A 52,071-nucleotide genomic window follows, 5' to 3' on the forward strand; every position below is an offset into this window, starting at 1 on the left:
AGATGATGGCGAGCGATCTGGCCGAAGCAAAGCGGGACGCTGGCAGTGCCAAACGCACCGTTTGAACTGAAGGGCAGAAGCGTCTACGTCGCCGGCCATCGCGGCATGGTCGGAAGCGCGCTGGTGCGCCGGCTGGCGCGCGAGGAGGTGAATCTCGTGACGGTGGACCGGCGCGAGGTCGACCTCTGCAATCAGGCCGCCGTGTTCGACTGGTTTGCGAGAACGCGGCCGCAAGTCGTATTCCTTGCCGCCGCCAAGGTCGGTGGCATCGTCGCCAATGCCACGCTGCGCGCCCAGTTCATCTACGACAACATCGCGATCGCAGCCAATGTGATCCAGGCGGCGCATCAAAACGGGGCCGAGAAGCTGATGTTTCTGGGCTCGTCCTGCATCTATCCGAAGCTGGCGCCGCAGCCGCTGCGCGAGGACTCGGTGTTGACAGGCCCGCTGGAACCGACCAACGAGCCCTATGCGATCGCCAAGATTGCCGGCATCAAGATGGCGGAGGCCTATCGCAGCCAGTACGGCAGCGACTTCATCAACGTGATGCCGACCAATCTCTACGGTCCCGGCGACAATTATCACCCCGAACTGAGCCATGTCGTCGCGGCGCTGATCCGGCGCTTCCACGAGGCGAAAGTCGCGGGCGCCAAGAGCGTCGTGGTGTGGGGCACCGGAACACCGCGGCGTGAGTTCCTCTATGTCGACGACATGGCGGACGCCTGCGTGCACCTGATGAAGACCTATTCGAGCGCGGAGCTGGTCAACATCGGCACCGGTGAGGACATCACCATCGCCGAATTCGCGCGTGTCGTCGCCGAAATCGTCGGCTACCGCGGCGAAATCAGTTTCGACGCCTCCCGGCCCGACGGCACGCCGCGCAAGCTGCTCGATGTCAGCCGTCTCGCTAAGCTCGGCTGGCGCGCGAGAACATCGCTTGCAGATGGAATGCGGCAGACCTACCAAACCTTCTTGGCGCTATCGGCTACATCGGACAGAAGGAGGTAATCATGCAGCTGCCAGCTTCTGACGGGGCTCATTGTCCGATTGCCAGAAAGTTGCTTTAGGATTCTTCCGGAGACTTCGATAGGGCTCCACGCTTTGCTTGGAGCTCGCGCACCTGCTGGTGACGCGGCCAGATGGAGGGCAGGCACGGCTCGACTGGCCGATACTATAGCGAGCGAATTGGTCAGGCGCGCCTTCCGGCCTGCTCTGTGTTGAACTTGAGGTAAACTGATTAGCATGTGCGGAATTGTCGGCATCTTAGGGCGCGGTCCGGTCGCGGATCGTCTCATCGATTCACTAAAACGACTGGAGTATCGCGGCTACGACTCAGCAGGCATCGGAACGCTCAAAGGAAATCAGATCGAGCTTCGACGCGCCGAAGGGAAGCTGCGGAACCTTGAGACGCGCGTTCGCTGCCATCCGCTCTCAGGCCATGTCGGGATCGGGCACACGCGCTGGGCTACTCACGGTAAGCCGACCGAGCACAATGCTCATCCGCATGCAACGGACAATGTTGCGGTCGTCCATAACGGCATAATCGAGAATTTCCGCGAGCTGCGCGCGGAGCTGAAACAGCATGGCGCTTGTTTCGCCTCTGAGACAGACACCGAGGTGGTGGCGCATCTCATCGACTCTCATCTGAGGAATGGCTGCTCGCCGCAGGAGGCAGTAAAAGCGTCGCTGCCGCGGCTAGTGGGCGCGTTTGCGCTTGCAATCCTGTTCAAGGGTCAACACGACCTCATGATCGGTGCGCGCAAGGGCTCACCACTCGCGATTGGGCATGGCGAAGGCGAAATGTATCTCGGATCGGATGCTATCGCGCTCGCGCCTCTTACCGACGTGATCACCTACCTTGAGGATGGCGATTGGGCTGTGCTCAACCGCAACTTCAGCGTGGTCTACGACGCACAAGGCACAGTCGTCCGCCGGGAGGTGGTGAACTCTGGCGCGTCGTCGGTTCTCGTCGACAAAGCACAATACCGCCACTTCATGGCGAAGGAAATCCACGAACAGCCAGAGGTGATCGGGCGTACGCTTGCGCATTACGTCGATATTGCCACCGAGAGCGTGGTACTGCCGCAGGAGCTTCCGTTCGACTTCAATGAGATCGGACAAATCTCGGTCACGGCTTGCGGTACGGCAGGCTACGCCGGCCACATCGCCAAATACTGGTTCGAGCGGCTGGCTCGCATTCCGGTCGAGCTCGATGTCGCCTCCGAATTTCGCTATCGTGAGGCGCCGATGCGCAAGGGAGATCTTGCTATCTTCATCTCGCAATCCGGCGAGACGGCCGATACGCTGGCCGCACTCCGCTATGCCAAATCGCAAGGTTTGCATACCCTTTCGATCGTGAACGTACTGAGTTCGACCATTGCGCGCGAAAGCGGGACGGTATTGCAGATACACGCGGGGCCCGAAATCGGCGTTGCCTCAACCAAGGCGTTCACATGCCAGCTGGTTGTCCTGGCCGCGCTTGCGCTCGCTGCGGGTGAGGCGCGCCGTGAATTGTCGGAGAGCGACAGCATCGATCTTGTACGCGAGCTGATCGAACTTCCTCGGTTAGTTAGCGCGGCGCTTGCCAGCGAGCCGCAGATCGAGAACCTCGCACGCGACATCACCAAATCGCGAGACGTGCTATATCTTGGTCGCGGCACGTCGTTTCCCCTGGCTCTGGAAGGGGCACTGAAGCTTAAGGAGATTTCCTATATTCACGCCGAGGGCTATGCGGCCGGAGAGCTCAAGCACGGCCCGATCGCCTTGGTCGACGAGAGCGTTCCCGTAATCGTCATCGCTCCTTCCGACCGGGTGTTCGAAAAGACCCTCTCGAACATGCAGGAGGTCGCCGCACGGGGTGGCAAGATCATCTTGATAACGGACGCTAGGGGAGCCGAAGAGGTGTCCATGAATTCACTCGCGACCATTGTGCTGCCGGAGATGGGAGCGACATTTACCTCGATTGTCTATGCGATTCCGGTGCAGCTCCTGGCCTACCACACGGCCATCCTCATGGGCACGGACGTCGACCAACCCCGAAACCTCGCCAAATCGGTAACCGTCGAATAAGGCAAGGTGACGCGACCCGGGGTCGTCGTGGTCAGATTCCGAATGCGCGCAAGCCGCGGTCGGACCGAATCACGATGTGCCGCCCAGCTTCAGGCCCCGATGCCACTGGCGAGGCTTGTGCCTGTTCTTGGCCAGACGGCGTTTGGACCGCATTCGAACCGGAGCGCCCCCTCGAAGTACGAGGTGCGCCTTGCTCGCAGGACAACGTGGCTCTTTCCGAGCATGGCGATCGGCGGTATCGGGCGGGCTTGATCGCCAGCGCGCTCACCAAAGCTTTTCCGTCAAACCTCAGGTTAAGTTGAGCAATATCGAGATCGCTCGACATCGGGTGAGATGCTAGGGCAGCTCGGCCTCAATCGCAGGCTCGCGAGCTGTTCTAGCACGACATCTCACGGAGCTCCTCCCTGCGGCTCGTATGCTACGGATCTCGTCCTTCCCCTTTTACTGCATATCGGTGCGCTCGATGAGAACTTCGGCCACGCCAGAGACAACAACCGTGTCACCGAGAATTGCCCGACGCTTCAGCAGCTTGAGAGTCACCCCTGGTGCACGAGCGGAATAACGAGCGAAAATTGTGAGAATTTGCGGCAGTTGCCGAAAATATGCCGGAAACGTCAGGCGCTTACGGTTTGGTCGATAGGGCCCTGATGGCCGATTCGCGGCCATGAACCTGCACGCGGCTGGCGTGAGATTTTCTCCGCAACCGGCCAGTTCAAAATCGAGAGGATACTCGCCATGTCACCAGCGCCCATTGCGCACGCCTCAAATGCCAAATCGCGCATTGGCGCCATCTTACGTGCCACGAGCGGCAACTTCCTCGAGCAGTTCGACTTCTTCTTGTTCGGGTTCTACGCCAGTGCCATCGGAAACGCGTTCTTTCCATCAGGAAGCGAAACCGCTTCACTGCTTAACACCTTCGGTGTGTTCTGGTTGGGTGCCTTGATGCGACCTGTTGGCGCGATCGTGCTTGGAGCCTATATCGACCAGATTGGCCGTCGGCAAGGCCTGATCATCACGCTTTCGATCATGGCTATTGGCACCATTATCATCGCCTTTTGTCCCGGCTATGGTACGATCGGCATTGCCGCACCCGCGATTGTGCTGTTCGGACGGCTGTTGCAGGGCTTTTCTGCCGGCGTTGAGGTTGGCGGCGTTTCCGTCTACCTCTCTGAGATTGCCACTCCGGGCAACCGCGGCTTTTACACATCGTTCCAGTCCTCGAGCCAGCAGGTTGCGATCTTTGTCGCGGCTCTTATCGGATATTTTTTGAGCGAAGCACTTCCGGCCGAAATGGTTGCCGCCTGGGGCTGGCGGATCCCCTTCTTCCTTGGCTGCTTGATCGTACCGCTTATCTTCTTCCTGCGCCGGACGCTGGAGGAAACTCCGGAGTTTCTGGTCATGAAGAACCACCCAACGGCCCGCGAGGTCTTTGCCTCCACGCTTGCGAACTGGCGCATCGTCATTCTCGGCATGATGATCGCAATGCTGACGACCACGACATTCTATTTCGTGACGGTGTACACGCCTACCTTCGGCAGGCACGTATTGCAGTTGTCCTCGCAGAACACGCTCTTGGTCACGCTTTTGGTCGCGGTGACGAACTTCATCTGGAACCCAATTGGCGGCGCGATTTCAGACAGAATCGGCCGGAAGCCCGTCTTGCTGACCATTGCCGGCCTTGCGTTGGTGACCGTATATCCAGCGTTGTCTTGGCTTGTAACCGATCCAAGCTTTGGCAAGATGCTGATAGTGGAGATGATGTTCTCGTTTTACTTTGGCACCTATAGCGGCGCCATGTTGGGCGCTCTGGTCGAAATCGTGCCGAAGCACGTTCGCACAACCTGCTTTTCTTTGGCCTTCGCACTCGCCGCGGCTCTCTTTGGCACGTTTACGCCGCTTGCATCAACCTGGCTCATCGACCGGACCGATGACAAGGCCTCGCCCGGTTTCTGGTTGATGTTTGCGGCTTTGCTCGGCATTATCGCCGCACTCACGGTTTATCCAGGAAAGACCAAGAGAGTTGCGAAGCCGTTGCGACCCGAGCGGTCGAACCATGCCGTGAGCGCGTAATTTACCACGCATTAGCACGCGCGCCCGCGGGACGTTGACGGCCAAGGCTGAACTGAAATTGGTGCGCGACTATCCCTGCGGTGATTTACACGATGATGCGCGGCCCGTTCTGCCCGACACGGTTCTTCCTATGTGATCTGGGGCAGTATCGGCACGAACTGGCGGTGATGTTGACCGGGGGGCTGAGCTTATCAGCTAACCTCAATTCCGTCCTGTGGTCGGACTGTGCGCTACCCGCACTTTGCAGTCGCGCAAAACACGGCAGATCTCGCGCGCCGACCGAGATTCCTCGCGCGAGCTCCACGCCTGATATTCTGTGCGGCTGCCACAAAAATCGACCGCCCACATCGTCGGACAGCGCGAATTACCGAGTGCACTGATCATCTCGCAGGTAGCGCCAAACGTTAGCGTAGCGAGTCGTCTTCTCCGCTCGATCAGCCGCGACTTCACGCACCGCGAGCTTGCGCGGATGAGGCGAGCTGTGCGAGCTCCGTTTCGAGCATAGGGTTGCGCTTGAGCATAGCGTCGATCAATGCTTGCGCCGGCTGCTCGGCCGCCTCCACCCACGTCGCTTTCTCCGCTCGCGCGGAGGGCGCGAAAACACGTTTGACGACGGTCGGCGATCCCCTCAGACCGCAATTGGCCATGTCGTCCACGCCGGCGCTTTGGGCACTCCATTTTACGATTGGGGTACGGGCGGCACGCAAGGCATCTACCATTGCACCACGGCGAATTTGATTTGTTGCCTCTAACATGCTGATGAGACACGGCAGCTTGGAACGCAACACCTGGACGCCTCCTTCGCAGCGCCGTTCGGCCTCGATGGTACGTTGCTTGAAGTCCAACGCTTTGATTGTGGAAACATAAGTAAGCTGCTGGATCCCGAGCCGCCCTGCAATGCCAGGTCCCACTTGCGCCGTATCGCCGTCGATAGTCTGCTTGCCAGTGAATATGACGTCCGGTGGGCCATATTCCTTCCCGATGTTGCGAATCGCGCACGCCAACGCGTAACTCGTCGCCAGCGTATCGGAGCCCGCGAAGCTACGGTCGGTGAGCAGGACAGCGCGATCGGCACCAAATGTCAGTGCCTTTCGCAGAGATTCTTCGGCCGATGGCGGCCCCATTGTCAGGACGGTTATTTCGCCGCCGAATTTATCTCTTAGCTCGAGCGCAGCTTCCAGTGCAAAGAGGTCATATGGGTTGATGATTGTCGGCACACCCTGGCGCATAATCGTATTCGTAACAGGGTGCACGCGGATTTGCGCAGAGTCGGGGACCTGTTTGATGCAGACGATGCTATGCATGTACTTCTCCTAAGATGCCGAGCCGACTGTCGATGCAGCAAATGTCATACCACCGCCCCCCGGCCACTCCGCCAACAAGAAAGGAACGCGATGAATGACGCCTGACGTCGAGCCGGTTGTCACAACCGCGACAGTTTGCGAGCGGGTCTCGAGCTGATCTGAGTCACGGCCAGCAACCGAGCCGCAGCGATCAGGTTGCCGGTTCGACGCCAAGCCACTTTCAGGGCGAGCACGCTTGCGAACAGAAGATGACAAGGCTGGCCGACGCGAAGACGCCTTACGCGTCGCCAGCGAGCGAATCCCAACCCAAGGCATGAGGCTAGCATTCGCGTCGTGCATCCGAGCTGGCGACCGCCCCTTTCCGTGCCCTCCTATCCCAGTCGGCCGAGCAAGAGAAAGGGAGGGAGCGAGCCCGACGCTTTGTTCAGAAGCGCTTGATCTCGATGCCGTGTGTTCGCAAGGCATAGCCAATCTGGCGCGGGGTCAGTCCTAGCAGGCGCGCCGCCTTCGCCTGTACCCACCCGGATCTTTCCATGGCCGCGATGACGCGCTCGCGATCGGTGACTTTCGCGGCACCCACCACGGGGCGCCCGGGCGGCCCCAGCGGTGTCGGCTCGCTGCTGACCGGCTGAACGGGTGTCACGGCTTGCGTTGCCGGCATGCTCAGCCTCGCGGGCAGCGCGATTGTCGGGCTCGGCTGTCGCGCCATTTCCGCCGGACCACACTTCCATAGCAAGGCCGACAGGCACTGCCCGTAGCAGCACGCAAAATCATCTCTAACGATCGACGATCCTTGCGCTAGCGTCGCGGTCCGCTGCACGCAGTTTTCGAGTTCGCGGACATTACCGGGAAATCCGCAATTCATGAGGACCTCAATCGCACTTGAATCGAATACCAGAGCACGGCCGTTCTCATTGTTGAAGTTTTTCAAAAAACGAGCCGCGAGAAGCGGAATATCGGTGCGTCTTTCCCGCAGCGGCGGCAATAGCAGCGGAACCACGCTGATGCGATAATAGAGATCGGCACGGAACTCGTTCCTTGCCACCGCCTCTTCAAGATTCTTGTTCGTGGCCGCAATCACGCGGACATCGACTTTGATTGTCTGATTGCCGCCCACCCTCTCGAATTCCTGCTCCTGAAGCACGCGCAGGAGCTTAGCCTGGAACGAGCCCGAGATCTCTCCAATCTCATCCAGAAACAAGGTTCCCTTGTCGGCGATCTCGAAGCGCCCCTTGCGCGCGTTGAATGCGCCCGTAAACGCCCCCTTCTCGTGTCCGAACAATTCGGATTCCAGCACGGTCTCCGTGAGGGCTGCGCAATTCAGCTTGATAAAGGGCCGTTTGGCGCGCGCTGAACGCTCGTGAATAGCCTTCGCGACCAGCTCTTTGCCGGTACCCGACTCGCCACGCAACAAAACCGTGCTATTCGATTTTGAGATCACCTCGATCTTGTCAAGTAGCGCGCGCAGCGCCGGGCTGTCACCGATAATTCCCTCGACTTGGACCTTCTTACGGTCCCGCCCATGGGGCTTGAGCTCGGACAGCTGCTTCTGCAGCCGGAACTCCTCGTCCATAAGGCGCCCGCGATCGCGCACAAACAAGCAATGCAACTTCGCCGTCTGGCCCAGCAGCCGGGCGACCATCGTCAGCAGGCGGACGTCGTCCTCGAGCTGCGCACGCGTCCCGTTGTCCGCGATGCGGTCGATGCTCAGCGTACCCACAACTTTGTCGTCGACGTTTATGGGAACGCCGATGAACGCAACGCGCGTATGACCGTCGGGATCTAACATATCGGCCTCCGAAGAACTGAAGGCCGAATGCAGCGCTACGTTCTCGACGATGAGCGGCTGCCCCGACGCCACGATTTGATCGATTGCTCCTTGCGGCAAGCGCAACCCGCAGCGCGCATCGCGGTCTTCGCTCCTGCCGTCGTCTACGATGATCTCCGGCCCGCCGTCATGCTCGAACAGACATACGATGCCGCGCCGCATCTGCACGAGCGATCCCAGACGCTCGATGACGCTCGCCAGCTTAGCCTCGAGCCGACATAGGCCAGTGAGCGTGTGCGCTATTTCAACAATCGTGCTCAGCGATTCCTCTTGCGACCGCACAATACAAGCGGAAGCGTCCGCATCGGAGGTTGAGTTTGGCTTTTCCCGCAGGGAAATGCTGTCTAGCATGACGACTTCTCCGTTCCTTTCTTGATCCTCCTCATCGGACTTGTTGGATTCGTGTTGCATGCCCGATCTGACATCCAGTTCTCAGGGCGGGACGAGAGATTACCCTTCTTCATGGCACGTCGGCAGCACTTAGAGTGGCTAGCTCTGCCGTTTTGTTCTTTCCAACTTGCTGCGCGAATTCACTCCGGCCAACATGACTTCCATCGATGAAGCTCAGAACAGCCGGGGCTCTTTAGGGATTGAATTATAAGTGTTGCCCGCCATTGATCGGCACTTCGCCGCCGGTGACATAACTTGCCGCATCTGAACATAGGAAGAAAATGACCTTGGCGACCTCTTCGGGTGTACCCACTCGGCGGAGTGGGATCTTTGGCACAAGATGCGCTTCCGTGTCAGGCGACAAAATGTCCGTCTTGATTTCGCCGGGCGCGACCGCATTGACGCGAATGCCATGCGCGGCGTAATCGTGCGCCATTTCGCGCGTGAGACAAGCGAGCGCAGCTTTCGAAGTCGCATATGCCGACCCTGCAAATGGATGCACCCGCGAGCCGGCGATCGACGTCACGTTGACGATCGAGCCTGACGCCCTTTTTAGTTCGTTGAACAGGCCTTGAGCGAGTAGGATCGGTGCCACCAGATTGAGATGGAACACGCTCATCCAGGTGTCGACTGAGGTCGCCAGCGATGTCAGCCTGGTACCGTTTGCCGCTTTTGGTGAGTTTCCGGCATTGTTTACCAGTCCGTGCAACGGTGCGCCAGCAAGGCGCTCCTTGATCTCGGCAATCACGCGCGGCAGCATCCGATGATCGCCCAGGTCGACTTCGATATAGCTGTCGCCCTCTGAGTCTGATGGGCGGCGCGCCGCGTCCAATGGTTGGCGCGCGCAAGAAATGATGCGCCAACCGGCTTTCGAAAACAATTTTCCGGTGGCTCGGCCGATACCGCGCGATGCCCCAGTCAATACCAGCGTCTTTCGCTCGCGCAGCGGGCGGCCCGATCGATCGGCGTGAATTGGACCGCCAGGGTCCGTTTCCGACGATTGAGCTACGACCGCTTTGTCATCTGGTAGACCTAGATTCACAGGCGGCTCCCATCCGCTCCCGTCGCCTGTGCACCTGGTGCAGGATCCGGGCCAAGGCGACGCAGGGCACAAGGGGCGCAATTTTGTGACCCAAATGGCAGGTTCTGAACATCTGGCCTGTTTGCTTTTCGACAACAGCAACGCCGCGTCGAGCGCCCGGGCGCGTTGGCCGCGTCGCACTCCAGGGGTGGTCTGTGGCTCATTCGAGTTGGCGGAGATAGATCAGCTGCCTTGTGCGGAGATCAGGACCGATGGCCAGTTCGTCCAATTTGGTCTCGGCGGTTGGAGGCCGGCGCAGATGCGGCTCTGGTTCGACATCGATGGGCTGAGGCTCGTGCCTTCATCAGCTGCGGCCGAACGTATTTCGCAACCAACGGATGAACAAGGCCGCTAGTCCAGAAGACGAGCTGACCGCGAAAGGATTACGCAGAAACGGCGACCCAACTACCGGACGCGCGTCCTTGCTGCTGGGACATTCTGACGTGACCGTCTGCTAGGTCAGATTTCCTCGGCGGCCCGGAACACCATTGCCGTGCTCTTCAGCGCCTGGCCAGCGAACCGTTCGGGCCCAGTGATGACGGGAGATCACCTTTTCCGCGCCAGTCGACTTACAGGTGGCGGCCAGACACATTGCGGGACAAGGCCGCCGACGCTCGCCGGCATTGCCCGACGCTTCGCCAGGCGTTCGCCGTACCAGCCGCAATGCGTTCCGGATAGTGCGCGGGTCAGCCCTCATCTGCGGACGGAACTCGCCATCCACCGTTCCTGGGACACGTTGCGAAACTCGATGCTGTGGAAGCCAGCAGTATCAGGCCGACGATCCAGGCGACGATTGCTCAGGCTCGTTCAGATTCGCGGCTTCATGAAGCAGCGAAATGCTCGTATGGATTATCGACCAGGGTCAAATGCTCCGGATTGCTCAGATCGAATTCAATAATGCGTGGCACGAGCAGACGGGCATAGCGCGTAAAGGCGCTAGTAGGAGGAAAGCGGATCACGGTGGCGCATCGCGCGAGAAGATACATGTCGATGAGAGCGGAAGCTCCACCTTCAATTCCCATTTCCGCGCTATGCAACGGCCCTGCCCGATCGGCCTGGAACCGTTTTGGTACGGCGAAGATATCGGGAAACAGGCCCGATACGTGATCGAGCACCTGTGCGCTATCGGTGCACAGGAAGATCTTTACAGGCTTCGGATATGGCAAAGCCTTGGCTTTTCCGATTGCCATGCGGACCTGACGAAGGGCGAGCTCCGAATCGGCCCAGTACGGAGCGTGCCCCATGATATCTTCGCCATTGCCGTGCCGAACATGAACGCCGATCATGCTATGGCCGCTAAAGTGTTGCTCATACAGGGCGTCGATCCGCGCTTGAATCTCAGACCTGAGCTTGAGGCTCCGAAAGATCAGTCGTTCGGCTTCCTCACCACAGCGCCACATCAGGCAAGCGTCACAGACGATGGTGTTGGCTTCGTTATCGTCTCTTGCCTGGAACAGCTCGGTCAGTTCGTCACGTTCTCGGAAGATCTGCTCGTCGGGACGGTTGATGCAGTCGATCGACGGCCTATTCCACCAGGGCGGGAAGAACGGGCCGGGAAACGATAGCTGGTTGACCCTGTCATCGCAAATCACCGGCACACCAGCGATCTGCTCAACCGGCTCGAAGAACACCGGAAAGGCATTGCTGAACGGTTGGTCGACATAACAGGAACCGCGCCAGTCAATAACGAGCGTTCGCCCGGTCCGCTGCGCGTACGACCAGGCTGAGGCCAACGACCAGAGGCAATCACCAAAGCCGGTGCGCCTCCGAGAAACAACAAAGCGTTCCTTCGTCAAGTTATCAAAGCCTTCTCGTTGCGCGAGCTCAGTTCTGTGTGGCGCACCAACTCATCTGCGATGCCGATCCACGCCGGGCGCTGGTCACTTGGACGCAAGTCACTTAACCCGCAAACTCATCCTGCACGCACCGCGATTGGCAGGTCATGCAAGAGGGTCACATTGCGAACCTTTCACGAGCGCGCAGTCTGTGACGGATGCAGCCGAATACGACGCTGATCCCACAGCCCGCGCAGTTCGTTCACGAGAGCTTCGCGCCTCGTCCTGTCAGAGGTGACCCTGGCGAGAAGATCGGCAAGAACCGCTTCCTCCTCGATTTGCATCAGCATGTCGAACAGGTCGTGCGAGACGCGTACACTGTCATGGCTGGAGTGACCCATGCGGATCTCGCAGACTGTCTCCTGCCGGTCTCGGCCGGTATGAGCGCGAACCCGGTAAAGAGACACATGGGCCGGCAGTGATACAGCGAGCGCAGTCCAGTTTTCGAGCGTTGTTGCCCGCTTTTTGATGAGGAATGACCCGACCACAAGGCCATCCAGCTCGGTCGACAAAAACGCCGTAATCGCATCGGCAACGGAATCTACGATCGGTTCGGCATTGTTGTTGAAAGACGTATTAAGCAGAATCGGGACGCCTGTCCGACCTTTGAACGCATTGATAAGTTCCCAATAGGCGGCATTGCTCGTGCGGGACACCGTTTGCAGCCGAGCCGTACCATCGATATGCGTGATCGCGCCCAGCAACGCACGCATGGATTCGCGCACGCGAACGACGAAGTTCATGAACGGATATTCTGCACGACCATCCGGCAACTCAAAGAACGCACCCGCATCCTCCTCGAGAACCGATGGCGCAAACGGTCGATAACTCTCGCGCTTCTTGACCATCGCATTGATCCGGTCCTTGTTTGCCGCGGGCCTCGGGTCCGCAAGAATACTGCGGTTGCCGAGCGCACGAGGGCCGAACTCGGACCGGCCCTGTACCCACCCGATCACAGCGCCATTAGCGATCCACTCGGCTGCTCTGGCTGCGACGTCAGCTGTCCGTTCAATCTCGAGGTGTCCGGCCCATCCCTTCAGTTCCTGTTCAATGCTGTCGTCGCTGCCGACATCCGGCCCCCAATAAACCGCCTGTAGTCGCTCGCGGGGCGGAGCCTGCCCGGCCTCGTTCGATACCATCAGTGCCGCGCCCAATGCGCATCCGGCATCATGCGAAGCCGGCTGCACGAAAATGTCTTCGAACAGGCCTGAGTACAGCAGTTTTCCGTTTAGCGTGCAGTTGTGGGCCACACCGCCAGCCAGGCACAACCGTTTCATTCCGGTCTGCTCACGATAATGCCGAAGAATGTGAAACACGATCCGCTCCAGCGCCTCCTGCAACGATGCGCTCACATCTCGATGCTGTTGCGTAAACGGCATTCCCCTCCGCCGGACCTCGATATTGCGCAGCAATGCCGGGCCGACACGGTCGAGGTGAACGCGGTAGTTACCGTTTGGGGAGAGCTCATAGAATTGGGAAAAAAGCTCGCGATAGCGTGCGGGATCTCCGTAAGGAGCCAATCCCATAACCTTGTATTCGTCGAACAGGCCGTAGCCGAGGTATCGGATCGTTTCCAGATAGAACAGTCCGAGAGAGTTGGTCTCTGGAAACGTCATGAGCTCGGTCATTTCGGTGCCCGACCCCACCGCCAAGAGACCCGAGAGGAAGTCGCCACAGCCGTCGATCGCGAGAACCAGGCTTTCTTCAAAACCCGACATTGCCAAAGCGCTTACGGCATGGGCCTGATGATGGCCTACGAATGACACCCGCGAAGGGTCAACTTGGGTACCGAACTCTGCCGCGAGAAGGTGCCGCAACAGTAGATTCGCATCTAGCGGAATTGAGATCTCAGGTTGTGAGATGAACAATCGTTCGAGCATCGAATTGCAGTAGGCTTCAGTCGCGTAGAACGCAATACGATCGACGTCGCGAAGCTCCACGCCCGCGGCTGCTAGACAGTATTCGATCGCACTGCTCGGGAGCTTGTTCGAATGTTTGATGCGGTTGAGGCGCTCCTCTTCAACGGCGGCGATCACGCGACCGTCCTTGACGAGCACTGCGGCGCCGTCGTGCAGAAACGTGTTCGGTAGTTGCAGCGGGTTTTCATAGACCTTATCGAGCCCGCCACTCAATCCTAGACACAGCATCTTGTTCTCCGTTCACTCTGAGAGGCCTGTTGGCCTATTTCGTATCGTTTGCTTCGCAAGTAGGCCGCACGTCGGCACGGGCCGATCAGGCATCGCCAACGAAACGAGGCTCACATACGTGTCAGCCGCGAATCGAACGTGAGTTGCGTCCGATGTCTGATCTCGCGGCGCTTTAGGTCTTGTTCCTGTCACCGCATCAGTCGCTGCCGAAGCAGCGCGGCCGAGACGATGAAGGGAATCGCTGCGTAGATGCAAAGTGCGCCCACATGCAAACCGACGCTGTCGACCGGCCGACCGAGCATTGCTGGACGAATGAGATCGACCGAATGTGTCAGGGGCAACAAGGCCGCGATGCGTTGAAATGAACCAGGCAACTGGCCGATTGGGAAGATCGCCCCGCTCAAATACATCATGGGCGTGAGGATAAGTGATTGGTAGAAGATGAAATAGTCATGGCTCGGTGCAAGCGCTGAAACGACCATTGCGAGGCTCGCGAAAGCAACGCCAGTGAGGGCGATGGCTGGTAACGCATAGGGAATGGACGACCACTCTGCATAGCCGAGTGCGACGGCAACGATTGTGATCGCCGTCCCGGCGAGCAAGGCCTTGCTCGCTGCCCATGCCATTTCACCCAGAACAATGTCGCCGAGCGTAAGGGGCGTACAGAGCACTGCCTCCCACGTGCAACCTGTCTGCATGCGAGCGTAAGCCCCATAGATCGTTTCGAAAGTTGAGGAGACCATCGCGCTTGTGGCAACCATGCCAGCCGCCAGAAACGCAATGTATGAAGTCCCCTCAACGCCACCTACGATCATTCCGAGGCCAAAACCAAGACCGAAGAGAGAGCTCATCGGCTCGGCCAGATTTCCAAGAATCGATGCCAGAGCGACTTTCCGCCAGACCAGAAAGTTGCGGCGCCAAACCGCGATCCAATTCCATGGATTAGCAGGGAGCGCGGGCGCAAAACGTTGCCACATCGTTCAGTCCTTCATCTCTCGCCCGGTTAACCGCAAGAAGACATCCTCCAGATTTGGAGGACGCTGCAGAAGGCGGAGATCCGTACGGCAGGCAAGCCGGCGACGCACCTGCTCGGGATCCGTGACATAGCAAAACAGCGTCTCCCCGCTCACCTCAGCGTGCCGCACTTGGGTTCTGACCAGCGGCAGCAACTCATGCGGATTACCACCGTAAATCTCGATCACTTGACACCCGATCTGCTGCTCGATGAGAGCATGAGGCTGCCCTTCCGCGATTTTGCGGCCGTGCTCAAGCACGCACAGGCGGTCGCACAATCGCTCCGCCTCTTCCATGAAATGGGTGGTGAGAAGAATCGTTTTGCCGCGCGCTAATAGCCAGCGCAAGCGTTCCCAGATGAGATGACGGCCGTGCGGATCGAGGCCAGTCGTCGGCTCGTCAAGCACCAAGAGCTGCGGGTCGTTAATGAGGGCACGTGCCAGCGTCAACCGCCGCTTCATGCCGCCGGACAGTTCCGCGACGCGGGCGTCCGCCTTGTTCTCCAGGCGGGCGAATTCGAGCAGCGACGGTGTGACCGCTTTGACCTCGGTCGCGCTCATGGCGAAGTAGCGACCGAAAACGAGCAAGTTTTCGCGCACCGTGAGCTGAAGATCAAGGTTGTCGAACTGGGGGACAACCCCGATGCCCCGGCGCGCCAAGGGCGCACGTGCCGGCACCGGCTCGCCAAGCACGCAGATCTTACCTGCGTCGGGCGACGCAACACCCAGGATCAAACGCGCAAGCGTGCTTTTACCCGCGCCGTTTGGTCCCAGCAGACCGAAGCATTCTCCCGGCGCGACCGTAAACGAAAGAGCGTCCACGACGATCCGGTCCCTGTAGGACTTGCTCACCTCGAAAAGGTCGACTGCCGGGGCTGACATTTGCTTACGCCATCGCGACGGACGTTGTTCGCACCGCGTCCTGGGTCGCGTGCTTCTTTGTCCAAAGAAGGCCGTCACACCATACGTGATCGACGCGTCCCCACTGGCATGCGGCGGCAGCATCCGGGAAAAAGCCGCTTCCATGCAGATTAGCGCTGGTATTGCAAAGCAACGGGATGGCTGTGAGCTTCTCGTACTCGATGAGAAGCTCGACCACTTTATGCTGAGATGATCTGGAAACCGTCTGTAGGCGAGCAGATCCATCGAGATGCACGACGGCGGGAATTTTGTCCCGCCATTCGGGTCGCGTCTGGTGATCGAAGAGCATGTACGGATCCGGTACTCCGGGGCTAAAAATCTCCGCCGCACGATCCTCCAGGCATATCGGCGCTACTGGCCTGAAATGCTCACGAAGCTTGATGTCGTTGAGTTGATCTTTCATTCCCTCCCAGCTTGCAGCCGCGAGAATGCTTCTGCCACCCAAGGCCCGTGGTCCGAGCTCGGCACGCCCGGCAAGGAAGATCACGGGCTTGTCACCCGCGAGGATTGCCGCAAGTTCGCCCATCGTGCAGGGCGCGCCCTCCCATCCGGACGGGACTTCGCTGGGACGAACGGCCGGTCCACTATAGACCGACCATTCCAGAGCTCTAAAGCCTTGCTGTGCCACCAGGCCAGAGCAAGCAGCACCGATGGCTGAGCCGCTGTCGTTCGGAAAGGGCGGCACCCACACGTCATCGAACAGGCCGGTCGCACGAAATGCACTATTCCACTTGATATTCAGGCCGCAGCCGCCGGCTATGCAGAGGTTACGCACCCCCGCAAGGTCCGAATGCCGCTGCACAACATCAGCAATTGTGCGAACCAGCAGCCGCTCTAGAAACACGTGAAATGACGCAAGGATGTCTTCGGCCTGCTTGGCCTTCAATCGCAGCGCGCACGCATCGAAGAAGTCGTGCAGAGCTTCAAGTGGCGATTTTGAGCTGTTGATCTGTGCAACCTTGTGACAAGCGCCATCAGCATCCGTGGCAAAGTGCGTCTGATAAAGCTCCTGAAACGTGTTAATGATCTCCTCGTCGGGAGCTCCCAGAGCGATATAGGCCATCAGCTTGCCGGCGATACCTAGATCCCAGCTGGTCCGGTCTGCCCGCCTGTAAGGTCCAAAGTGATGTCCTGCCGTCGCATAAGCGTGGCCTATCATCGGAAACAGGCACTCGATGAACCGGATGCCGTGCGGCTCGACATAGTAGAGGCGTGGAAACATGCAGCCGTCCCACACCAAGCAGAAAGCAGGCTGTGCGGATTCGGCAAACGAGCTGGTGCAGTATGCGGATGCTACGTGCCCGGTGACATGGGGATAGCTTTGATAGGGATATAGTTTTCCGTCAAGCATAAGGCCCATGCGATCGCGCGACGCGAGGGGGCTATCGCCTTGGCGTTCGACATACGGCGCGCCCTTGAGCTTGACGGTGGTCGTCCCACTAAGGACTTCAAACTGCGATTCGACCTCTCCATCCCAGCCATCAATAACGAACTTATCAACATCGCTCGGATCGAGCCCGTGCTCCGCCAAAGCGCTAACAACGGAATCCAGGTTGCCGATAGTTTGATAACGCGGATTATTGTTCAGCTTCTCCTGCTCGACGCAGAACACCAATCGGCCGTCCTCGATCAGAGCGACTGCCCCGTCATGCGTCAACTTGATACCGCAGATTCGCATAGTGGCTCCTTTCAGGCTCGGCCGTTGGGTCGGATCGAAGATCGCTCCGGATTGCGAAAGCGGACCAACAGGCAGTCTTCGTCAGCCGACTGCCCCTGGCACTGCACGCGTTCGACCTCAATGAGCGCTTCACTCAAAATCGTGATGACCGTCTCGGCACCAGCGACATGCCCCCATCGCTTGCAGGCCGTATCACGTGCAGATCCGAAGACCAGATGCCCACCCGGAGCAAGCATTTTGACCATGTTGTCGATTGCAGTACGCATTTGCGTCATGTCTTCAAGATAATAGAGAACTTCGGCGACGACGATCAGATCGAACAGCTCCGCGGTCGCGAACTGCAGAATGTCGGTCGCCGCCCAGCTGATATGCGACCACCTCTTGGTCCGCTGGACCGCTCGACCGATCGCTCGCGGCATAACATCGATGACCGTGAGCCGTTGGCAGTGAGGAGCAAGCTTCTCTGTAAACGCACCGGCCGCGCACCCTATTTCGAGGCCGTTTGACACGGCGCTGTTCGACAGCGACAGCCGCAGCAATTGGGTGTGACGCTCACGTTCGAACGGATTGTCGTCAAGCCGCCACGGGTCATCATTAGCCAACTCCCGTTCCAACGACTGGTATATATTGTCCATGCTCACCACTGATCCCCTAGAAGCTGCTTAGTCAGTTTCGGCCGCAATGCCGTCCGACGCGATCAGCTGCGAAGGAGCGCGTGAAAGACCTGCCCTGCGAATTGAGCCAGGCGTTTCCGATGCGAGGTTGAGGCTTGGTCCTGTTGTCGCGTCTTCGATCGAGGCAATCGATTCATCACCGTCTGATGATTTCGCTATTGTGCGCGAGAGCCAATCGCTGTTGCTCAAAGTACAGAGCGCATAGACTTTCATCGGGAGCAGGAGAAAAATGTTGATCGGGGTATGCAGCGAGAAGCCGAGAAATCGAAGCTCGCGAGCACGAACCGCCGCTACGCTACAGCGAGTCATGGTCATCGCGACGATAGTCAGACCGGTCCACCACGGCACGCTGTCCGTGAGCGCGAGCTGTGCGAGCGCGGCGATCGATGAGATGGCGAGCAGCAACGGCCCGAGGTTCTGTCCGAGCACATCGAGTGTGAGGTACCGATCGAGGCCGGGCAGCAGGTGCAAACCGAGCAGCGTGTCGCGGTAGGTGCTTCGCGCCCAACGGAGCTGTTGGCGCAGATAGGGCAAGAGCCTATCCGGGACCACCGTTGCGGCGATTGCGTCCGGAACGTACTCGGTTCGAAACCCTGCCTTGAGCATGAGGATCGTCAGATGACGGTCCTCACCGAAGTCGCTCGGCTTTCCTCGGAAGAACTGTGTCTCGTATTGGTCGAGCAGCAACATGAGCGCGGAACGCCGGTACATTGCACATGGCCCGCAGCAGCACATGACGGCGCCAAAGCGCGTCTGCGCCGCGCGCTCCTCGTTGCAAGCCAACCAGTACTCCATGTCGATCAATCGGGTCAGCCAGCTGTCGTTCCGGTTGCTGGCCGTCAATTGGCCCATGGCCGCGCCGACGGCTGGATCCTGCATCTTGCAAACGAGCTTGCTGACCACGTCGGGGGCGATTTCCGTGTCGGAATCGACATTGAGCACGAGATCGCCGAATGAGCGGCGTATCGCGGCGATCTGCGCCTTGCGCTTTCCAACGTTGCTTGGCAGCAGAATGATACTGAACCTCGGGTCATATGCGTAGCTCGCATGGACCGAGGCCACTGTACCGACATTCGCAGAGCCGTCATCGACCACATAGACCTGCAATCGCCCTGGGTAGTCCTGGCTTGCGATCGACTTCAGGCAGGCTGCCAGCGTGCGCGGGTCCTCGTTGAAGCAGGGCACGATGACATCCACGCTGGGCAGAGCACCGGTGTCGACCGGGCCGTACGGCGGCAGTGAGGTGTCGGTTCGCCGCGCATAGAGCGCCTGCGCGCTCTTATGAACGCTGGAGAGTAACGCGTAGGAGGCAACAGCAGCGGTGCTGATGGTGGCAAGAAGGCTCATGGGAATTGATCTATTCAGTGAGGTTGAGGAAGCGACCGGATTGCGAAGCCACGGTCATGCAGTGCTGGAATGAGCTGGGCGAGCGCCGTCACGGTCTGGTCGCGCTGACCAGCATGAGGGCAGCGTCCCAACTCGTCGGGAGGGCAGCCGTCGTGCAGGAGCACGATTGCGCCTGGCCTGACCGAGGCCAACACTGCGGCAACAATCGGCTCGACGCCGGGACGAGCCCAATCTTGCGGATCGACTGACCAGTGCAGAGCTGCCAGTTCGGCCTTCGCCGACGCGGCGAAGACCTCCTTGCTCCAGATCCCGTACGGCGCACGCATATGCCGCACAGAGGCTCCGGGGCAGGCCATTCCGATGACCTTATTCGTCGTGAGGATCTCGTATTCCACCTCATCCGCTGTGCATTTGGCTAAGTCCGGGTGCGTCATTGTGTGGTTTGCGACCTCGTGTCCTTCTGCAATGATGCGCTGGATCAGCTGCGGCTGGCCCGCCGCGTAGGCACCGATCACGCAGAAGGTGGCGGACGTCCGATGCTGCGCCAGCACATCCAGGATAGCCGGCGTGCAAAGCGGGTTGGGACCATCATCAAAGCTCAGATAGACGCAGGGCTCTCCGCCAGCATCGGCGTAGTCGCTCCGCGCTTCAGTCGCGTCGTTTGTGGACCTCATAGTTCTGGCCCGTTCCGTTCGATCGTGTCACCCGCCGGCCATTGGCTCATGGGCCTCGCAATCGGCAGAACGAGGCCGACCACGTCCTCCACGCGCGTCGGAGGCACAGTGAGGTAAATGTCCGGACAAGCGGACCGGACGCGGAGCCCTGGCAGAATGGTCGCCAATCCCTGTCGCCCGAGCAGCCTGGTTATATGTTTCTGCAGGGCAGCGCGGACCGTGCCAAAACCGAACGGCACGCCAAGATCTCGCAATACGGGATACATCACTCGGATGGAGTGGGTGATTCCAAGCCCCTCGAGATCCGGGCGCACCCCGTACAACCCGAGTTCAGCCACGAGCAGATCGCTCTCGCCAACTTTTATGAAGCGGCGTAGTGCCGCGATGTGAATCGCAACGCCACGATCATCGTAGCCGATTGCTCGAATCTCAGGCCTTGCGCCGGCCCAGCTTCGATGACCTTCAAAGGGCTTTGCATTGAATTCCCCGGTCGGACCATAGGTCTTCCGGAAAAACTCGGATAATTCAATATGGTCAGCAAGTTGAAGGTCATTCTCCCAGCACAGCCTCCAACGCACTGGAGGGCGCGCCGAAACAGCTCGTGTGGATTCGGGCGCGATCATGTTCATAGGGCGTCACTCCTGTTCGTTATCTGGCTGCTGACGCAGGCCAGCAGCTCGCTACCTTCGAAAGGCTTGCTCAGGAACTGGAGTCCAGCTTGCAGGCTTGGCCCCACATCGTCTTCGGAGTGATCTGCGAGCAGAACGGTGGGAATCGCGCCTCCGGATGCAACCAGATGATCGAAAAGATCAAGGCCACTCATCGCGCTCGACTTCATATCCGCGATCAAGCACGACGTGATCGAACGGCGGCCTGATTTCAAGAACCCCTCTGCGCTCTCGAATGGTTCGGGCACGTAACCGGCGCAAAACACCACATCTGTGAGAGCTTCGCGCACCGATTCATCTGCGCTCACGATGCAGATGACGTCGAGCGTGTGCGCAACTCGCATCAGATTCGCCAAGGACGCCTTCGCTTGCATGTTCCGCACGATTTCACCGTAGTAAGGACGCAATCCAATCGGATGCGGCAAAAACACATTTGACACCCGCAACTCGAGGGCTGCGACCGGACGGAAATCTACGGCCAGGTTGAGCGTTCCTCAATTCTACGGCGGTACACGGCAGATATAGAATGGGTTGGCGAAGCCATACGATCGTTTGCTCGTCGTATACGCCCCAACTTTGCGGTCTCCGATCGTGCTGGCTCATCGTAATATGGCTTGCGCAACACGCGCAAAACTGCGACCGCACAGTCGAGACGTCTTGATCGATCCCTAGTGCCGGGCTGAGACGCGCAACGATTTGTAACCATTCTGATGGATCTGAGATCTCGCTAAACTATCGTTTGCTATCCTCATTCGGTACAAATGGTAAAATCCATTGTATCGATAGAACACATTCACAGCGTGGATCGCTCGGAATTATGCGTTTCAAGGGCCTCGATCTAAATCTTCTCGTCGCGTTCGACGCCCTTGTAACGCAAGGCAATCTCACTTCGGCGGCAAGAAGCATCAATCTCAGTCAACCTGCCATGAGTGCCGCCGTCGCGCGGCTTCGCACTTACTTTCGCGATGAGCTATTCACCATGAAGGGGCGGAAGCTTGTCCCAACCCCGCGGGCTGAAGCGCTCGCCGCCCCGGTTCGCGAGGCTCTCGCTCACATTCAGCTCTCCATTATTTCTTCTGACGGCTTCGACCCGTCGCAATCGAATCGACGATTCAGGATCATACTGTCCGACTTCATGACCGTCGTGTTTCTTCGAGGGGTCGTGGACCGCGTCGCGCGGGAAGCTCCAACGATCAGTTTCGAGTTGCTGCCGCCCGCAGAAGAACCCGATGAGCTCCTCCGGCGCGGTGAAGTCGATTTTCTCATGTATCCGCAGATGTTTATGTCGAGCGCGCATCCGAAGGCGGCTCTGTTCGAAGACACTTTCGTTTGCGTGGGCTGCCCCATGAACAAGCAGCTCGCATCGCGACTCACGTTCGAGAAATACATGTCGATCGGGCACGTGGAAGCCCAGTTCGGCCGCTCGCTGAGGCCCTCCTTCCACGAATGGCTCTTGCTCGAGCATGGTTTCAAAATCCGCACCGAGGTCGCGGTGCAGGGTTTTGGTATGATTCCGCCCATGTTATTGGGCACCAACCGTATAGCGAGCATGCCCTCAAGATTGGTCAGCCATTTCGCACAGACGATGCCGCTGCGGGTTGTCGAACCTCCGCTGCGACTTCTCACATTCACCGAGGCCGTCCAATGGCCGGCCATTCATAATACTGATCCCGCAAGCATTTGGATGCGCAACATATTCTTCCAGCAGGCATCCACGATGTTCTCTCGGTCCGAAACCAGTCAATGTCACGGCCCGTCCTAGGATTGTTCGGGCCGGTTGCGACCTGCCCTCGGTTAACCGGACCCACGCCAGGCTCGAAGCCCCGGTCTTCTTTTGACCTTGGGCCATAGTGGGAATTAGCGCGCTTAAGCGCAGTTTGGTCGGGCCGCAGGCGCTGTTGATCTCGCGCCGCCGGGACGATCCTGCGCATCGTGCAGCTCGCTTGCCGGCTGAGGACTTCTCGCTGATTCGGAGGGGACTGCATCAGAGAGTGCATGCGCCAGCTTCAGAGCACGTAAAATGATGCGGCTCACCGGTGAACAATATTCGCCTCAGCACCACACTCCCTTGAATCGAACGCTGCGTCAGGTTCAAGGCCAACAAGCGAGAGCGAAGTTGCGGATTGGCATCGCCGTTCGCCGAACTGGTACATCGCATTGTCGTCAACGGCCATTGACTTAGTCCCGAAGCGCGCCAGTCGCCAGGAGCCTACATGGCTGGTGACCGGCAGGGACGGTTTCCCGCTCGTTCGTGCCGAATCAACAAATTAAGCCGAACGCAACCGCCCCCCCACTATCACGCCGGCAACCGCCAGCTCGCGTAAACCCGAGAGGGCGAAAAAACTGCGCGTGTTTGCGCAAGGTCGCCAAAGCTGGAAGAACTTAATCTCGACGGCGCTTACCTTACTCTTCTTGTGCGCGAAGCCGCTGATTGAGCGCAGCTGCAAGCTTGCACGCAGCAGGATGGCCGAGATCAGCTCGCGGCATTTTCCGGCTGCGCGCGTGTTCCGGTGAGGAGTGGTCATGTTGAGAGGACGCCACCGGTGCCAACGTGGGACCGCGTAAGCGATCGCCGCTCCCATTGGCAAGCCTGCTTGCTCCTTCAGCTTTCGATCGTTTCGGCCGACATGTTGACCCCAGCCTCATTGGGTTATGGGTGCACGGCTCTTCCTTCGCATGTCGCGACAATCGTGTTTTTCGAAAGCTCGCGGCATGACTCGCGCGACGTCAACCCCGTGCACTCAAGCTGCTGCCTCGCACGGCTGACCCCGAAGCGCTGCTTTAGTGCGGTAAGACCATTTGCCTAGGTCTCCCGAAGCATCTATGTCCAGCTTGCACGCCAAAAGCGATACTGTTTGAGGATGGAATTGAGCGAGTCAGCGGTCACACGAGCAAGCCAATACCGCGACGGATCGCCGTTGAGCCTTATGTTCGATGGGATACTTGCGGCGACTCCGCCAGACAGTGTCCCCAGATTTGGGAGTAGATTTGAATTGAGCATTATCTTAAGACGTGCATCAAACTCCTCGACCACACTATAGCATCAACGCTGTCTTGCCATTGCGGCCCCGTATAGGGAGGCGGCCAAGGGCTCGCCAAGTGATTGTGAAGGCAAAGCCGCTACGGCATCTGCCCAGGATGTAGTGCGCTCCGCCACACTGGTCCGGCGCACGCCTAAAAATGCAAGTTATTGCGGTGCCTCCTTCTCCCGGCGTTTGCGGCGATCGACCTGCGCCGTGGAAGAGCAGCCATCATCTTCCGGCACGCAAAACCTGGGCAGCGTCGCACCGTGCCAACACAACAGGACTAGCCGAGGGTCGAAAAAGCTGTTAGGCGCCGAGCCCGCCCCCGCGCCACCACGCGGTGGTGGGGCTGATCTGCGATACTCAACAGGAGACATTGCACCTTTTGGGTAGCGCACTATTGGGCAACGGAAAGCAGACGCCGTGTTGCACAATGGCACCACGTGGACGCGCCTGTCACGTTCTTTCGCGCGCGTCGCCGCTCCGTCTCCTTTTTGCCCCACCACAGCCAAACGGCTTCGTCACGTGCGGCGCGAGTGCAATCATCAAAGGAGGTTTCTGTTGGATAAGCCGAGCGGAGTCTATGATCCGGAGGATCTCGCGAGCTTGGGAAGGCTTTTCGATCAAACAATGGCGTCTTTACCGGCATGCATGCGAACCAGCGAGAATCGCGTGGCGATCGCCAGACTTGTAATGCAGCGTGCAGCGAGGGACGAATTGGCGTCGCTCGCGCACTTGATGCTTGCACTTGTCTCAGCCACTTGAGCCACGGCATGCGCTCGGTCCTTCTGTGCCCCGCAGAAGAGACGCATCATCTAGATCATTGAAATAACTTGATTCTCACGTGACGTCAGGTTGTAGGCTTGCAAATTGAGGATCATGACAAACGCCACACCACGACGGCGCCGATGGCGCATTGGAGAACTTGCAGAGGCGACCGGTGTAACGGTACGCACTCTTCATCATTACGAACATACCGGGTTGTTGACGGTCTCGGAACGTACCGATGGCGGTCACCGCATGTACGATCGTGAAAGCCTACAACGCGTCTCCCAGATTCGTGCGCTACGTGAGCTCGGCTTCTCGCTTCCTGAGATCCGCAAGGCCATCGAGGGGCGGACATCTCTCACGGACCTATTGCGCAACCATCTGGAGCGGATTGAACTTCAAGTCGCGCGGGCGACATTGTTACGGGATCGATTGCGTACTATGACGACGCAAGGTGAGACAGAAGTCAGTGTCGACGAGCTGCCGGCCACGTTAGATGCAATGTCGCGGATTGAGGAGCGCGCCCCCTCTGCGATCTGCACGTGCGCCTCTAACGCTAGCCGCGAAGATCGGTGGCGGAAGATTCGGGACGAGCTACGAAGCTGCATGGATCAGGATGAGCCTCCGTGCTGTGAGCGGGCAAATGCAGTCGCACGTCAGGCCCGTTCGCTGCTGACTGAGATTGCAGGAGTTGATTCGACTGTCTCGATGATACTTAAGGTGCTGACGCGGTTGACCGAACCACACAATCTCGCCGGCTGGGATGCGAGCCTCATGCGATACCTCGATCTCGCCCTCGCCGCGCTGGAGGACCAGCTAGGAAAGAGTTGAGCGCACCCGTTGCCGCGCCCTGCTACTGGAATGTCTCTAAACCGAATGAGGTGTTGTTGATCCTGTCTGACCGAGGATGGTCGGTCCGTAGCAGTCGCCTCGGACGCTGCGTTGTCAGTACTTCTTTGGGTCTTTCGACTCTGTGGATATTGGCAATCAACCTCAACGAACTCGCTTCGAAGCACTTGATTCGTACGTAGCGTCAAATTGTACCTTCTAAAAGCATCGACGCAGCGGCGGAGCGACAGACAGAGCGCCGGTTAAACCGAGGGAGACTCCAATGATCGGCATCAGTTTCGGAAGTTCTCGGTGAGAGTTCTCCGCGAGAACACGTCGGTGGGTGATCGTCCGCCCTGTCCAAGCACCTCGTCGGCACACGTCTGTCGAGCACGGGAGATTGGCGAGTGTACCAGGCACCGGCAAATTGTTCGATATTGGTGGTGTCAGGCCTTAGACGACGGATTCTCCTGACCAGTCCGGCAGCGTCCATTCTCCATGCTCGCCCGAAAATGCTGGCTGAACCTGCCACAACCTGAGCCTATTCGTATCCGGCCTGAGTTCGATTCAAACATCACCGCACCGGACTGTTGGTCGCCGCGTCATTCCAGGATGGCGAACCAGACCAAGTCATAGCGCGAGACAACTGGAGTCCTACATGTCGATCTTTCGCGTTCACAGGCTTGCAGCTGCTGCGCTCCTTTCCCTCGCCCTGAGCTCGAGCGCCAGGGCACGAGATGTTTACATTGCCATAGCGGGTCCAATGACGGGAAGCACTGCGGCACTCGGCGCGCAGATACGCGATGGAGCGGCCGCAGCTGTAGATTTGATAAATGCATCGGGTCTGCTGCCTGACACAAGGCTCATATTGAGGATCGCCGACGACGCATGCGATCCCAAGCAGGCCGTCGCTGTTGCCAATCGCCTGACAAGTGACGGGATCAAGCTCGTCGTTGGTCACTTCTGTTCATCTTCGTCGATTCCGGCTTCAGACATATACGCCGAAGCGGGGGTTGTTCAGATTTCACCTGGCTCGACCAATCCCCGTCTGACAGAGCGTGGTCTAACCACCGTGTTTCGGATTTGCGGCCGCGATGACCAGCAAGGCAGGGTTGCCGCCGAATATATCGTGCGGCATCACCGAGGCGCAAAGCTCGCAGTCCTCGACGACAAGAGTACAGCAGGCAAAGGTATCGCAGATATCGTTGAATCCCGCCTTCGTGCAGCCGGCGAGCACACTTTTCGACAAAGCTATGTTGCCGGCGAGAAAGACTACACCGCTCTGGTTTCAAGACTGAAGAGAGAGGGCATCCAGCTCGTCTTTATCGGCGGCTATTACAACGAGATCGGGCTGATCGTGCGTCAAGCAGCGGAAGCGGGCGCGCGCCTGACGGTGATGGCCAACGATCCGCTGATGACAAACGACTTTTTGGCCATTGCCGGCGAGGCCGCAAACGGCACGCTCTTCACCTTTATGCCGGACCCGACGAAGAAGGCTGCAGGAGCAGCCGCTGTCGCCAGGCTCAAGGGTTCGAGCCTGGCTGCCGCCGGTTACACGCTCTACGCTTATGCCGCGGTTCAAGCATGGGCAGACTCGGTCAAACGGGCCGGCAGCTTCGATGCCACGCGGGTCGCTGCGGCCCTACGCTCGGACTCGATCGAAACGGCCATTGGCACGGTTCGATTCGACTCCAAAGGAGACAACGCGGCTCCTGGCTTCATCGTTTACCGCTGGCGCGACAATACCGTGGAAGCGGTCGAGCAGAACTGACCGCCCGCCCCAACACCCCACGGAGCGTTCGAATGATGAACCACCCCCGACATGCCGAATACGCGATGCTCATGTGCCTCGCAATAGCCGCAGTCGCAGCATTTCTCGTCCTCGCAGCAGCGCTATCACAGCTATCGTGCGCGCCCGAGGGGCCGCCTCAAGAGTACGTTCCCATTCGCCTGGTGCCACTGCAGTGAGCATCAATTCCACATTCGTAAGGCCAACGAATATCGGTGCCTTCCTCCAGCTGCCGAAATTGATGCGTGCCTCGCTCTCGGGAGCGAGCTGTCACGGCCCCTTTAGAAGGAACGTGCCTCGTGGAAAGATGTCAGTCACGCGTCGTCTGCCTGAGGATTGCGCGAGTGCAAAACGATTGTTAGCTGCGCTGTTCGGCCGAGTGGACGTGGCGTTCCATTCCCTCCTGGAAGCAGGTATTCGCTCGGAAAATGCCGTGCGACGCCTGATCAGTGCTGATCGCTATCGGACCTTGAGACGGAGTCTGATCCGGTACGGTCCTTAGATCTGAGTCTGCCCCCCAACACTCACATTCATGCACGCTTCGCGCTTCGCGGATCCGAAGATAGTGCACGCACCACGTAGGCTCGACGAACGCCCTCAACCACTCTCGTCGACAAAAGGGAGAACACGACTTTGGATGCAAAGCTGCAGACTATGCTTTCCTCGCTCTCGCCGGTGGCTCGCGAATTGGATGCTCTACCGTCTGGGCGGCCCGCCCCGGACAATGGTTGCGTGAAACTGAACACGAATGAGAACCCGTTTCCTTTGCCGGACATCGTGATGCGAAGCGCAATTGCAGCTCTTGAGCTGCAATACCGCTACCCGGAAGACGACAATGTCAGCTTGAGGCAAGCGGCCGCAGCTGCCTATGGCATCGCAACTGATCGCGTGATGGCTGGGAATGGATCGTCTGAACTGCTCAGTCTGATTTACAGAGCCTTTCTTGCCCCGGGGGACTGCATCGCAATGATGTCGCCCGGCTTCTCATTCAATCGCAAGCTTGCCACATTGCAAGGGGCTCGCTTCATTGAAATCCCCTGGTCTGAGCCTGACCGCTTGCCGATGGATGAGCTGCTTTTCGGTCCCGCCAAAGATGCCAAGTTCATTCTGCTGGCCAACCCAAACAATCCGACCGGGACCTTTGTTTCGCTCGCAGAGATTGAACGCCTCGTTATACGATCTGACCGATTGATCGTATTGGACGAAGCCTATGTCGATTTCGCACCTGAGGACGGCCTACGCCTTGTTGAGCGCCATTCGAATCTTCTGGTCCTGCGCACGTTTTCCAAGAGTTATTCCGCCGCTGGCATTCGCATCGGCTTCGGGTTCGGCCATCCCGAGCTGATTGGGCGGCTTCGCAACATCCAGAATGTTTTCAACATGAATGTGGTCGCTCAAGCGGTGGGCATAAGCGTCCTGGCGCATCGCGACGCCTTCGAGGAGAACCATCGCCACGTCAGGCTTGAGCGGCAGCGCGTAGCGGCCGCCCTCTCAGAATTTGGATTCTCTGTAACGTCTTCCCAGGCGAATTTCCTCCTCGCCCGTGTGCCGGTTGGCCAGGGTGGCAGATGGTGGCAGGCGGCCTTGGAAGACCAGAAAGTCATTGTTGCGTTCTTTCCGGATGGCGGCCTGGAAGAGTGCATTCGGGTTAGCATCGGTACAAAGCGCCAGATGGATGCTTTTCTGGCGGCAGTCGGCATCATTCTTAGGAAAGTGCGACGCCGTGGCTAGTGGCCCCTTCAACGCATGTCACAGATCCCCGCACGTAATCGATCCTGACGAACACCTGATGCACCTTCGCGACGCGGCTGGAGTCAGTTTTGTCGAGCCGGCGCATTGCGAGCGAGCACTTTTTGCACCCCCGGAACCCGGCGGGGCTACGGTCCTGTCTATATAGGAGATAACTGAGTGAGAAACGTTCTTCCCTCAAACCTGACCTGCGGGATCTTTGATCATCTTGACGAGGACGGCCGCGATATCACCCGGCAATACGCTGACCGCCTTACCCTGGCGGAGGCCTACGACCGCCTCGGTTTCTACGCCTATCATCTGGCGGAGCATCATTGCACTCCGCATGGACTGGGTCCATCGCCGAACTTGTTTCTGTCGAGCGTCATACAACGCACACGGCGACTTCGCGTTGGTCCCTTGGTCATGCTGCTAAACCTCTACCACCCGCTGCGCGCATTCGAGGAGATCTGCATGTTGGATCACCTGAGCAGCGGCAGAGTTGAGGTCGGTCTTGGTCGCGGATCCCTACCGATCGAACTGAGCTACTTTGGGGTTGGAGCCGATGTTGCCTCGAGCCGTTACGAGGAAGCTTCCCAAATCTTCGTTGGCGCGATGAATGGCGGTCCGCTCTCATACGAAGGGCAACATTTTGCGTTGAGCGACGTTCCCTTGACACTTTCACCTCACCAGCATCCTTGTCCCCCGACATGGATTGCTACAAATCGGCCAGACTCAGCCCGTTGGGCGGCGGCAAATGGCGCCAATCTCGCGTGCATGGGCCCCTCTTCTGCGGTTCGCAAGATAACCGATGTCTATCGCGCCAATCGAAACGTGAAGGGTGATGCCAATAGTGCAGCACCATTTCTGGCATTGCTCCGCATGGTTGTAATTGCCAGCTCTGATGCAGCGGCCCGCTCCCTCGCGGCGCCAGCCTACGAAACATGGCTCAAGAACTTTAAGTTCCTGTACGAGCTCAATGACATCCCGCCTCCATCCAACCTGCCCCTGACCTTGGATGCCGCAATTGAGAGTGAACTGTGCGTTGTCGGAACCCGCGCTTCGGTGCGTCACACTCTTCTCGATCACCTGGAAGAGGCTGGGGCCAACTATCTCCTTTGCCAGCTCGCCTTCGGATCCCTGTCACTGGATGCCTGCCTCAACACCGCAACTGCGATTCACTCCGAACTCATAGCGGCAGAGCGATGACGGTGACCTAACAGCGATTCCAAACGGTTCACGCCTGACCCGACAAACAAATGGCAACACCGAGGCCAATGAGTACCGCAGCCGAATGCATCGATCATCGATAAGGCCGCGCCCTCATGATTCAAATGGCTTGTACGCGTATGCGACCTTTTCGACTACATCACCAAACAGGAGGATTGACAGCAATAATTGGCCTGGCCCTCATTTTGCGTGCGTTGACATTGCCGGAGCAGTGGTTTGCTTGGACAGGTGAGTTGGCTCACGCTGATCCCGCTTTGGCGCGCCAGTTCCTCGATCTCATTCCACACGAATCCAACGTGTGGCTTATCGCCCGAGCGGCCCTGTCGTGACGCGGTCCCGGCAGCGCTCCGCCCAGACGGAGGAGATCGCGTGTAAGCTCGAGATTGTGCTGGCGGAGTTGGCTTCGCTGCGCATTCTGCTGGCCGCGCACGGCATTAGCACCCCGCGACCTCTCGATGAGGACTGCCTCACTGTTCAGCGGTTCGCAGTGATGAACCACATAAGCCCCGAAGCCGTGCTCTCTCGGATCCGCCGCGGGAAGTTGCGCGCGGAGAAACGCGGTGGCCGTTGGTGGGTGAAATGCACGGTTTGCACAGCATAGCCGTGCAGTGACGAGAACAGTAAGAGAGACGGGATGAATCAATCCGAGATACGGAATCCGGCACATGGAAATGATCTGTGCGTGTTAAGTTGGTATCTCTTCTGGGCTCGACAGGACGGCGATGAAGACTCTAGAGATCGATCGAGGTCAACGTAGCGCACGACCAACACACCGTGGACAGATCGGGAGGCTCGATCTCGATGCACCCATGCAATCACAAAACGCGCCGGGCCCGGGCACCGGGATATCGAATGACCACCTTTGCGTGACCGGGATCACTCAGTGGATATCGACTGGTTAACAGAGCGAGCCGAGTGAACAACCGGAAGAGCGCGGTCGCGCGGCAGTAGACGTCCAAGTCCGATTCGCTGGCAATGTTGTGGCAACATAAAACGGCGCACACCCTCGGTCTTGAAGGTGAGCCACCGCACGTGCCCAGCTTACGGCCTCGAGCACAGGAGAGGATGCTTTGCTCGCAATCGCACTCTTTGCGAGTTCCCCTGAGGCATATCTTGAAGGTCCGGCTCAAGCCCTCTGTGGCGTCGGAGGCAATTAGCCCAGTCATTCGCCTGTACGCGCTCGCCTCGCGCGCCGGTGTCAAACAGGGACAGATCTGATTTCGCTGCGATTTTCGCCAGAATCTGGCTGGAGAAGGAGATGGCCAATGATGTCACCAAGACTGATGTCAGTCCTCGGGTCGATGGTAGCAGTCGAGCGTATGTTTTGGAAATTTCGAGAATTGATCGATGGCGACAGCTCGATCTCACCGGACATGCGAGATACGCTTCATGTAATACTGGACGCAAAGCTTCTTTCCGCAAAAGATAAGATTGTGACCGACGCGCGCGCTGCGATCGACGCAACTCCCGATTTGTCGCAGGCAGTCCGCGACCGAGCATTCAGGTCGCTCGATTTTGCGATGAGAATGTTTATGGCGAGCGAACGGCGCCGCACGCAGGACCCGCTTAGCCGAGTCAGTACTCTGCAGCGCTAATCCCAAGATGCATTGATCCATGCCGCTCACCCATCGCTCGCCGCAACACTTGGCGTGCATGGTTGATGTTAGCCGAGGCGCTTCGATTGAGCTCCTGAGGAGCTTTGAAGCTCGTGTAATCGAACGACAGCGACCTCGCTATTTGATGAATCTAATGTCTCCCTGTGCCGGCGGGCTTGCTTCGAACCTGCCAAAAATGCCGCAGGCTCCGGTTTGTCTCAAGCATCCGGAAGCAGGCTCTCTCTGGCCATCTTTAACGTCCTCTTCGTCGAAGCCAATATGCGATTCCCCTCAGCTCTGGCGCTTATTCATCGAAAGGGCCGGCCGCTCGTGTCATCGGGCAGCGGCGTGGGCTCAACTCTGTTCGGAGGCAGTGCTTGAGTTGATTTAGCTCAAGCATCCAGGATTTGCGCTTTCGTGCGATGGCTTGTGGCTTGGAGATGACCTTCACCGACCGAAGATCGCATGTTGACCCATTCTTCGGTATGCGCCTGACCAATTGGATCACGACCACGCTTCAGAGGATGAGTGCGGCAACCCTTGCATTGCAGTGCGACGGCCTGCGGCTGCCCCGACACAAATAGTCCAGGCGTCGTAATAGCACGCCGACTGCGCAATGAGATGACTAGTCTCGTCCACGTTTCAGCTCCGAACGAAAGTCTTCTCCGTTGCCCCCGGCCGGTGGGGTAATCCGGCGAGAGAAGCGCAGCACTCTGATCAAACACGCGTATCAGCCATCACGAATGTTATCTCCTGCAACGATCACGGCGTGGGCTGTTCCGCGCGGCAGACTGTGCCTGTCCCGCGCACACTGCTGTTGCAGGCCAAATCTAGCTGAAATGCATTTTGGCTGGAGTAGCCAAAGGGACTTGAATCGGACGTAGCGTCACGTTGTAGGAACGAGGCATCCGCCGCCTCGGGCCGATCAACTAGTCAAACACCGATGGCGGGAGGTGACGTAACACATTAAAGCAATCCTCCGGATTAGACATCGAGATGGCAACAGCACTCCTTTTTCTAACTATGATCTTCTTCGGCGGCTTTGGATTAGGATATGCTGTGCGCAGCTGGCGTTCTCGCAAACGACGTGAGCACGCCCGGCTCTATGGTGCTCTCTTTCATTCCGGCACTTCTGCTCCGCCGCCGCTCCGCGTTCCCGCGCGCCCTGGTTCCTAACGCCGCATTCGGCCTTGCTCGAACAAGGAGACGGCCGATCCGCCGCGCCAGTGCGAACGTCCTCAGTCGCCGGTTCGTCGGTGCAGACTCGCAAGGCAGAGCGGAGGCGACGCGCGCGCTCGCGTGCTAACGGTCTCAACGACACGATGTAGCGTGCCAGTTTGACCCGCGACACTGCGCGGTGAAGACTGCGAGTCGACCGGTCTCGGATCATCGGCTCGGCGGCGGTCGATTCGCGACCGGCCCCAGCCTGACAACATACATCTGTGTGATCTTAGGATGTGCGGAAGCCAATGCCGGACCGAATTGCAATCAGCGCTGGTGCGACCCACGGCGAAGATATGTTTGGCACGCGCGCTAGCGCTTAAACTGAATGCGACCGCGAGCACGATTGCGACGGCGTCGACATGGAAACCCTTCGCTCTCCTTCAGCATCTACAGCACTTCGATGCCCGTCCCGGTCCGCGCTGGACGAGAAGAGGGATCCAGAGCCCTTATGACTTCGAATTCCATCTCGCGTCAGGATCAACGCCACGTTGACCGTGACCAATGCTTCCTGGCCGAGTTCGATTCGCTGAACTGGCCTACCTAAAGTGAGAGCTTTCGAAGGCGAGGCTTCCTTCGTAGAACTCGGTCCGCGATGGTCAGTACAGCGGATGCATCATGAAGCCTGACGAGCGCCTCGCCGAAGTCCTTGAAAATAGCGCGTGTTTTGATGATGAGGCATGGGAGGTGTGGGCACAGTGCCTCTCACCCACCGAGCGGCTGGCATATATTCGTAAGCATCGCTCTCACTTCCGATTCACAGATTACGATGAGGTCATAGCTGTAGTACGGGGTCGGCGCTTTACCGGTTGCTCATCGCAGCTCCTTCGATGGCGTCACAGGATAAGAGCAAGGACGTTGCAAAGCGCGTTGCTCTTTTCGGTTGCCGTGTGGCTGGGTATCATCTGGCTTGCGGTGCGCTTAGTCCGCTGAAATCAGCAGCCCGCGTTTCATCCACCCTAAGTTACCTGCGTGCCCACGCGATCGAGCATTGCGACGGTGGGAGATGATCTGCAATGCCGCAACCTGATGTCAATCGGCGTTGGACTGGGGGTCCGACTCACTTCCAATCGAAATTGCGTCAGACCCGGACTGGGACCCCGATCGGCATCCAAAGGGCTTATTCCATGCCGAAATACAAGCCCCGGCCCATGGGCCGTTTTTTTGACGTGTTGGTCTGCTGTACAGGAGCCATACGCGGTCTATGACGTTCCGGGACGCTTGGGCAGGTATGTCGTCGCGGATCCGACCCCGAAGAGCTCACATACGCGAGAATGTCACAAATCGAGCCGAACCCGGCAGACGAGGACTGTATTCTGTGATGCTGCTGTTCGAGTTGGCACCTGGCGCTGACGGCCTCTCCTTGCTCTGGGGGCCCACCAGCGTCACGTTCATAGCGGCTACCCCCTAGAGAGCGTGTCCGTAGAATCGTGCGCTTAGGTTTCCGGCTCGATTGGGCCGAGATTCACCGGCAAGAGGAACATCCAACCGTGCATGTCTTGGCCCGTTGCATGTGCGCTCATCCTTGATCGGGCAGCAGCACGGGGTCGAGGGGCGGGCTACGCGCCAATGACTACGCTTGCGCTGAAAATCACTCTGACCGTACGCAATCAACGATGCGGCAAATGGTCCGCCCTCATGTCCAGCCCGCGTCGGACTAGCGGAGTTCGTGTAAACCTCTTCCACTTTCGACCCACGACCGCCCACCATCGGCAGAATACGTTTGCCTACCGATGACGATCGGGACGACCCACTTGCCGCCTATTTATGGCAACAGCGGCTACATCTAAGGCGATATCGGTATCGGAGTGAGCGCGCCGGTCGCAGCTATTGTCAAGAAATGACGTCGCTCGCTTCCCTGGGTCGCATATGTCAATTCAAATAAGACCAAGGCGAATCGCCTTGACGACGCAGTGGGTACGGCTGTTCGTCTCCAGCTTTCGCATTGCGTTCTTGAGGTGAAAGTTTACGGTATTCTCGCTGACCTTTAGAATCACCCCGATTTCCCAGGATGATTTTCCCTGTTCGACCCACCGGAGGCAGTCCTTCTCTCGTTCGGATAGAGCCACTTGCATTTGGCATCTGCCCTCCGATGAAGGCGCGATCTCTGCAAACGCATGATGAAACTGCCAAGCCAATGCGTTGAGATGACTGAGACGATGCTCAGGGTCGGCATCGTCGAAGCTGGACGCAAACGATACGACGGATAGCCGTCCGAATGGTCCAAACAGTGGTACGGTCACGCCATGCTTCAGGCCGGCCTCTCTGGCCTCATTCAACACACGCGTTTCGCCCGGTTGCAATTGATGTTGGTCGGCGAGTCGATCCCATAGAAACGGCGCCGATAGCATCGTCGTCCGCCGAACCACGGGGTCAATGGCATTGTACCCGCGTTCAGAATAGCGCTCGCACCAATCGGAAGGAAAGTTCACCGTCACTGCCGCCCGGAGATACTCTGGCAGGCGAGTCGGCCCCGTGTCGGTCAGTGACCCGTAAGCCACTTGACTGAACCCCTGTTCGCTCGAACAGCTCACAAGCAGATCGAACAGCGCCTTGAGAGATCGCGTTTGTTTTGCACATTCGACGAAGCTAAATAAGTCCATTTGGCGCCTCGCGCCGCCGACTTAGGCAGGCCAGTACTGCGTGGTTTCACTGAACCTGTCTGAGGGGATTTCGGCGCCATTTCGGGCTCCTCTTGCTTGCGAAGTTCTCGACCGAATGCGACAAGCATACCTCTCGTCACGCGCTGCAGAGCGCTCTTTCTCCCGGTCGGATACTCGCTTGATGGAGCGACTGTACATGTGCTTCTTTCCGGGCGGACGGACCTGAACTTGATCCAGCAAGTGTCGTACCAGCTAATGCGCTCGCGAAATCTCGCACCAATGACAAGCAGTTTGAGACACCGGCTCTAGCCAGCGCGACGATCACTGTCGCAATTGCGACATTCGTCGCAAGTGCGACAGCCTGCTGGCAATATTGGCAAGGCATCATATTCTGCACCAGCAAACTGCCGAACTAAGATGTTTAACTTTGGCCAGCCTCCCGCCTTGCGTGCGACATTGCTGCTCGACGAAGGTTGCAGGGCGCGGTCACAGAGCAAAACTGCAGCGGCTTCGCACTGGCCTATCATCCCCGGGACACCAGGTTTCGAGACTGCCGCACGACGGGCTCGTACGAGTCCGCTGCCGCTGGATAGCGATACGCAGCGGCGCTTGCGATCCAACTTGCACAACTCGGATTTCAGGTGCGCGCGTCCGCTGGCGCATGTTCAGGCTAGCCGCACCAGCGACGTCTCGCTGGTCCCGCAGATGAGCGCCAAGCCACACCGCTCGCGCGATCCGTATCGGGATTTCGTCTGCGTGTTGCTGTCGAGCCATAGCAGGAGCACAACGACTGGGCGCGCCGGTATGACGTTCGCACCTCGAGAACGTCGAGATGGACGGTTTCGGCGCCACATAATCGTTCCATGTGGCCAAGCCGGGATCAGATCGAGATGGGATTGCGCTTTTGCAAACTCTGTACGCCGGTTGTGAACCTCCTCCGGTGTAGTACCCAGATGAGCTAAGAGGTGTCGGCTAGAGAACGTCAACGTCGATTGTTTACGGTCGACTACAAGGGGCAAGCAAGTTGATCTGGTCGCATAGAGTGGCCGCTCAGTCGGGATCGGTAGTCAATGAGCTTACCCGACGGGATTCGGTGTTTCGGCGCGGCGTCGAGCAAGGTCGGCTCGGGCTGGGCGGTGACACATTCCGCGCAGGTGCTATCACGCAATCACGAGGCTATTAAAGTCAAATGCAATCGAAGGACACCTTCTCAAGCGTCTTATCGGTCTCCTCTTCGCGATTGCTAGCCTTGTTGAAGTCATCCGATCGTACTCTGATGCTGGTGAGCAGCCAGGCTCACTGAGAGTTCGCAGGCTGCTTGCAGCGCCTGATGCATATCCGCGATGAGATCACTCGCCGCCTCGATGCCCGCGTGAGTGCGGATCAGAGGTCCGTCCAACGAAAATATGGGTTCTGTTCGTTTAGGCTGCTCTCCTGGCAGTACAAGGCTTTCATATCCGCCCCACGACCATCCGATTCTAAAAAGCCGCAGTGTCGGGAAGAAAACCGAAAGTTGGGCCTTTGACATCGGCTTCAGCACCAGACCACATATTCGGACACACGAAAGAGCTGATTGCGCGGACCGCGCCGGTCGCATGAATATGACCCTCGCTGTCACGAAGCACGGGGCAGCGTCTCACTGTCGGTGGGCTCGCCACGAAAGATCTCGCGAGCCTCACTGTGCAACTGAGCGCGTTTGAGCTCCTTCGCCACAAAGGGGTAGCCAGCTTGCGTCAAAGTCCCCTCGCCCCAGTCCCGTGCAACAAGGAGTGTGTTACCATCGACCCAGCTGACGTCCTGCTTGGCCTCTGGGAGACGTCCGCAACGAAGGTCTTCGCGGTCGATCGAGCTATCGTATGGACACGGCATCCTTGCCGCCATCAGAAAGACTAATCAGGCAGAGGCGCTCTTCAGGCGGAAGGCAGCTGGCACCTCGAAGACCCAATTTCTGTTCTCGGCGACCGCCAAGGCGTCCACATCGAGGATGGCTTCCCACTTTGGGATTTGGCCACCATCGCTCTCATGCGTGGTGCGCCGCCAGACGCCGCGCACCTGGTTCTCGTCTGGCCAGAAATGCTCCAAAGCCTGACGACCAGCTTAATTTCGGACTTCTGGTTGACCGTATCGAGACGCTCCTCCACCTCGCCCGACACAACCACATCGGAATGAAGTGCACCTCCTTGTTGCTTCTGCTCCAATCGCATATCGCGCAGGTGCAGGTCAAAGTCCGCTTGGCCTAAGGTTTCATCTTGCTGGGTCGCGCCTGATGTACTGCTGGAATCCAACGTTGCGGTGTCGAGCGCGCCATGGATTCGAACGCTCTCGTGAAATTCCTTTGAGGATGTTTGCGTTCGATGCAGCTGCAGAGCAGCCAGAGCCATCTCCTCTACGCCACGGTTGCAGGTCCAACTTTCCGGAAGCTGACCAGCCGAGCAAAATGCTCGGATTGCTGCATCCAACCGGGACTTCAAGGCGGTCGTGGAGGACGAGCCGACGAGATGTCGGATCAAGGCAGGACGATGTTTGGCTTCATCGAGTTGATGAGTGCAAGCAGAGCGTTGCCATCGTAGCCGGCGAGGTGCAATGAGCCTCGACGCTGGAACCGACTCGGGCGCTGTGGTGCGGCGAGATCACGTCCTTATCGGCACCATTCGAATGGGATGAGCGTGCCTCATGCGCGGTTATACGATACGCTTCCAAGACATGCCCCTGTTCATGCCGTAAAGAGGATATCTCCGATTTAGTCGGCTTGATGCTCTGCCGGCGGCACAAACAATGCGGGCGGCTCACCACTACGCGATACGAACGAAATTTCACCTCGACTGCTTGACAAGTTTGGCAAGAACGTGCGTCGTTTATTGTTCCGTACGCGTCGTACCCACCTCGCGGAGACATGATTGGCGCGATCTGCTGCTCGATCTGAAGCGGCGCGGGCTCGACGTGGCCCCGCAGCTCGTCATCCCCGATGGCGCACTCGGGTTCTGGAAGGCGGCCGGTGAGGTCTGGCCGAAAACGCGCGAGCAGCGCTGCTGGCTCCACAAGACGGCCAACGTGCTCGCCAAGTTGCCGAAGAGCCAGCAGCCGAAGGCCAAGCGCGCGTTGCAGGAGATCTGGATGGCTGAAACCAAGGCCGCCGCCGAGCTGGCGTTCGACGCCTTCATCGAGAGCTACGCGCTGAAATACGAAAAGGCGGCCGACTGCCTCGCTAAGGATCGGGACACGCTGCTGGCATTCTATGACTTCCCGGCCGAGCACTGGAAACACCTGCGCACGACCAACCCATCGAAAGCACCTTCGCTACCGTGCGCCACCGCACGATCCGGTCGAAGGGCTGCCTATCCAACAAGACCGCGCTCGCGATGGTCTTCAAACTGGTCGAGGGCGCGCAGAGAACCTGGCGCCGTCTCGATGGTCATAACCAGTTGCCAAAACTCGTTCTCGGTGTGACATTCAACAACGGGATCGAGGTCATCGCCAAGCCGGCCGACCGTAAGCCCATAACCGCCGCCGCCTGACCAGCCCGGCCGTCACCAAAATTTGGCGATAGCCCATCGCGATGCCAACGAAGCTTCATGGAGCCAGCTCGTTCAGAGGGTCGAACGCATAATGGACTCAACCGAGCTACCTGCGCTCGTTGACGGTGACGGCGGCTACGGCAATTTCAACAATGCTCGCCTCCTCGCACGCAAACTTGATCAGGTTGGGGCGGCTGGCGTGTCCCTTGAGGACAGCTGCTTCCCGAAGCTGAACTCGCTCATTGGTGAGCGGCACCCGCTTGCCGCTATCGGCATCGAGCGCACCCGCGCCGGAATCGGTGCAAGGCGGCTTCCCACACCTTCTCGGTCAAAGGGATTGCCGATCTGCTTGTTGCCTTCGAACAGCGCGCACATCGGTTCCGGTCCTTGCGTTGATGCTCACGAGAAACGTGGCCGCACGGACGTTCCCTCCGGCAAATGGCAACGGATGGCACGTGAAAGATGGCACGTGTTCTGATCGGAACTCCGGGCTGGCACTACGCCTCCTGCCGCGGCCGGTTCTTCCCCGAGGACGGGACGCTGAAACAGCAGCTTCGCTAGTATGCCGGGCAGTTCGACACCACGGAGCTGAACGGGGTGTTCTATCGCACGCCGACGCGCGGGTGACGGGATGGCGCGAGCAGACCGGGCGCGATTTCGTGTTCGCCTGGAAGGCATCGAAATTCATCACGCACTCGAAGCGCCTGTCGGACCGCTCCGTCAACAGCCTCGAGCTGTTGGAGGACCGCATCGCCAGGCTCGGCGGCAAGGCCGGCCCGGTCCTGTTCCAGCTGCCGCCGCAATTCGAGGCAAACGCGGACCGGCTCGCGTCGTTCTTCAAGCTATTGTCCCGGAAACGGCGTTACAGTTGCGAATTCCGGCATCCGAGCTGGTATCAGCGGCGCATCCTGCGAATGCTGACCGAGGAGAACATCTCGCTGTGCCTGTCCGATCATCACGATGCGCCGGCGCCGTGGAAGCGCACGGCGGATTTCGTCTATGTGCGCGGACACGGGCCAAGCGGGCGCTATCACGGGCACTATACCAAAGCTACGCTGGCGCAATGGGCCAAGCGCATCAAGTCGTGGAAGCGGCAGGGCTGCGACGTCACGTCTATTTCGACAACGACCAGAAGAGCGCCGCACCCGCCGATGCCAAGGGGTTGAAGCAGCTGCTGTGATGCTAGATGCCCGCGCAGGGCTCGGTTCACCTCTCCCGAAGGGAGAGGTCGGAGCGCATCGAAGTTGCGTTCCGGGTGAGGGGTCGAGGTCTCTCCAGTGCCGCGGCCCCTCACCCGATTGCTACGCCGCGCAATTGCGCGTCATAGCAATCCGACCTCTCCCCGTCGGGGAGAGGTGAAGCACCCGCAGTCTGCGGAACCGAATGATATCCCGTTAGATGACACCGCTCTGCCGAAGCGCAGCGATCTCGTCCGCATCATAGCCGAGCTCGGCGAGGACGCGGTCGGTATGCTCGCCGAGCGTCGGCGGGCGCGTCGCGATTTCGCCGGGCGTTTCCGACAGGCGGACGGCGGCGCGCGCGACGGGCGCATGTTTCGGCAGGCCCGGATAATCGACGTCCTGCAGGAAACCGGCGGCACGGATGTGCGGATGATCCAGCGCCTGTTGCGGGCTCAGCACCGGCCCGGTCGGAATCATCGCCTTGCCAAGCGTGTCGACGGCCTCCTGCGTGGTGCGCTCGGCGCACCAGCGCGCCATCCGCTCGCTGATGACGGGGCCGTTGTTGCCGCGGCTGATGTCGTCGTCAAAGCGCGGATCGTTCAGCCAGACCTCCTCCTCGCCCATCAGCTTCGCCCAGCGCTTGAACAGCGGATGCCCCGTGACCTGGCACAGCACCCAGCCGTCTTTGGTGCGGTAGATGTCGGCGGGCGCGGCGGTCTGGCCAAGATTGCCCGTCGGCACGCGGTTGACCTTAATGACGGCCTGCTCGATCAGCGTGGCATTGGTAAAGGACAAGGCGGTTGCGAGCAATGCGCCCTCGACGATCTGCCCGCGCCGGGATTTGCCGCGCTCGATCAGCGCGGCGAGCGTGCCGAACGCGCAATGCAGCGCGGTCCCGAAATCGACCCAGTTGACCGCGGCCCGGTAGGGCGGATCGCCGGCGCCCGTCATGTACACCGAGCCCGACATCACCTGGCCGACACCGTCGAAGCCGACACGGTCAGACCATGGCCCCGGCCCGCCGAACGCGGTGGCCGTCGTCAGGATGATGTCGGGCTTGATCGCCTTCAGCGAATCGTAGTCGAGCTTCATCGCGCGCAAGGTCTGCGGCGGCAGATTGGCGACGACCACGTCCGCGGTCGCAAGCAGCCGGCGCATCACCTCCTGCGCTTCCGGCTTCATCGGATCGAGCGTGAGGCACTTCTTGTTACGGTTGACCTGAAGAAACAGCGCGCCTTCGCCACCCTCGCCGACCGGCGCCACGAAGCGATCCTCGCTGCCGTCGCGCTTCTCCACGCGAATGACCTCGGCGCCGAATTCGGCCAGCAATGTCGCGCAATAGGGCCCGGCGATATAGCGCCCGAAATCGAGCACGCGCACGCCCTCCAGAACTCCTCCCATCGCACCGTTCCCTGTTGTTTTTGCAGATTACAGGGAACGGTCGCCGCGGCAAGATGGGCCGGCGCTCAGGCCTCCCGGTAGTCCAGCAGGATGAGCCCGACCAGGATGAAGGCGACCGGCCAGATCCACGCCGCGACGTTGCGGAAGCGGCCGTCGAGCCGCAATTCGAGCCAGCGTGCCCAGCCTGCGGCGATCCCGCACAGCGCAAGCGGCGTGTGGCTCATCTCGATCAGGAGCTGGTCCTTGATGTTGGCGATGGCATGGGAATGCGTCAGCAGGAGCGCGCCGCCGAGCGCGGTGGTCAGGGAAAACACCAGCGCTCACCTCGATATGCTCTCGCACACCTTCTAGGCCGTCGAAGTCTCCGAAGCTCTCGATATGCGCTTCATTCGAAGAAGACAACTCATGAGCGTTTCCGATGAAGAGGGTGGCAGACGCGCGTGAAGTTGGAAGGACAACGGACGGGACGAGAACGTCTCTCGGACGCGCTGTCCGGATCAGCGCTCCCAATTCAGGATTGGGTTCGACTAGAACACCTTGCGCTCCTCTTTGATACATAAGATAGGTATTCGAGGTGGAGATGGGGTGACTAGCGCCGATCTCGACATAGAACACGCTCTCCCAAGATCTTTGGCTCTTGGAGAGTCTTGCAGCCAACATTCCTTTAACCTCTTGTCCGGCTTGTGCGTAGCTAACTGGGGCGAAGTGCTCGATCCGAGACTTGGGAAGATTGAGCCTTTCGACTTTCCGGTTTATGCACTCGTTCTCAAGCTCTGAAAACATGAACTTGCCCTCGACATGTAAGCGGTTAAAGATAGCTCTCGCATGGTGGTCATCCCGGGGGCAACTGACGATGCTGGTAGTTGACGATTCTTGACGGAGCCGCCTGCCTTTATCAAAAAGCTCTTGTGGGGAACAGCCGTCCATAGAACCGTGCCTCGTCCTCATTCACTCCTGTTACTTGTTTAGCTAGGTCATTGGCCACTTTCATGGGCCAACTTAAGCTGACCCACAGCTCATGCCTGGCGGATGTCACTAATTTTGAGCAACCGATATCAACCAGATTCTAAGCCGAAACAGCTGACTCGCCCTCGATCTTGGGTCTATTTGAGCGAGCGATCGCCTACTGCGCCGGTGCTGCGGCGGCAGCCGTCTTCGCAAGCTCGACAAAGATGTGACGCAGTACCGCGCCAGTGGCAAAGCGTTCGATAGCGCGGAACAGGTCTCTTACCGCGACCGCGAGAGGATTAGCCACCCACAGGGCTCGTTGTTTGAGCCGGCGCTCCAAGGCCAACTTCGGAAATCATCCTGAAGCGGGACAGATGAGTTAATGTGAGCTCACCTTTCTTTGCGGAATTTGCGTTTGAAATTGCGAAAACTCCAGGTTTCTTTCAACAAGAAGGCCACGAAGGCTTGAAATATTCCGCTGCTAGTGGAACCCCGACTAACCAGAGAGCGGAGGGTTACGAGATCGTCAACACCGGATGAAAATTTGCAGACCTCCGGGCTACCGCCGCTATCCCCATAGTCATTCTGTTGTAAACAAGCTTGATCTTAAGACCTTGTCCGATATCCCCGACGTGAAAGAACGGTCTCGCAAAATGCGGCAGAATGCCCTCAGCGGCAGGGAAATGCTTTTCACTCGATCCGACGATTGCATTGAGAAGGCCTAGCTCTGCGTGTTCAGGGCTCCGCGTTACTGGAGCATCGACAAAGCTTAGGCAGCGTTTTTGAGCCTGCTCAGCCAGTGCGACCGTCGAAGCAGGATAACGACGTGGAGCAGTCAATTATCAAACCTCCTGGGGCATATGGACGAACAACCCATCTGGCCCAAGGCAAACTGCCTCAACGTCGCGGCTGGAAGGCGCCGATAACACGATTGGCAGTTACATGCCGGGCCAGCTCAGCGATCGAAGGATGTTCGTGGGCACCTGCACCAGTCAAGCGATCCGCACCGAAGCGACTTTTTTGACTTTGATATGCAGGTCGATTTCTTGAAGGAACAGGCTGATGCCAATACCGGTTCCCATGCTTCCAGCTCCGATAAGGCCTATTCTCTGCCTCGTTGTCTTTAGGAGCGACGTTGAGTGGTGATTCGTTGTCAATCATGCTTTACGCATTCCGAAAAATCAGCGCCGTTGCAAGATTGGCAGCAGCTCATGATGGCTGTTAATCCTGTAGCAAGGACCCGCCGCGCGCAAGCGCGACGCCGAAACGACTCCGCCCGTAATCGATATGATTATGAGTCACAGCTTGCGTGCGATATGCGTTTCGACCGGCATATCGCCAATGATAAAGGTTGACGCCGGCTTTAGTTGTTTTGCTGCATGTGTAGACCAAGCCGCTCTTCTTTGCTCATGGATTTGTATTGAGTGGTGCGGCTTTCAAAGGCGAGCACATCGTTGATGCAATCATCGACGATCCAATTCGCTTTAATTGGAAATGAAGAGGGTCGACTATATGGTTGCCCACGATGATCGACGATGCCCCTTCTTGGCGGCGCGCCAACTCGTTGATTGGCACGCTTTCCGGATGGCTGGGCAGATCGGTCGCTCTGCTCTGTGAGAGGTGCTCCGTTCAAACCGGCAGGCGCTTTTTGCCGGTTGCTGTATGGGCAGGTGGTCCTCTACGGAGCCGCTTGTAACTGAAGGAAAGCTCGATCAATCCGGTAGACATGGGCACCTACCGGCGGACCGCGCCGCTCCATGGCCGGTCGTCCGCGGCATAGGCCCAAAGCCACTTGAGCTCGGCGGTCTATGGGCTGGTGTGACTTCTAACAATTGGCTCTGCTACCTCAATCGAGATCAATCGCAGAAAACGCGTGAAAAGTCGCGCGCGCCGGTGCGTCGCTAGGCAAGATCCTATGCGTTCTGCAAGACAACGGGCGCGGTGAGCTGCAAGCGTCGTTCTGAACACACGGTTTCGAGACGGTAAATCTCTATCTTTTTTCGTTTGTGAAGTGCTGCCAGCCGGCGAGTGGCCCGCTGCTTTGGTGTCGATTGCACCTTCTTCACGCGCCTAGGCCTTAAGGATCGATCGGATCGATGCGTTAAAGCAGCGGCAGAGCAAGCCATGCAGCGGCAGAGCAAGCCATTAGTCATTTCCGAACTCCGTGTTGACTCCCAGAACTCGTAGGAGAGCTCGGCCCAGGTCTGACGTATCCTGCAGCCGAACTCTGTGGTGGGCGGCCAGAGCCACAACTTATGGACCGCAGACGGTCGATCCGATGTCCGACATTACCTATCCGTTGAGAGGCGTCATGCCAGCTAGGTCACAATTGCGATCACGACTTGGAAACCGGTGATCACTATTAGCAACTCGACTGACGAACCTGAACCGCCAGGTTACGGATGAGACATGATGACTCAGCTCTTAGCGGCTCCTTGGCCTGGCTCGGCACCGCCGATTGTTTTTGTTGGCAGGAACCGGCGCGGCAACTGGGTTGCCCGCGAACAAGGGGGCTCCTTTGGCGGCCTTTTTGTCAGCCGAGCCCAAGCTTTGAAATATGCTCTTGTCGAGAACGGCCACCATCCAGAGTGCATCATCGAGGTGACGCGGGAGATCGAACTCGATATTCGGACCAACTCACGAACCACATGAAGAGAGTAGGCCGACGACCCCCCTTGGTGGGAATTCATCGTACAGATCATTTAATTGTGCGACCTTGGCCTCGTGATAGGCTGAGGAGCCGCGGCTACTCCGGCTACTCATTCACGACGGAATGTTGACCGAGGAATAAGGCATCGCTGCTGATCGAAGCGACGACGCAGGGACGGATGTACCGGCGTGACTGCCCCTTCCTGCTTGCTCATCGCGACATTGCCGCTACCCAGCGTGGTCTATTTGAAGTAAGAGCACCGGACAGGCCGCGCCGCACTAGCCTATCCGACGGGAACTCGCCCGCCCCTCGAGGCGCTATGAAATCTCCTCAGTGCGAGGCGGGCTGGCGCAGCCGCCTATGTTGTCGATTCGTGAGAAACTAAGCGCATCATAGCTTTTCTTGCTGGCGGCAAAACCACCACGGCACGACCTTTACGGCGTCGCCCCTATACCACTTGAGCCCGCAGCCCCGCCGCCACGTTGCTGGGTCTTTGCATCGGACTCGCGGCAGAGAAACATAATGTTCAGCAGAAGAAATGCATTAGCCAGCTCAGATCGAGCAGTTCGCCGACCGCGAGACACACGTCTGGGAGCTGCTTAATAAATGCACAAAGCCCTGGTCGGCCAGTGCCCCCAGGAATGCCCGGAGCTGCGCTGCCACCACAATCGAGCTAGCGTCAACGTCGGTCAGAGTCATTCGTGCTACTTCGGACAACGCGATCTGATCGGTCTTGATGATCTGCGGTGAATACTTTTCACCTTCCCGAGATCAGGATGAGCCGCCGCCGGTTTGATGGAGACCGAGTTAAGCTAATCCCACCTTGCGCTCGAACTCAACCGGGCTGAGATAGGCGATGGTCGAGTGCCTGCGGATCGTGTTGTAAAATCGTTCAATGTCTCGAACACATCGGCTCGTGCCTGGTCTCTGGTCCTGTACGTTTTGCCTTCGGCCCGTTCGGTATTGGAGCGACGAGAAGAAGCTCTCCATCGCCGCGTTGTCCCAGACATTGCCGGAACGGCTCATCAAGACGGTCACCGCGGATGCCGGCTGTGCCTCCGCTAAAGTCTACGGTGCGCTCGAGCGGCGCGGCATCGACGCCCTGATGCAGCTAAAGCCCCCGCGCGACTAATCAAGCACGGCCGTTTCTTCTATTCGAAGGCGGAGGATTGTGCCCGGTGTTCGCTCGAGGGCGATTGCTTTATCGAAAGGGCAGTTAACGAAGCGGTCGTTATCGGTGACGATTATCCTGCACTGCTCCGCGCCCGCCGCCGTCGCGAGCGATGGAGCAGACAGGACCGACTTGCTCTATCGGCCCCATCGCTGGCGCTCCGACGGCTTCCAGGGAGAAGCCAAGACCTGGCACGGACTGGCGCGCGCCATACGGCGTGGTCTGCCAAACATGAAGATCCGGGCCTACCTGACAGCCGCCGCCATCAACCTCAAATGGCTGTCAGCCACTCTCCGTGTGCTTATTCTGCCTTGGATTGTGCCTCATAGTGCGTTTGCGGCTTCAAATCGCGCTGTGGCGCGGGTTTTGACGCGAGGGCCATGCCGGGGGCTGGTTGTGCATCGCGCGAAATCTATTGGCCACTTCTTCAACGCCCCCTATGCGCACTTCCTGCGCAACGCCCTCGACATGTCCCCCGTAAGGTCGATGACGATTGCCTGCTCGAGCTCAGATGGATGTACGACCGGCGCGACCTCTCGTAGGTACGGCGCGATTTTGCCGCCTGATTCGGCAAATAGGGTGGCAAATACCTCACCGGCTGGGTGGAAGAGAACATCGAGGAGGCACTCACCCTGCCACTAGCACACCGCAAGCACATGAAGTCAACCAACATGAGATCTTCCCCAATGCCGAGAGCCGCTCGCGGCTGGTGCGCGCCTTGAACGTCGAGCGTGCCTCCTTCTTGTGTTCCTTCACTACGCCAAGCGGCCTGACGATGCTCAGGCCCACCAAGAGGATGCACGCCCCCCTCCGCCGCCGTCGTTCCGTCAGCGCTACGCTTTCGGCAGCGTGCGACGGCGGCTCCGAGCGATGGCTCGACCGAACCCCGTGATCACTTTTGCTGAACTTGACGCACGGAACTTTCAGATTCTGGTCCGAGTTCACGGCAGCACATTTTATGATCAGCAGGGTGCTCCGCCGTCTCTCTGATGTGTTGGGCAATCTAACTCGTAAGATCGATTGTCATGTTCCCTGCGCTACTTTTTCGACCTGCCCTTCGGAGAGCATCGCCGTACCGATGATCCTTTCTCTCCCCAATTCAGCAATGTTCGCTTCGGAGAGACCGAGTAAGTCTGACAGGATCTCTCCGTTGTGCTGTCCCAGCGTCGGTGCCGGCGTACGGATCGCATAGGGACGGCCTGCACCTTCGCGAATCGGCATCGACGGCTGCGGCTGCAAGCCCATGTAAGCGCGTTGGATATTTTGGAAAAACGCGCGCGACCTAAGATGCTGATCCTTCAGCAGGTCAACTGGTAGCCGCGCCACGCCGGCAGCAATCTTAACGGATTGCAACTCAAACATCGCTTCGTCCGCATCGCGGGTGAGCGTCCAGGCTGCGATACTTGTCTCAATGACGTCCTCAACAGCCCGGCGACCTTCTGCAGATTTCAGCGACGCATCGGTGGCCCAGTCTGACCGGCCAATAAGAAGTGCGAGCCTCCGCCACATGTCGTCATTTGTCGCGGCCACCATGATCCAGTTGTCCACACCCGCACACCGGAAGCACCCGTGCGGCACAAACTGAGGATGTCGGTTGCCGTATCTTATCGGCGGAGGACTGCCGATCGACTGAATCGTGATCCATGGCGCAGCGAACGGCATCATACATTCGATCTGCGCCAAATCGATGAACTGCCCCTGGCCACTCGTGCGGGCGTGAATCAACGCGACCAGAACCGCGGCGCAGCCGTTGAGCCCACCGACCGGGTCCCCGAAGGCGGTGTGGCTCATAGTGGGTGACCCTCCGGGATTGCCGACTACACTCGGTAATCCCGATCCCTGCTCGAGAGTCGATCCGTAAGCTCGGCAATCGCGATGGACGCTGTTCGAACCAAAGGCTGACATCGACATCATCACGAGGCGCGGATTGAGCGCCTTAAGCACGTCGTAACCAAGCCCGAACTTTCGCAGGACATCAACAGAAAAATTGTCAACGACAATATCAGCTCGCGCAACCAACTGTTTTGCGAGAGCGATGCCTTGCGGGCGCGTTAGGTCGAGTGTGATACCGCGCTTGTTGCGATTCATGATACAGAAGCGCACCGCCTTTTCGTACATTTGACCGTGGACGTAAGCGGCCCGGCTGTCAACGCCGCGCCACCAGTCTGGATGCTGGATGGCCTCGATCTTAATAACATCTGCACCAAGATCGGCGAGCGTGCGCGTACACAATGGGCCCGCCCAGCCCATCGTGAAGTCAATTACACGAACCCCAGCCAACGGGTGCCGGTTGGGAGCGACGCAGCCAGGCGAACCCTCCACTGCGAAGGAGGAATTTGTTCGGCTAGTTGCGAGCTCCTGCTGCTCACCGGGAGCCGGAACCTTTCCGCCTCGACGGGGATTCGTCAAGGTCAGCCGCTGCATCGAACCCACGGTTATGCCCTCTTCTTCGCCAATCAACACAGGCACAATCGCGCCACGCGCGCTTTTCTCGGGGTCGAGTAGCAGATCCGATATTTCGGGTACAGGTACGATCGGAATCTTCCGTTGCAGTCCCTCTACGAACCATTCCTGCGCCGTCCGAGCTTTAAGCTTTGGCAGAAACTGTCCTTCGATCTGGTCTATGTATGGCAAGCGATCTGCGCTGAGCACCAGACCTGGATCGTCACGTAACTCCGATAGACCGAGCATATCGCAGAATGAGCGCCATTGTGCGGAAGTTAACGTTGTAACTCCGAGCCATCCCTTTTTGGTTTCGTAGATGCCTGCCGGAAACATTGGCCAGAAGCGATTAATGCCGAGCCGACGTGTCATTTCGCCCCGAGCATCGGCTTCGAACATATGATTCTCGCTGAGAGCGAGGTTCGCTTCGAAAATGCTGACCGACCACGACCGGCCTGCCCCTCCCTGCGTCCGCGCAAAAATCGAAGATGCCACGGCGATGAAGGCCCAAAGGCCCGCAAGAATGGCCGCCTGGAAATCCGGAGCGTACAACGGCGGACCCTCAATCGGTCCAACCAGCTTGATGAGCCCGGCCAGAGCACGTACCGTCGAATCAGTTGCCGCGAATCCTGCGTAGGGTCCCCCGCTGCCGAACCAGCTCGCTTCGATGCAGATCAAGCTCGGGCGACGCTGCCGGATCGTCGCGACATCAATGGACCGACAATCTGCGGGATCGACATCGCGGCCGTCAATCAGAATGTCACAGTTTTCGATTAATGCCATTAACTTCGTCATCGCGTGTTGGTCGTCCGGGTCGATGATGACGCTTGACTTATTGAAGTTCAGGAACGCAAACCACGCGCTTTGGCCCCTCGGTGTCAGTGGCGCGCTGCGGCGAAGTGGGTCGCCTAGGGGTGGCTCGACTTTCTGAACATCGGCGCCAAAATCGGCGAGCAATCGTGCGCAATAACTTGTCGTAGCCGAGCTTCCGATCTCAACGACTCGCAGCCCTGACAGTATTCCCATCGTGATTCCAAAGTTCCAACCATGCTGCGGCCACGAATCATCGCCTGTTACGCAATCGGATATTATCGATGCGCGAAGGATGACGCGGCTTACAAGTAGCGACACGTGGGTGGCTTGCGTTTCGTACGTCCGGGGACAAGCTCTGAGTCGTTCATCTTCGCGCCAATGACCGTGGCCTGGAAAGTAATCACCTGCCTCGAAGTTCAAGACCGATCGGGAAGGCGGCGGGCCTTCATGTTGTGCATAAAGCGTGTACGAACTATTCGCGCGAGCGTCACCATTTTCTCACGGAACGGGCTGGTCCGTATGGAGGCCCACGGCCATGTCATTGGTTTTTTCCAAGACGCAGTCGCATAACCGCTCTATATCGCGAGCCTCATGATCGGCCGTAATACACACTCGTATCCCCGCTCTTCCTTGCGCAACGGTTGGGAAGAACGTCACCGACGTATAGAGCCCGGCATCTAGAAGCTCTCTTGCGACTGCAATGGCCTTGGCTTCTGATCCGGTGGCGATCATTCTGATCGGAAGTGAATTGCCTTGCTCCGCAGTTACCACCCGACGATCAAAGAGTTTTATGCGTTGCGCCAAGCGCCTCTGCCGCTGACCGAGTTCTTCCGAACGGTGAATCTTGCACGAGCCAAGCGCCGCTCCAACTGCCGCTAGGTTGGGAGGCACCGAGAACGCGTAGGGGACGGAATACCGTCGGAACAAAGTCTCCTGGTCGGAAGTCCCGAGCATCAACATGCCGCCTGATGCGCCGAACCCCTTGCCTAGTGAGGCGGCTATGATCGTCCGGTCACCGAGTCCGGACGGAAACTGGGAGCGAGCAAATCCTTCACCGTGCCGTCCAAATAGCGATGTGCCATGTGCATCGTCGATGTAAAGAAAGAGCCCATAGCGTTCCTGAAGTTGACGCAGTTCGTTGATTGGCGAATGGCCTCCCATGGAGTACACTCCATCGCATACATAGGCTACCACCGGATGTTGGCGGCACAGGCGTTCGAGAGCGTCGATGTCGTTGTGCGCAATCGTTTCGACCCGTGCTTCATCGGCGACCACGGGCTTATGATAGGCGAGCGAGACGTGCGCAAAGCGATCGAATACTACGACCGGTTTCCGTCCGCCCGTTAGTTGACCAGATGCAAGGAGGGGCATTGCGCCTAAATTGGCGAGCATGACGGTGGAATAGGTAAGCACGCGCGCGCAGAACATATCTGACAGAGTTGCTTCAAGTTCCGCCAGGAGGTCGAAATTGAGCCGCGTTCGCGCGCAGGACCAATGCAATGATCGATGCGCCTTTATCGCCTCGATCGCACCAGCGATGACTACGGGATGGTTGTCGAGGCCCAAGTAGGAGCACCGCACGAAATCAAGTACCAGTGGTCGGCTGTCAAGCGGGCCGGAACCCAAAGCAAAAGCCCGTCCGATCGTTGAGCGTCCATGGATACCCATGAGGCCAGCCGCGTGCGCGGCATCGAAATAGCTCCTGCTCTCCTCTATCACGTAGGCGGTGTTACGAAAGTGTCCGGTCCGCCCACCACCACTAGAGAGCACATTTTGTTGCTGCATTGCATTCTCCATTCCATCTGCGAACCAGTCGCCCTCGATAAGCGCGGCGCAATGTGAGGTCTAACGAAATCGGCCGAGACTTAAGATCCAGCGCGAGACATTGCGGACAGCTCTCTCGTCCGCACTGGCTACCAAACACTACCGACGTCACTTGTGCAGCTACTAAGTCAGGTGGGTTGGTTAGATCGAAGCGCCGCGCGATGTATAGGTGATCAGAAACGATCGCGCGCTGGCCAGAGGTCGGTGTGTCTTCGCGACGGTGTCCAAGTGACGGGCTGTAGTGCCCTTACTCTGCTCCTTGAACGACAAAAGCGATTTGGTATCTCAGCATGGGTCGTGGGCGTTCTTTGGTGTATGTCCAGTTTCTGCAATGCTTGGTGAGTATAGATTTGTCGGCTAGGAAAGAATGGAGAACAACACTGCGGGCCACATTCTCAAAGTTCAGGAGGCTCTTATGGATTTCACTATCTCGCCCAAGCAGAAGGAATGGCTCGACCGCGTGCAATCCTTCATGACCAAGCACGTGCGCCCGGCGGTGCCGATCTATGATGAGCAGGATCGCAGCGGCGAACGCTGGAAGGTGATTCCCGTGCTGGAAGACCTCAAGAAGAAGGCGAAGGCCGAAGGCCTCTGGAACATGTTCATGCCGCCGAACGAGCATGAGGATGACGAATTCCGCGG

The 52,071-nt window shown here is 58.5% G+C and carries 32 protein-coding genes and 7 pseudogenes; 16 read left to right on the forward strand and 23 right to left on the reverse strand.

From position 1 onward, the window contains the following. Window positions 1–45 precede the first annotated feature (45 nt). The 3 genes from fcl (at window position 46) to tcuC (ending at window position 5,139) form a co-directional block, all read left to right on the forward strand. Entirely contained in the window at window positions 46–1,008 is a 963-nt protein-coding gene (fcl, locus tag AC0L2O_RS33000; RefSeq protein WP_473372679.1) for a GDP-L-fucose synthase, read from the forward strand. Between the two features lie 234 nt (window positions 1,009–1,242). Further along, entirely contained in the window at window positions 1,243–3,069 is a 1,827-nt protein-coding gene (gene glmS / locus AC0L2O_RS33005) for a glutamine--fructose-6-phosphate transaminase (isomerizing) (RefSeq protein ID WP_473372680.1), read from the forward strand. A gap of 735 nt (window positions 3,070–3,804) precedes the next feature. Then, the gene (gene tcuC, locus AC0L2O_RS33010; RefSeq protein ID WP_473372681.1) at window positions 3,805–5,139 is read left to right on the forward strand and encodes a tricarballylate/proton symporter TcuC; all 1,335 of its coding nucleotides are present in this window, start codon (window positions 3,805–3,807) and stop codon (window positions 5,137–5,139) included. A gap of 446 nt (window positions 5,140–5,585) precedes the next feature. Here the strand turns inward: tcuC and AC0L2O_RS33015 are convergent, their stop codons facing one another. The 13 genes from AC0L2O_RS33015 to AC0L2O_RS33075 all read right to left on the reverse strand — a co-directional run bounded on the left by AC0L2O_RS33015 (window position 5,586) and on the right by AC0L2O_RS33075 (window position 21,139). Beyond that, a complete protein-coding gene (locus AC0L2O_RS33015; RefSeq protein ID WP_473372682.1) occupies window positions 5,586–6,443 on the reverse strand; it encodes an electron transfer flavoprotein subunit beta/FixA family protein in 858 nt (285 codons plus the stop codon). 424 nt (window positions 6,444–6,867) lie between these two features. Further along, on the reverse strand, window positions 6,868–8,682 hold the full coding sequence (gene nifA, locus AC0L2O_RS33020) for a nif-specific transcriptional activator NifA (RefSeq protein WP_473372683.1): 1,815 nt from the start codon (window positions 8,680–8,682) through the stop codon (window positions 6,868–6,870). Window positions 8,683–8,866: 184 nt separating this feature from the next. After that, window positions 8,867–9,634 carry an SDR family NAD(P)-dependent oxidoreductase gene (locus AC0L2O_RS33025; RefSeq protein ID WP_473372707.1) on the reverse strand — a complete coding sequence of 256 codons (768 nt, stop codon included), beginning with the start codon at window positions 9,632–9,634 and terminating at the stop codon, window positions 8,867–8,869. Between the two features lie 929 nt (window positions 9,635–10,563). Beyond that, a complete protein-coding gene (locus AC0L2O_RS33030; RefSeq protein ID WP_473372684.1) occupies window positions 10,564–11,538 on the reverse strand; it encodes a nodulation protein NodZ in 975 nt (324 codons plus the stop codon). Window positions 11,539–11,711: 173 nt separating this feature from the next. Continuing rightward, the gene (locus AC0L2O_RS33035) at window positions 11,712–13,724 is read right to left on the reverse strand and encodes a carbamoyltransferase family protein (RefSeq protein WP_473372685.1); all 2,013 of its coding nucleotides are present in this window, start codon (window positions 13,722–13,724) and stop codon (window positions 11,712–11,714) included. 188 nt (window positions 13,725–13,912) lie between these two features. Then, complete coding sequence (locus tag AC0L2O_RS33040; RefSeq protein ID WP_473372686.1) at window positions 13,913–14,701, reverse strand: ABC transporter permease; 789 nt, start codon at window positions 14,699–14,701, stop codon at window positions 13,913–13,915. A gap of 3 nt (window positions 14,702–14,704) precedes the next feature. Next, the gene (nodI, locus tag AC0L2O_RS33045) at window positions 14,705–15,619 is read right to left on the reverse strand and encodes a nodulation factor ABC transporter ATP-binding protein NodI (RefSeq protein WP_473372687.1); all 915 of its coding nucleotides are present in this window, start codon (window positions 15,617–15,619) and stop codon (window positions 14,705–14,707) included. Window positions 15,620–15,623: 4 nt separating this feature from the next. Continuing rightward, window positions 15,624–17,336: a nodulation protein NodU gene (gene nodU / locus AC0L2O_RS33050; protein WP_473372688.1), complete on the reverse strand. Its 1,713-nt coding sequence runs from the start codon at window positions 17,334–17,336 to the stop codon at window positions 15,624–15,626. A gap of 11 nt (window positions 17,337–17,347) precedes the next feature. Beyond that, the gene (nodS, locus tag AC0L2O_RS33055; RefSeq protein ID WP_473372708.1) at window positions 17,348–17,971 is read right to left on the reverse strand and encodes a nodulation methyltransferase NodS; all 624 of its coding nucleotides are present in this window, start codon (window positions 17,969–17,971) and stop codon (window positions 17,348–17,350) included. 27 nt (window positions 17,972–17,998) lie between these two features. Next, window positions 17,999–19,357: a chitooligosaccharide synthase NodC gene (gene nodC, locus AC0L2O_RS33060; protein WP_473372689.1), complete on the reverse strand. Its 1,359-nt coding sequence runs from the start codon at window positions 19,355–19,357 to the stop codon at window positions 17,999–18,001. 14 nt (window positions 19,358–19,371) lie between these two features. Then, entirely contained in the window at window positions 19,372–20,031 is a 660-nt protein-coding gene (nodB, locus tag AC0L2O_RS33065; protein WP_473372690.1) for a chitooligosaccharide deacetylase NodB, read from the reverse strand. Continuing rightward, window positions 20,028–20,660: a NodA family N-acyltransferase gene (locus AC0L2O_RS33070; protein ID WP_473372691.1), complete on the reverse strand. Its 633-nt coding sequence runs from the start codon at window positions 20,658–20,660 to the stop codon at window positions 20,028–20,030. The genes nodB and AC0L2O_RS33070 overlap by 4 nt, the downstream gene beginning before the upstream one ends. Beyond that, on the reverse strand, window positions 20,657–21,139 hold the full coding sequence (locus tag AC0L2O_RS33075; RefSeq protein ID WP_473372692.1) for a response regulator transcription factor: 483 nt from the start codon (window positions 21,137–21,139) through the stop codon (window positions 20,657–20,659). Before AC0L2O_RS33075 ends, AC0L2O_RS33070 begins: the two co-directional genes overlap by 4 nt. Before the next feature lie 377 nt (window positions 21,140–21,516). Between AC0L2O_RS33075 and AC0L2O_RS33080 the strand changes: the two genes are divergently transcribed. Next, window positions 21,517–22,461: a LysR family transcriptional regulator gene (locus AC0L2O_RS33080; protein ID WP_473372693.1), complete on the forward strand. Its 945-nt coding sequence runs from the start codon at window positions 21,517–21,519 to the stop codon at window positions 22,459–22,461. 505 nt (window positions 22,462–22,966) lie between these two features. Here the strand turns inward: AC0L2O_RS33080 and AC0L2O_RS33085 are convergent. Continuing rightward, window positions 22,967–23,224: a hypothetical protein gene (locus AC0L2O_RS33085; RefSeq protein ID WP_473372694.1), complete on the reverse strand. Its 258-nt coding sequence runs from the start codon at window positions 23,222–23,224 to the stop codon at window positions 22,967–22,969. Between the two features lie 1,377 nt (window positions 23,225–24,601). Here AC0L2O_RS33085 and AC0L2O_RS33090 point away from each other — a divergent pair. From AC0L2O_RS33090 to AC0L2O_RS33110, 5 genes are all read left to right on the forward strand, one after another. Next, window positions 24,602–25,321 (forward strand): MerR family transcriptional regulator, encoded by a 720-nt coding sequence (locus tag AC0L2O_RS33090; protein WP_473372695.1) that lies wholly within the window; start codon window positions 24,602–24,604, stop codon window positions 25,319–25,321. Window positions 25,322–25,976: 655 nt separating this feature from the next. Next, window positions 25,977–27,089, forward strand: coding sequence for a branched-chain amino acid ABC transporter substrate-binding protein (locus AC0L2O_RS33095; protein ID WP_473372696.1), 1,113 nt, complete (start codon window positions 25,977–25,979; stop codon window positions 27,087–27,089). A gap of 672 nt (window positions 27,090–27,761) precedes the next feature. Continuing rightward, entirely contained in the window at window positions 27,762–28,838 is a 1,077-nt protein-coding gene (gene hisC / locus AC0L2O_RS33100; protein ID WP_473372709.1) for a histidinol-phosphate transaminase, read from the forward strand. A gap of 177 nt (window positions 28,839–29,015) precedes the next feature. After that, window positions 29,016–30,044: an LLM class flavin-dependent oxidoreductase gene (locus AC0L2O_RS33105; RefSeq protein WP_473372697.1), complete on the forward strand. Its 1,029-nt coding sequence runs from the start codon at window positions 29,016–29,018 to the stop codon at window positions 30,042–30,044. A gap of 1,286 nt (window positions 30,045–31,330) precedes the next feature. Next, window positions 31,331–31,660, forward strand: a complete 330-nt coding sequence (locus AC0L2O_RS33110) for a hypothetical protein (protein WP_473372698.1) — start codon at window positions 31,331–31,333, stop codon at window positions 31,658–31,660. A gap of 3,098 nt (window positions 31,661–34,758) precedes the next feature. Here the strand turns inward: AC0L2O_RS33110 and AC0L2O_RS33115 are convergent. Together AC0L2O_RS33115 and AC0L2O_RS33120 are read right to left on the reverse strand one after the other, a co-directional pair. Continuing rightward, window positions 34,759–35,484: a helix-turn-helix transcriptional regulator gene (locus AC0L2O_RS33115; RefSeq protein ID WP_473372699.1), complete on the reverse strand. Its 726-nt coding sequence runs from the start codon at window positions 35,482–35,484 to the stop codon at window positions 34,759–34,761. A gap of 1,258 nt (window positions 35,485–36,742) precedes the next feature. Then, complete coding sequence (locus AC0L2O_RS33120; protein WP_473372700.1) at window positions 36,743–37,081, reverse strand: PLP-dependent transferase; 339 nt, start codon at window positions 37,079–37,081, stop codon at window positions 36,743–36,745. A gap of 1,301 nt (window positions 37,082–38,382) precedes the next feature. Here AC0L2O_RS33120 and AC0L2O_RS33125 point away from each other — a divergent pair. The 3 pseudogenes from AC0L2O_RS33125 to AC0L2O_RS33135 form a co-directional block, all read left to right on the forward strand. After that, window positions 38,383–38,999, forward strand: a pseudogene (locus AC0L2O_RS33125) (IS256 family transposase); the annotation flags it as partial. 25 nt (window positions 39,000–39,024) lie between these two features. Then, a pseudogene (locus AC0L2O_RS33130) lies at window positions 39,025–39,270 on the forward strand (isocitrate lyase/phosphoenolpyruvate mutase family protein); the annotation flags it as partial. A 191-nt stretch (window positions 39,271–39,461) separates the two neighbouring features. Next, window positions 39,462–40,179, forward strand: a pseudogene (locus AC0L2O_RS33135) (DUF72 domain-containing protein). A gap of 214 nt (window positions 40,180–40,393) precedes the next feature. Here AC0L2O_RS33135 and AC0L2O_RS33140 read toward each other — a convergent pair. From AC0L2O_RS33140 to AC0L2O_RS33155, 4 genes and pseudogenes are all read right to left on the reverse strand, one after another. After that, a complete protein-coding gene (locus AC0L2O_RS33140) occupies window positions 40,394–41,581 on the reverse strand; it encodes a CaiB/BaiF CoA transferase family protein (protein ID WP_473372701.1) in 1,188 nt (395 codons plus the stop codon). Between the two features lie 65 nt (window positions 41,582–41,646). Then, window positions 41,647–41,901 (reverse strand): annotated as a pseudogene (locus tag AC0L2O_RS33145) (copper resistance D family protein); the annotation flags it as partial. Between the two features lie 803 nt (window positions 41,902–42,704). Then, complete coding sequence (locus tag AC0L2O_RS33150; protein WP_473372702.1) at window positions 42,705–42,836, reverse strand: hypothetical protein; 132 nt, start codon at window positions 42,834–42,836, stop codon at window positions 42,705–42,707. Between the two features lie 208 nt (window positions 42,837–43,044). Next, window positions 43,045–43,368: an NAD(P)-binding domain-containing protein gene (locus AC0L2O_RS33155; protein ID WP_473372703.1), complete on the reverse strand. Its 324-nt coding sequence runs from the start codon at window positions 43,366–43,368 to the stop codon at window positions 43,045–43,047. Window positions 43,369–44,941: 1,573 nt separating this feature from the next. On the opposite strand from AC0L2O_RS33155, the gene AC0L2O_RS33160 reads away from it, so the two are divergent. Next, window positions 44,942–45,181 (forward strand): hypothetical protein, encoded by a 240-nt coding sequence (locus AC0L2O_RS33160; RefSeq protein ID WP_473372710.1) that lies wholly within the window; start codon window positions 44,942–44,944, stop codon window positions 45,179–45,181. Between the two features lie 805 nt (window positions 45,182–45,986). Here the strand turns inward: AC0L2O_RS33160 and AC0L2O_RS33165 are convergent. Beyond that, a complete protein-coding gene (locus AC0L2O_RS33165) occupies window positions 45,987–46,205 on the reverse strand; it encodes an integrase core domain-containing protein (RefSeq protein ID WP_473372704.1) in 219 nt (72 codons plus the stop codon). On the opposite strand from AC0L2O_RS33165, the pseudogene AC0L2O_RS33170 reads away from it, so the two are divergent. Further along, window positions 46,150–46,656 (forward strand): annotated as a pseudogene (locus AC0L2O_RS33170) (transposase); the annotation flags it as partial. The gene AC0L2O_RS33165 and the pseudogene AC0L2O_RS33170 overlap by 56 nt on opposite strands. Window positions 46,657–46,788: 132 nt before the next feature. Beyond that, a pseudogene (locus AC0L2O_RS33175) lies at window positions 46,789–47,080 on the forward strand (transposase); the annotation flags it as partial. Between the two features lie 293 nt (window positions 47,081–47,373). Here AC0L2O_RS33175 and AC0L2O_RS33180 read toward each other — a convergent pair. Both AC0L2O_RS33180 and AC0L2O_RS33185 read right to left on the reverse strand, forming a co-directional pair. Then, window positions 47,374–49,749, reverse strand: a complete 2,376-nt coding sequence (locus tag AC0L2O_RS33180; protein ID WP_473372705.1) for a CaiB/BaiF CoA-transferase family protein — start codon at window positions 49,747–49,749, stop codon at window positions 47,374–47,376. Window positions 49,750–50,103: 354 nt separating this feature from the next. Then, on the reverse strand, window positions 50,104–51,390 hold the full coding sequence (locus AC0L2O_RS33185) for an aminotransferase class I/II-fold pyridoxal phosphate-dependent enzyme (protein ID WP_473372706.1): 1,287 nt from the start codon (window positions 51,388–51,390) through the stop codon (window positions 50,104–50,106). Between the two features lie 454 nt (window positions 51,391–51,844). Between AC0L2O_RS33185 and AC0L2O_RS33190 the strand changes: the two are divergent. Further along, a pseudogene (locus AC0L2O_RS33190) lies at window positions 51,845–52,071 on the forward strand (acyl-CoA dehydrogenase); the annotation flags it as partial.

Source organism: Bradyrhizobium sp. Kon10, assembly GCF_055807395.1.

Excerpts from the sequence above, each read along its gene's own strand:
- AC0L2O_RS33070 (WP_473372691.1), bottom strand. The coding sequence starts at position 20,660 with ATGAACATGATCGCGCCCGAATCCACACGAGCTGTTTCGGCGCGCCCT.
- AC0L2O_RS33085 (WP_473372694.1), bottom strand. The coding sequence starts at position 23,224 with ATGACCACTCCTCACCGGAACACGCGCGCAGCCGGAAAATGCCGCGAG.
- AC0L2O_RS33160 (WP_473372710.1), top strand. The coding sequence starts at position 44,942 with ATGACTCAGCTCTTAGCGGCTCCTTGGCCTGGCTCGGCACCGCCGATT.
- AC0L2O_RS33035 (WP_473372685.1), bottom strand. The coding sequence starts at position 13,724 with ATGCTGTGTCTAGGATTGAGTGGCGGGCTCGATAAGGTCTATGAAAAC.
- nodB (WP_473372690.1), bottom strand. The coding sequence starts at position 20,031 with ATGAGGTCCACAAACGACGCGACTGAAGCGCGGAGCGACTACGCCGAT.
- AC0L2O_RS33015 (WP_473372682.1), bottom strand. The coding sequence starts at position 6,443 with ATGCATAGCATCGTCTGCATCAAACAGGTCCCCGACTCTGCGCAAATC.
- nodI (WP_473372687.1), bottom strand. The coding sequence starts at position 15,619 with ATGTCAGCCCCGGCAGTCGACCTTTTCGAGGTGAGCAAGTCCTACAGG.
- AC0L2O_RS33095 (WP_473372696.1), top strand. The coding sequence starts at position 25,977 with ATGTCGATCTTTCGCGTTCACAGGCTTGCAGCTGCTGCGCTCCTTTCC.
- AC0L2O_RS33140 (WP_473372701.1), bottom strand. The coding sequence starts at position 41,581 with ATGGGAGGAGTTCTGGAGGGCGTGCGCGTGCTCGATTTCGGGCGCTAT.
- tcuC (WP_473372681.1), top strand. The coding sequence starts at position 3,805 with ATGTCACCAGCGCCCATTGCGCACGCCTCAAATGCCAAATCGCGCATT.
- AC0L2O_RS33090 (WP_473372695.1), top strand. The coding sequence starts at position 24,602 with ATGACAAACGCCACACCACGACGGCGCCGATGGCGCATTGGAGAACTT.
- AC0L2O_RS33080 (WP_473372693.1), top strand. The coding sequence starts at position 21,517 with ATGCGTTTCAAGGGCCTCGATCTAAATCTTCTCGTCGCGTTCGACGCC.
- AC0L2O_RS33185 (WP_473372706.1), bottom strand. The coding sequence starts at position 51,390 with ATGCAGCAACAAAATGTGCTCTCTAGTGGTGGTGGGCGGACCGGACAC.
- AC0L2O_RS33040 (WP_473372686.1), bottom strand. The coding sequence starts at position 14,701 with ATGTGGCAACGTTTTGCGCCCGCGCTCCCTGCTAATCCATGGAATTGG.
- AC0L2O_RS33115 (WP_473372699.1), bottom strand. The coding sequence starts at position 35,484 with ATGGACTTATTTAGCTTCGTCGAATGTGCAAAACAAACGCGATCTCTC.
- AC0L2O_RS33110 (WP_473372698.1), top strand. The coding sequence starts at position 31,331 with ATGATGTCACCAAGACTGATGTCAGTCCTCGGGTCGATGGTAGCAGTC.
- hisC (WP_473372709.1), top strand. The coding sequence starts at position 27,762 with ATGCTTTCCTCGCTCTCGCCGGTGGCTCGCGAATTGGATGCTCTACCG.
- nodC (WP_473372689.1), bottom strand. The coding sequence starts at position 19,357 with ATGAGCCTTCTTGCCACCATCAGCACCGCTGCTGTTGCCTCCTACGCG.
- nodU (WP_473372688.1), bottom strand. The coding sequence starts at position 17,336 with ATGCGAATCTGCGGTATCAAGTTGACGCATGACGGGGCAGTCGCTCTG.
- nifA (WP_473372683.1), bottom strand. The coding sequence starts at position 8,682 with ATGCAACACGAATCCAACAAGTCCGATGAGGAGGATCAAGAAAGGAAC.
- glmS (WP_473372680.1), top strand. The coding sequence starts at position 1,243 with ATGTGCGGAATTGTCGGCATCTTAGGGCGCGGTCCGGTCGCGGATCGT.
- AC0L2O_RS33120 (WP_473372700.1), bottom strand. The coding sequence starts at position 37,081 with ATGCGACCGGCGCGGTCCGCGCAATCAGCTCTTTCGTGTGTCCGAATA.
- nodS (WP_473372708.1), bottom strand. The coding sequence starts at position 17,971 with ATGGACAATATATACCAGTCGTTGGAACGGGAGTTGGCTAATGATGAC.
- AC0L2O_RS33165 (WP_473372704.1), bottom strand. The coding sequence starts at position 46,205 with ATGAGCCGTTCCGGCAATGTCTGGGACAACGCGGCGATGGAGAGCTTC.